Consider the following 57,236-nt stretch of genomic DNA (forward strand, 5'->3'; position numbering starts at 1 on the left):
GGGTCTGCTGCGCCTGCACGCCGAGCGTATGCAGGTGCTCGCGCGTGAAGAGCGGACGCGTGACCGTTTCACCGCGCTCCATCCCGAGGTGGCGGTGGCCGAAGTGGCCGCCCTGCCGGGCGATGTTCACGACCTCGCAGGGCTCAGGGCCATCGGTGATCGTCTCGCGGATGGTCGTGCTACGACCTGAGCGGCGGAGACGTCGTGGTGGGCGGCGCGGCTGATCGAGCCGCGGCAGCCTCGCAGGAAGTCCCTTGGGACCGTCCTGACCTGCTTACTTACTCAATGACTTCTGGCTTGATGACTTCCCAGCAGTCCCCCAGGGACCTTGCAGGGATGGAGACATGACAGACCGAGCACCTGACACCTGACGGACGAGCACATGGCACAGACGAGCACGTGACAGAAGACCACCGGCCACGGATCAGACCGGACCGCACGCACCTGCCTGCCCGCCGGCGTATCGACCGACGTGACTGGCCGACCGACATGCGCCGTGTGGCTACCCGACCGCCGCGTACGTCTCGTACGTTTCGTCATCCTCCAAGCCCACGGGCAGCAGGCCCGCGCTGCGCTCGTACTCCGTGCGCGCGGTCTCAAGCAGCCGCCGCCAAGAAGTGACGGTCGGACGCCTGCGCAGCAGTGCGCGGCGCTCCCGCTCGGTCATCCCGCCCCACACGCCGAATTCGACGCGGTTGTCCAGCGCGTCGGCCAGGCATTCCGTACGCACCGGGCATCCGGTGCACACCGCCTTGGCCCTGTTCTGCGCCGCACCCTGCACAAACAGTTCATCTGGATCGGTAGTGCGGCAAGCTGCCTGCGCACTCCAGTCGGTTACCCAGCCCATGCTGGCGCCGTCCTCTCCCGAATTGAGGCTCCCCCACGGCGGCAGCGGCATATTCACCGTTGCCAGTTGAGGACGTTACGGAAGGCGGGCACAGCGCAACACCCCCTTCGGGCCCAATCTTGAATGGTCCGAACGGACTATGCGTACGCGGCAGATCACCCAGGGGAGTGACCCGAGGGCATAGTCGACTCATCCGACATAGTCGGGCATCTCGCTTGGGTCACAACGGGCATCAGCTAGCAGGTGGGGGCGTACCGGACAGCGCTTCCCGTGCTTCGGGGTTCACAGGAAGTTCATGTCCGGGGCTTGATGCGCAACCGCGTGGCTGTGACAGTTGAGTACAGCTTAGGCCAGAGCCTTGACGCGTGTCCGGCGAATGAGAACGTAGGCTGCCCCCATGCCAAAGAAGCGCTCGGGCGGGGGTCTGACCGGGACCCAGCAGGCCGCCAAGTTCCTCGGTGTCAGTGTGCTCGCGGGAGCGGTGCTGGCAGGAATCGCCCTGCCGGCCTTCGGTGCGCTGGGGCTCGCGGCCAAGGGAACGGTCGAGGGATTCGACGAGATCCCCGCCAATCTCAAGACGCCGCCGCTGAGCCAGCGCACCACGATCCTGGACTCGAAGGGCGGCCGTATCGCCACGGTCTACTCCCGCGACCGCACGGTCGTACCGCTCAAGGACATCTCCCCGTACATGCAGAAGGCGATCGTCGCGATCGAGGACTCGCGCTTCTACGAGCACGGGGCCGTCGACCTCAAGGGCGTGCTGCGGGCGCTCAACCGCAACGCGCAGTCGGGCGGCGTCGCCCAGGGCGCCTCGACGCTGACCCAGCAGTATGTGAAGAACGTATTCGTGGAGGAGGCCGGCGACGATCCGGAGAAGGTCGCCGCGGCCACCCAGCAGACCCTGGGCCGCAAGATCCAGGAGTTGAAGTACGCGATCCAGGTCGAGGAGGAGCTGGGCAAGAAGAAGATCCTGGAGAACTATCTGAACATCACCTTCTTCGGGCAGCAGGCGTACGGCATCGAGGCCGCTGCCCAGCGCTACTTCTCCAAGCCCGCCAAGGATCTGAAGGTGGAGGAGGCGGCGATGCTCGCGGGCATCGTCCAGTCGCCGAGCCGTTACGACCCCGTCAACGACGAGGAGGAGGCCACCAAGCGGCGCAACACCGTGCTCCAGCGGATGGCCGACGTCCGCGACATCTCGCAGGCGGAGGCCGACCGCGCCAAGGCCACGCCGATCAAGCTCAATGTGAGCCGGCCCAAGAACGGCTGCATCACGGCGGTCAGCGGGGCGGGCTTCTTCTGTGACTACGTACGCTCGGTCTTCCTCAACGATCCCGTCTTCGGCAAGGACCGCGAGGAGCGCGCCAAGGTCTGGAACCAGGGCGGGCTGACGGTCCGTACGACACTGGATCCGCAGGCGCAGAACTCGGCGCAGGAGTCGATCAAGGACCATGTCTTCCAGAGCGACCCGGTCGCGACGGCGCTGACCATCGTCGAGCCGGGGACGGGCAAGATCCTGGCGATGGGTCAGTCGAGGCCGTACGGCTTCGGGAAGAACGAGACCCAGATCAATCTGTCCGTCGACCAGAAGATGGGCGGCGGCGCGGGCTATCAGCCGGGCTCGACCTTCAAGCCGATCGTCGCGGCGGCAGCGCTGGAGCGGGGCATTCCGGCGACGCAGAGCTTCCCTTCCCCGTACGAGATGACGTACCCGACTCCGGTGCAGACCTGCGACGGACCGTGGACGGACCGGAACATCCCGGTCGAGAACGAGAACGAGGCCGAGGTCGGGCCGTACTCGATGAAGGAAGCGACCGCCAAGTCGGTCAACACGTATTACGTACAGCTCATCAGTGAGATCGGTGTCTGCCCGGTGACCGAGCTGGCCTCGAAGATGGGTGTGAAGCGGGCAGACGGGAAGAAGATCCAGCAGGTTCCGTCGATCACCCTGGGCACGCAGGAGGTGTCGCCGCTGACCATGGCGTCGGCGTACGCCACCTTCGCCAGCCGCGGTACGTACTGCACTCCGGTCGCGATCGAGTCGATCCTCGGCCCGAACAAGAAGCCGATGCCGGTGCCGAAGTCGAAGTGCGACCGGGCGATGTCCGAGACCACCGCCGACACCATCAACACGCTGCTGAAGGGCGTGGTGGAGGACGGTACGGGACAGCAGGCGGGCCTCGGCAGCCGGCCGAGCGCGGGCAAGACCGGTACGACGGACTTCCGCTACGCGGCCTGGTTCGTGGGCTACACGCCCAATATGTCGGGCGCGGTCTGGGTCGGTGACCCGCGGCACTCCAGGAAGATGGTCGACATCACCATCGGCGGCGAGTACCAGGACAAGGTCTTCGGTGGTGAGGTTCCGGGACCGATCTGGAAGGACGCGATGTCCGGCGCGCTGGACGGCAGGCCGGCTCCGGGCTTCAACGAGATCAGCATCCCGGACGCGCCGAAGGCTCCGGAGGAGGACCCGAACAAGCCGGGCACCGACGCGGGCCAGGAGAACGCCGGGCAGGACAACGGCGGCCAGGACGGCAGGCCGGGCGGCACCCAGGGTCCGCTTCCGGGCGGACCGGGCGGGCCGGGCAACTCGACGTCGGGCCTGCTGGGCGGCGGCCAGAACGGCGGCGGGAACGGGAACGGCGGCCAGGACGGCGGCGGGAACTTCCCGTAGGCGCTGGGCTGAACATATGAGGTGACAGAGGCGCCCGGTCGGTGAGAAATCACGGACCGGGCGCTTCTGTGTGTGTTGCCGAAGGGGCGGGGCCTGAAGGGCCGAGGTGACGCGAGAAGAGGAGCGACGTCAGCGCCAGTCCCCGGACCTCAGACGGATCCCCGGACCTCAGGTATCAGGGGTCGGAGGTCAGACGCCTCAGACGCCTCAGACGAGGGACTGCTTGACGAGGGCGGCGACGCGACCGCCCTCGGCGCGGCCCGCGACCTTGGGGTTCACGATCTTCATCACGGCACCCATCGCGCGCGGGCCCTCGGCTCCGGCCGCCTTCGCCTCCTCGACGGCCTGGGCGACAATGGCGCCCAGCTCCTCGTCGGTGAGCTGCTTCGGCAGGTACGCATCAAGGAGCACGCCCTCCGCCCGCTCCCGCTCGGCCTGCTCCGGACGCCCTCCCTGGGTGAAGGCCTCCGCCGCCTCACGGCGCTTCTTCGCCTCCTTGGCGATCACCTTCTGCACCTCGTCGTCGGAGAGCTCGCGCGCCGTGGTGCCCGAGACCTCCTCCTTGGTGATCGCGGAGAGCGTCAGCCGGAGCGTGGCGGAGCGCAGCTCGTCGCGTGCCCTGATGGCCTCGGTGAGGTCTTCCTTCAGCTTGGACTTAAGGCTGGTCATGGGGCCAAGTGTGGCAGGTGCACCGTCGTGGCCGCCCACGGATTACGCGTCGGTACGGTGTCTGCGACGATGGGCGCATGCGCGCACGCTACGGAGTACCCCTGGGAATCGCGGCAGTCGGAGCGGCCGGCCTCGCCTACGCCGCCGGCTTCGAAGCCCGTTCGTTCCGACTGCGACGGATCTCCGTCCCGGTGCTGCCGCGGGGCATGCGTGATCTTCGGGTGCTCCAGGTCTCCGACATCCATATGGTGAGCGGACAGCGCAAGAAGCAGCGGTGGCTCCAGTCGCTGGCGGGACTGCGGCCCGACTTCATCGTGAACACGGGCGACAACCTCTCGGACCCGGAGGGCGTACCGGAGGTGCTGGACGCGCTGGGCCCGCTGATGGAGTTCCCGGGCGTCTATGTCTTCGGCTCGAACGACTACTACGGGCCGAAGCTCCGTAACCCGGCGCGTTATCTCTTCGAGAAGGCCCAGGGACGCCACGGCCTGAACGGCAACGCTCCGGCCGTCTCCGCGGTGCACAACCCGTGGGAGCCGATGCGCGACGCCTTCGACGCGGCGGGCTGGGTGGGCCTGAACAACACGCGCGGCCGACTCAAGATCGACGGCCAGGAGATCGCCTTCACGGGCGTGGACGACCCGCACATCAAGCGGGACAGATACGAGCGGGTCGCGGGCGGCCCCGAGCAGGACGCGGACCTCTCGATCGGCGTGGTGCACGCGCCGTATCTCCGCTCCTTGGACGCCTTCACCGCCGACGGCTACCCCTTGATCCTGGCGGGCCACACCCACGGCGGCCAGCTCTGCATCCCTTTCTACGGAGCGCTGGTCACCAACTGCGACCTCGACACGGACCGCGTCAAGGGCCTCTCCACCCACCACTCCGCCGGCCACACCTCCTACCTCCACGTCTCCGCGGGCTGCGGCACCAACCGCTACACCCCGCTCCGCTTCGCCTGCCCCCCCGAAGCCACCCTCCTCACCCTGACCTCCCGCCCCTGACCCCCCGGAGCCACCCCAAAACCGGATTTCGTCTCCGGCCAGCGGTGGGCTAAAGTAATCGATGTCGCCGCCACACGAGCGACATCGGGGTGTAGCGCAGCTTGGCAGCGCGCTTCGTTCGGGACGAAGAGGTCGTGGGTTCAAATCCCGCCACCCCGACAGCCGAAACACCAGTTCAGGGGCCTGATCCGCTTAGCGGGTCGGGCCCCTGAGTGGTTTCTGGGGTCGCTTTGGGAGCCGTTTGGGGGTCGAGTTCCCGGGCGGCGTCCGTGCGTACGTCTTGCTGGACGGATCGGCAGCTCCGAGCGCGTCGGGGACTGGACCCGTCAGGCGGTCCGCCGGGGCGCCCGCGCGGCCTCTCGGCGGGCCGATGCCGAGGTCAGACTGTGCCGCATGCGTAGGGCGCCGTCGTGGAGATGGATGGTGCGGGTGGCGAGGCGGGTGAGGGCCGGGCGGTGGGTGGTCATGACCGCTGTGCGGCTCTCGACCAGGCGGCCGAGCGCGCGTACGACGAGTTCTTCGGCGGCGTTGTCCAGTCCCGTGGTGGGTTCGTCGAGCAGCACAACGGGGGCGTCGGCAAGCAGGGCGCGGGCGATGCCGACGCGCTGGCGCTGGCCGCCGGACAGTCCGGCGCCTCGGTCGGCGAGCCGGGTGCCCAGGCCGTCGGGCAGGCGTTCGGTGAACTCGGTGACCAGGGCTGCCTCCGCCGCCCGGGCGACCTCGTGCGGGCCGGCGTCGGGTCGGGCGTAGCTGATGTTGTCGGCGATGGTGCCGGAGAACAGGAACGTGTCCTGTAGCACGACTGCGATCTGGCGATGCAGCCAGATGGCGGGGATGTCGGTGAGGGGAAGTCCGTCGAGGAGCAGGTGGCCGCGGGTGGGCGGGTAGAGCCCGGCGATGAGGGAGAGCACGGTGGATTTGCCGGAGCCGTTGGGTCCGAGCAGCGCGAGGTGTTCGCCGGGGTGGACGGTGAGGTCGAAGTGGTGCAGGACGGGGCCGCGGCCGTAGTCGAGGGTGATGTCGCGCAGGTCGATTCGGCCGGTGGCGCGGTCGGGCAGGCGCCGGTGTGATGTCGGGGGCGGCGGTGGCTGGTCGAGGATGGCGGCGACGCGTTCCGCGGAGGCCGCGCCCTGGGGGAAGGTGATCGAAAGGCGGGACATCGATCGCATGGGCTTGATCATGTCTTTGAGGTAGCTGGTCACCACGACCAGCAGACCGACGGTCCACCAGTGGTTCACGACACCGAGGCCGCCCGCCCACAGCAGTGCCGCGGTGGCCACCGCGGCGGCGGCTTCGAGCAGTGGAGTGAATCGGGCCCTCAGTTCGACGCTGCGCAGACCGGCATCGAGGGTGGTGCTGTTGCCGGCGGCGAAATGCGCGTCGTGCAGATCCTGGCGGCCGAAGGCATGGATGGTGCGGATGCCTTGAAGGGATTCGGTGACGAAGGCGGCGAGGTGCCCTTCGGCGGCGCGCTGCCGCCGTTCCGTCTGGCGGGTCAACCGGGTGTAGCGGGCGGCCGTGAAGAGTATCAGCGGGGCGCCCCCGATCGCGATCAGCCCCAGGCGCCAGTCGACGGAGAGGATGACGGTGGCGTAGCCCGCGAGCGCCAGCAGTCCGGGCAGAAGTGTGGAGAACAGGTCGACCAGAGCGTCCTGGATCCGGCTGGTGTCGATCGCGACGCGGCTCGTCAGTTCCCCGGCCGCCTGTCTGTCGTGGTAGCTCATGGGGAGCCGTTGCATATGGGCGAAGACGTCCGTACGGATCTCCGCGGTGATGCGCTCTCCGGCGCTGTTCATCACACGGTCACCGAGGTAGTCGAAGGCCCCCGAGGCGAGAGTGATCAGCAGCAGTGCGACGGCGGCTACGCTGAGCATGGCCAGCGGGGAATCGCCCACGATGCCCGTGAGCCAGACCAGTGGGCCGCTGGTCCGGCCCTTGAGCACGTTGTCGATGACCAGCGCCAGCGGCCAGGGTGCGGCCAGGTCGGCGATCAGTTCTCCGATGCGCAGTCCCACGCCGAGCACGAGTGTGCCCAGGTGCGGGCGGCCGTAGGAACGGAATCGCCATAGGTGTCGCATCATTCCCACGTCGTCTTGGCGGGCCCTCATCTGCCCACCTCCCCGGTCAGGTCCGCGCGGGCGGCGTCTTTGAGGGCTGTGTTGCTCGCGCCGGGGCGTATGCCGTGCTCGGCCATGGCGGTCAGCACCACCGACGCGAGTCCTGGGTCGGCACGCGTGATCGCGGACAGCAGCCGGGAGAACTGGCGGCGCTCGTTCAAGGCGTCCTTGGTCAAGGCGTCCTTGGTCAGCTGGGCGGCACCGGAACCCGCACCGGAACCGGCACCGGCACCGGCACCGGCATCGGCACCGGCTCCGGCACCGGCATCGGCTCCGGCCGACTCCATGCCGCGCAGCAGCGCCGCATCGAAGCGCGCCGCGTCGGCACCCGTGGCGATGACCCGCTCACGAGCGGACCAGCATGCCGAAGCCCACACGGTGCCGTCGGCGTGCGGGTCCTGGTCCCGCCCGCCCAAGAAGTGCGCCATTGTCCACCGGGGCTGAAGTTTGCGGCGCCGCTGGTCCCACTCGGCGATGGCCCCGCGGTGCCAGCCGTAGATGTCCGGGGTGCCCAGCAGGATGGCCGTGAAAACATCTGCCGTGCCCTCGTCCAGGGCGATCTTCAGGTTGGTCTGCTGCGCCGGAGGACGCAGCCGGTTGAGCCGGAAGTCCGCGGTGTGCCGGCACAGATGATGGCCGACCTCGTGACAGATGATCGCGGCGTTGTGCGCGGGGGCGTGGAAATACCGGCTGCCATCCGGTGCCGGGACGAATCCGGCGCCGCCCCCCAGATGGATCTCACCCGCACAGCTGAGAGCGGCGGGCTCGTCCGTGAGTGACGCTCTGGGAAGCCGGTAATGCCCTCCGTGCCAGCGGCGTGGCTGGTTGTGCATCCCGATTCTGACCAGCAGATGAGGGAGAGGGCGGCCGAGCAGGGCTGAAGCGAACCGCAGGGCACGCTGGACGTGGAAGGCCGTGTTGGTCACGCCGAATGCTCGGGCCTGCCGCTCTGCGGCGGCGTCAGCCAGGGGGCCGCCACCGGCCGCGGGGTCGAACATCAACGTGGAGCCGTCGAACAGCCGCCCGCCGCGCTCGTCACGGACCGTGGCCTCAGGCAGCACCACTTCGGCCGGCCGCAGTTCAAGGACGTCCAGGGCGGCTTCGCGCAATTCCCCGGGCCGGGGACGCCCGTCAGGTATGTAGACGATCGCCGGGATCACGAGGCATCAGCCCCAGGCAGCAGCGTCGGCGAAGGGTCCCGTCGTGGCGGCGGTCTGCCGGGCCGGTGCACGCACCAGGTCCACGGCCGCGCCGTTTGCCAGCTGTGGCGGGGACAGGACCGGCAGTCCCGTGGCCGCGTGTGCTTCCTGGGAGGCAAGGGGGCTGGCGGTGACGAGGCCACTCACCACGCGTACCGGGACCCCCAGTCCCCGCAGGATCGTCACCCCGGCCACCGCGTCCAGCGCGTTGGCCGCCGCCAGTACGACACCGTGGGCGAATCCGGGCAGGCACTCGGCAAGCGCCCGTGTCTCGGACTGCAGCAGTCCGTCGGCTATCTCCAGGACGACCGCGTCCGCACCGTCGTCGACCAGGGCATCGCGGATGGCGATCATCGTGGTCCGCAGCCGCTCGACCGGATAGCCGAACGTGGATGACATGCCGAAGTCGAGGAATTCGGCTACAGTGCTGGCGCCCGCGTCGATGTACATCCAGCGGTCCTTGCCGCTGCCGGAACCGGTGACCTTGCCCGCGCCGGCGGCCAGTCCGGCTCGCGTCCAGCCGGACACCATGGCCGACGCCGTCGTGGTCTTGCCCGCGTTCATCGACGAGCCGAGCACGACCAGAGTGCCCCACTCCGGCGCCGTGTGCGGCGACGGCGTCCGCGCGTAGTGCTCCAGCGACAGCGGCATCCCGGACCGGTCGTTCAGCGTGCCGATCACCTTCAACTCGGTCGGTGGCAGCCGTCGCGTATGCGCCGAGGCGACCGTTCCCACAAGGCCGCCCGCCGTCAGCAGATGAACGTTGGGCCCGGTCGGCAGGTAACCCTCGTAGAAGTCCGTGGCATACCGGTTGCCGTACGCACCCACGACAATGTCGCCCGAGTAGAGACGGACGCGCCGACCGTGGACATCCTCCAGATGGTCGAGCTCGCCCAGGTGGACCACGGTGGCAACCACGAGATCCCCGAGCTGCGGTTCGCGAACCGACCCACCGGGTACGGTCGCGTCCCGGTCGTTGATTCTGCGTGTCACATAGCCCCACTTGGCCCCGGCAAAGTCTCTCATCACAGATCCCTCACGGTGCGGGTCGGGCCCGTACTGGCGCCCGAACGAGTGGTCGTCCATTCGATCGCTCACACCCATGTTCCGTGCTCCCGCGATCGATCGCATTGTGGTGGTGGCTCTGGCGGTGACCGGCGAGGCGAAAGTCCAGGGCCAGGGCGGGAGTCCGCAGGTCCCAAAATTCTCGGCGGGTGCGGTGGTTGAGGTGCTGCCGCAGGACCTACCGGGAAAACTACGAGTTCGAGCAGACGCCCGCCGGGCCTGGATTCGTGTACGACACACCCATAGAGGTCGAAGGCGCAAGAAGAACCGATAGTGCGAAGACGCTCGCGCGCTCTCGCCTGACACTGTCTGACGACGGTCCGTCAGCCTTTGTGGGTAAGTCCCACCATCAGCGGACACGGAACTATAAGTACAGCAGCAAAGCACAGCAACCGCTGCGACTGACAGTGACCGTCAACAACCCTGCACGTTCTTCCGGAACGCATGGTCGCGAAGCATTTCCAGCCACCCCGCAACGACCGTCGAATGCTCCACGTAACCTCGCAGACATGGAGGAACCCGCACCCGGCACACCGCCGGAGCCCGGCGACGACGAGGCGCGCAGGCGGCTGGACGCGTACGCCTACCTGAGCGCGCCGGAGCGGCTGGAGCACGTCGCGATCATGCGGGTCTTCTGCGGGACTCTGCTGGCGGACCTGGCCGTCCCGGACGTCATGGCGAAGCTGCGTGAGTCCGGCGGGCCAGGTGCGGGGCTCGACGCCGACACCCTCACGGCCCGGCTGGAACAGCTGGAGCGGTGGGGCAACCTGCTGCGCGGCAGCCATACGGTGAAGGCGTCCAGCATCACCGAGTACCAGCGTTCCCGCGCGCGCTATCAACTGTCGAGGCTGGGCGAGCGCATCCAGCGGGACGCCGACGGAGTGCTGGCCGAGGCCGAGGCCGTCCGGGAGGTGAGCAACGAGCTGCTGGCCCTGGTCGAGCGCGGCCTCCGGGAACTTGCCGAGCTGCTGTCCGAACCGGGCGGTATCGCCCCGCAGGACGGGCTGGAGCGGGTCAGCACGCTGTTCGTGCAGTTCGCCGGGTTCGCGGACTCCATCCGGGACTTCTACGCCTACCTCGGCCAGGTGCTCGCCCGGTACGACCTGGACAGCGCCGAGTACCAGGGCTTCAAGGAACTGCTGCTGGACTACGTCGAGGCGATCACGGAGGACGTGTCCTTCCGCGCTCCCAGGATCTCGGCAGCACTGGACACGCTGTGGCCGCACCTTCCGGCCCTGCTGGACCGGCTGGACGTCCACGCCCAGGGCCTCGCCGGGCTCTCCCCGAAGGGCGAAGGCCGCTCGGAAGCCCGCGTACAGCGCAGCCGTGGGCGCGACCTTGCGGATTGGCAGGGGCTGCGCGGCTGGTTCAGCGACACCGACGGTCAAGGCAGCCAGGTCGATCAACTGCGGGACGCCACCCTGCGGGCGCTCCAGTCGCTACTGGCCAACGCCAAGCGGATGCTGCGCTCGGCCACCGGGGAGATGTCACGGCGCCGGGATCTGCTGCGGCTGGCCCGGTGGTTCGACAAGGCCGCGCCGCAGGACGCGCACGACATCGCCGTCGCCGCCTTCGGGCTGTACGGAGCCCGCCACCTGGGCATCCCGCCTGCCACCGACGAAGTGGTGCCCGCCTACACCAGCTGGTGGACCGGGCCGGTGGTCGAGGTCCCGGTCGCGCTGCGCGAGAGGGGCAGCCGCGCACAGCGGGGCCGGACGGCGTCGGTGGAGGACCACTCCGCGCAGAAGGAGCGGCTACGGGAGGCGGCGCGCGAGCGGGCGGCGGCCAGGAAAGCGGCGGCGGACGAGCTGCGCAGCGCGTCGGGCCGTTTCGATGATGTACGGCTCACATCGGCGGCGCTCAGCCTGCTCCTGGAGCTGCTGGCCACGGCGCTCGGGAACGCTCAGCTCAAGCGGCGCGCCGATACGTACGGTGAGGGGACACCGGAGTTCGGCCTCGACGCGGCGTGGAGCGAGGACGCCGATCTGGGCATCCGACTCACCGTGCACCGTGCGGCGGGCGCCCGGACGTTCCTCCACTCGGCGGACGGGGACCTGCTCCTGGACGACCTGGAGCTGGCCATCGGCCGGACCTCCGCCACGGCCGACGGTGAGGCGGAGGTGAGCGTGTCATGACCCTCCCGTCCGCCCACGACGTGGCCCTCGCAGCCGAACGCCGCACCGCCGCCCGGCTGTTGCTCGCCCATCCGCTGGTCACGTCGGACGGCCTTCACGCCGACCTCTTCCCGCTGGTCCGCAGGCACGCCGACTGGCTGGGCAAGCGGTTCCAGCAGGTGCTCGGCTATCGCCTCCTGGTCGACAGTTCGTACGCCCGGCTGTTCAAGGCCGGGCTGGGAGCACGGGCGGGACACCGGCTCGTGCGGTCCACCGGCACTCCCTTCACCCCGCACACGTACGCCTGCCTCGCACTGGCTCTGTCGGTCCTGGTGACCGCGCCCGAACAGATGCTGTTGTCGCAGCTGGTGGCCGATATCCGGGCCGCGGCGGCCGACGCCGACGTCGAACTGGAGGAGACGGGCCGGGCGGCCGGGAGACGGACCCTGGTCGCGGCTCTGCGCCAGCTGGTCGAGTGGGGCGTTCTCGTCGAGACGGAGGGCCAGGTGGCCGCCATCACCCAGGAAGCCGGCGGGGAGGCCTTGATCACGGTGGACCGCGAGCTCGCCCGCGTCGTCGTCGCCGGACCGCTCGCCCAGTCCCGGGACGGCGCCGATCTGGTCCGGCGAGCAGCGGACCCGGGCTTCGGCGGACCTCGTACCTACGTGCGCCGGATGCTCGTAGAAACACCCGTCGTCCATCTCGACGAGCTGACCGACGCCGAACGCGACTGGCTTCGCACCCGGCAGCGCCGGGAAGCTCAGGCGTTCCTCGAACTCCTCGGCCTGGAGACGGAGATCCGCGCCGAGGGAGTGGCGCTGGTCGACCCCGAGGAGGAGCTGACCGATCTTCACCTTCCGGGTACGGGAACCATCGCCCAGGCCGCGCTGCTGCTGGTGGAACGGCTCGTTGAACGGCTTCGGCCGGCCGATCCCGGACATCCGGCGACCGGCGGCGCCCTCGTCGTCGGAGTGGCCGTTCCGGACGGCCTGGTGGATGAGCTGCTGGCCGACCTGGTCGCCGAGTACGGGGGCCGCAGCAACTGGCAGCGCGGCTACCTGGAAGATCTCCACGCCCTGCGGGAAGCCGTGCTGGACCTGCTGTCCCGCATGCGGCTGCTGGCCCCTGCCGGTCCGCTGCGGGCCGAGGGAAACGGACTGCCGGAAGGGCACGCCGAAGAGCTGCCGGAAGGCCGCCAGGTGACCGACGTCCGCGGAGCCCGGCCCGGCGGCGAGGGCTGGGTGCTGCTCGCGGCGGCGGCCCGCTACGCCACCCGCGTCACCGTGCGTACGGCCGACTCGACCCGTAAGCCCCGTAAAGATACCGACGCACAGCAGGAGTTGCCCCTATGAGCGCCGACGCACGTGGACTCGTCCCGCTGCCGCGATCCGGCCCGTCGACGGCAACAGCAGGTGCCCGCTTCCGGCTGCACCGCGCGGGCATCCAGAACGTCTGGCAGTACGACGAGCAGGAGTTCGCCTTCGGTGACGGGCGACTGCTGCTGCGCGGCAAGAACGGCGCGGGGAAGTCCAAGGCCCTGGAAATGCTGCTCCCTTACCTGCTGGACGGCGACTCCCGGGCACTGGACGCGACCGGTACCGGGCGGACCACGCTCGCCTGGCTGATGCTGGACGGGTTCGAGCAGACCAACCGCCTCGGCTACCTGTGGGTGGAGTTCCGGGGCACGGCCGAGGGCGGCGGCCACCGCTATCTGACGCTCGGTGCCGCCGTCCGCGCCTCGAAGTCGACGCAGAAGGCGGTGCCGACCTTCTTCGTCACCCCGCTGCGGGTCGGTGAGGACCTGCGCCTGGTCGAAGCGGGCAAGCCGCTGCCCGTCGACCGGCTCAAGGAGATCGTCGGCTCCGACAACGCGACCGAGCGCGCGGTCGGCCACCGTGCTCGCGTGGCGCGGGATCTCTTCGGCATCACCGACGCGACGCGCTACCGCAACCTCACCCAGCTCCTCCACCGGCTGCGGCGCCCCACGGTCGGGGACCGCATCGAGCACGGAGGCCTGGCCGTCCTGCTGAGCGAGACCCTTCCGGGGCTCGACGAGGACGTGGTCGAGAAGGTGGCGCGCAACCTCCACGACCTGGACGCCGTACGGGACGAACTCGGCCGGCTGGAACGTACCGACGCGGCGCTGCGCACGTTCCTCGCCGACTACCGCCGCTACCTCGCCGGAGTGCTGCGCACCTCGGCCCGGAACGTGAGCAGGGAACTGGACACCCTCTCCCAACGACGCCGGACGGCCGGGGACGCGGCGCAGCGAACGGGCGACCTGAAGAGGCGGGAGGAGGAGTCGGAAGCCGGGCTGGAGACCTTGCGCGACGAGGAACAGACTGCCAGGACAGAGCTTGCCGCTCTGCACGCCAGTCACGCCTACCGCAGCCTGCGCGAACTGTCCGAACGCCGCAGCACGGTGGAGGCCCTGCACACCGCGGCCATGACCGCATTAACCGCCCTGCGGAACGCCCACGAGGCGGAAGAGGGCGCGGCCGAACGACTGGCCGAGGGCGTCAAAGAGCTGGGGAGCCGGCTCACCGAGCTGGGAACCGAACACCGCGAGCTGCTGTCCCAGGCGGAGAAGGCGGGGCTTCCCACCGGCCATTTCGGCGACGCGGTGGCCCTGCCGCGCACGGTCCGCTCGCAGGCGACGCAGACGGAGCTGACCAGTCCGGACGGGAAACCGCAGACCGTACGGCACCGGCCGGTGGCTCGCGCGGACACGGCCACGACAGAGGCCGGGCTGCGGTCCTGGCAGGGGCAACTGGAGGATGCCGAAGCGGTCGTACGGAACCGGACACGGATGGTCCAGGAGGTGACCCGTCTCTCCTCGCGGGCCGACGAAGCCCGGGCCAAGGCAGCTCAGGCCGACACGGAACGGGAACGGCTGGAGGACGAGACGGAGGAGGCCGCCGGCCGTCTCGAAGAGAGCCGCGAGAAGGTCGCCGAGGAGACCCGTGGGTACGCCGACGAGGTCGCCGCGTGGGTGGAGCGCACGCGGACCGCGACAGGGCCCGACTGTCCGCCGCTGGATGTCGTCCTCGCCGAAGTCGCCGGTGAGACCTCCCCCGACGCGCCGTTCGCGGACCGCACGCTGCCGCCCGACATCGACACCCGCGCGCGGCAGACGGCTCACGCGGCCCTGGAGCCGTACGCCGATGACCTCACCCGGCACCGCGACGCGCTGGCGCTCGACGTCGGCCGACTGGGCGAGGAGATCGACCGCCTTTCGAAGGCGAAGCAGGACTGGGAGCGGCGTACCGACCCCGAGCCTCCGGCCCCGTACCACCGCACCGCCGAAAGGAATCCGGCCGATGGAGCACCCTTCTACCGGCTGGTGGACTTCGCGGAGCACGTGACCTCCGCCGACCGTGCCGGCCTGGAGGCGGCACTGGAGGCGAGCGGAATCCTGGACGCCTGGGTCGGCGCGGACGGGGTCCTTCTCGACCCCCTCACCCGGGACACGCTTCTTCAGCCCGGTCCCATGCCGCCGGGAGGACAGGCAGGAGGACAGACGGGAGGACAGAGCCTTGCCTCGGCCCTGCGCCCGGCCCCGCAGCCGGAGTGCGGCGTCACATCCGAGCACGTGGAGCGCCTGCTGACCGCCATCGCACTCGCACCGGCCTCGGAGACCGCCGCTGCCGGCTCGGTCCACTACGACGGAAGCTGGCGTCTGGGTGCCCTCCGCGGCCGTCACCACAAGAGTGTCACCGAGTACGTAGGGGCCGCTGTACGCGCCGAGACCCGACGGCGCATCCTCGCCGAGCTGGCGGACCAGCTCGGACAGACAGAACAGCGGCTGGCCGACGCCCGTACCGAACTCGCCACAGCCGACTCCAGGCGGCGGGCCCTCACGCTCGCGGAACGGGACTTTCCCCGGGCACGACTGCTCGCCGATGCCTGGAGCAGGACCGCATCGGACGAGAAGGCGCTACGGGACCTGACCGCCAGGGCGACCCGTGCGGCACGGCTGGCCGAGGAGGCCCGCGCTCTCGCCGTGTCGGCGCGCGCTGAGGCGGATGCCACGGCGACCGCCCATGACCTGCCCACCGACGCCACCGCCCTGGACCGCGTACGAACCGCACTGGCGGCCCTACACAGCGGTATCGGTCACTTGCGCAGAGCGGTCAGGGGCACGGTCGAGCGGCTCGGCGGAACCCACGCGGACGACGGGCGGTACGAACGCGCCCGGCAGGGACGCCTGGACGCGGAGGAAAGTTACCGGCTCCACCTCGCCGGACTGCGCACCGCGCAACAGGACCTGCGCACCCGCGAGGCGGCCATCGGGTCGTCCGAAGAGGAGATCCTCACCCGCGAGGAGAACGCCAAGCAACGCGTCGCGAACGCCGTCCGCGCCATTCCGGCAGCGGACCGTACCCATGGCGAATTCCGCGACCTGCGCGTGCGAGCGGAAGAAGAGGAGAAGCGCCTGCGCGAGGAACTGGCGGACCAGGAGACGAAGGTCATCGACACCGGCCGCACCCTCCGTGAGGCTCTCGACCGTCCGGAGGTCGTCAATGGTGCGGGACTGGACCGGTCCTCCCTGCCCGAATACGTCTCGGACAACCCCGGCTCGGACGTCCGCGACCGCCTGCGAGCGCTGCGCTCACTGGCCGACACAGTGGAACAGGCTCTCGGCCGCCCGAGGGGCGAGGTGTCGGACAGCACCCTGCTCAACCGGCATACGGAGCTGCGCGACCAACTGGCGGGCGGATACGACGCACAGCTTGAGGAACGCGACGGCATCAAGGTGTGCCGCTTGGTCGACGACCACGGTTCCCATGATGTCGCGGCCGTGGGCGAGCGGATCGCCTTACAGTCCGCGGAGGCAAGGGGACGGCTCACCGAGCGCGAGAGCGAGGTGTTCCAACGGTTCCTGACCGGCGAGCTCGGCGATCATCTCTCCGCGCAAGTGATCACCGCGGCCAATCTGGTCGCCGCGCTCAACGACACCCTGAAAACCGTACGGACCTCACATGGTCTCGGCGTGGAACTGCTGTGGAAGCTCGACGAGGACGTCGACGCGGATGTGCGCGCGGCCGTCGATCTTCTGCGCAGCCCGTCGAGCCTCCGGACGCGCGAGCAGACCGAGCAGCTCCGCGAGGTACTGCAACGCCGTATCGAGGATGCCCGCCGTGCCGACCCTTCGGCCGGTTACACCGCCCATCTGCGGACCGCACTGGACTACCGCGACTGGTTCCGTTTCCACACCTTCGTGGTCGAAGACGCGGCCCCCGGACGCAGGAGGAAACTGACCGGACGGACCGGACTCAGCCAGGGCGAGCAGCGTGTGCTCTCCTATCTCGTGCTCTTCGCAGCCGCTGCCGCCCACTTCACCAGCCTCGCCGAGTCGGCGCCGCACGCGCCGCGGCTGATCCTTCTGGACGACGCCTTCGCCAAGGTCGACGAACCCACCCATGGGCGACTGGGCCGTATCCTCGTCGACCTCGATCTCGACTTCGTCCTCACGAGCGAGCGGCTGATGGGCAATTGGGCGGAGGTTCCGTCCCTGCACATCTACGAGTGCCTCCGTGACCCCCATGTGCGCGGGGTGGCCACGTTGCACTACACCTGGAACGGTCGGCACCGGCGTCTGGCGTCGGTATGAGCCCGTCTGGCGTCGGTATGAGCCGGCTCCCCGCCGCAACACGCGACTGGCTGACAGGGCCAGGTCTCACCCGGCTCTGGGGTGCGGTTCGCAAACGTCTGGAAGGCAACGGCGTGCAGGCCACCGGTTCCCTCCGGTTGACCGCGGTGAGCGCCCAGGAACGGAACGACCTGTCACTCCTGTTGGGCAAACCCCTCACAGGCGCCGACGTGACCGTGCGGCTCGACGCGCTCGACGGACGCCTGCGCGCCTCTGCTGCGGGACTCGGGCTCAGGGCGGTCGTGGAGGAACTCGGACCTCCGCTCACCGACCGCCGCGCGGCCCGCGCCGGCGTGGCGGCACAGCGTCGGCACGTGTGGGCGTCGCTCACCTCGTCTCTCGACGCCTCTCCGCTCGTCGGCCAGGAATGGACCCGACAGTGGTACGACGTGCTCCGCCGCGCCGGCGTTCCGAAAGGGGTGACACCCGAAGCGGCGGTGCGGACGCTTCAGCAGGCGGTCCAGATCCTCACCGTGCTGCTCGATCCGGAACGGACGGGCACGCGCGGCCGAGGAGAGCTCGCCGCGACGGCGACCGGCTCGGCACACGGTCTGGACGACGGCACCTGGCTCGCCCGCCTCGTCCAACGCGGTGTCGCCCTGGCCCATGGCACTGACCTCCCCAGCAACGCGGCAGGCCGACGCGCGTTGTGGCGGCTGGTGTCCGTCACACCGGACGAGGTCTCCAGCACGGTGCTGACCTACGGACTGCGCCCCATCGGCGGGGGCTGGCGGGAGGAGTCTCTACGGGAGCGGGCCGCCCATCACGCCGAAACCCACCTGACACCGCGCGACCTGCTCGGCCTCCAGCTCCAACTGCCCACCGCAACAGTGATCCACATCTGCGAGAACCCACGCGTGGTGGAAGCCGCTGCCGACGCGGCCTGCGCCCGGCCCCTGGTCTGCACCTCCGGCAGCGCCGCCACGGTGGTCCTCACACTCCTCGACACCCTCGCCACCGCCGGCTGCCACTTCGCCTACCACGGCGACTTCGACTGGCCGGGCATCACGCTGGCCAACCGGATCATCCGCCGCTACGAGGCGCTGCCGTGGCGCATGAGCGCCGAGGACTACGAACGCCTCGCCGCTCACAGCCAAGCTGAGGGCATCCCTCAACTACCACTCGACGGCCGGCCGGTCGACGCGGACTGGGACCCGAGCCTCGCCCCTGCCATGACCGCCCTCGGCGTCGCACTCCATGAGGAGGCGACCCTTGACCTGCTGGTGGAGGACCTGTCAGGCCAGACGTAGGAAGGCAACGGAACACGGCGACGCACGGCGGGATGCGCGGGCCCGAGTCCGGCCCCCCGTCAGGTCAAGCGACCCTCGTGGCCTGGTAGCCGGCTTTCTTGATGAAGGCGTCGAAATAGCGCCCTTTACTGGGCGCACTCATCAGCCCGCTGTGCACTGCCTCGGGCACACCGGCGTATCGATAAATTCCCCCGTTCTTGAACTGCACTTCGAGTGTCCTGGACCGCGTTTCATAACCGACAGAGGCCAGGCTGGAAGAAACCACGGACACACGCTGCACGGCATCTCCTTGGAAAACCGCTGACGGTCGCGGCGGAATGAGTGATTCCTGTTTGCTTACCACGACGGCCGACGACCAAGGCATCCATTTGCTGATGCCGCCGACATGGCTGGCAGCACGGCCCCAACATGCCACCGGCGCCGCAGACGCGATCGTGGATCAGACCGTGCGGGCTACGGCGTGTCGATGGCGTCGAGAGAGTTCGGTCCGGCCTGCACGTTTCGCGCCCTGCTTTGCACTTTTTGCCCCATATCGTTTGTCGTAACAAAAACAGTTCCCTCAAAGGATGGTTTTGTCATGGGACAGCTCGACAACAAGGTGGCCCTCGTGACCGGCGGTTCTGTCGGTATCGGGCGCGGGATCGCGGAGCGGCTCGCTGCTGAGGGGGCGACCGTGTATGTCACCGGGCGGCGCAAGGGTGAGCTGGATGCGGCCGTGGAGGCGATCAATCGGCGGGCGGGCGGCGGGCGGGCCGTTGGGGAGCAGAGCGATGTGTCGAATCTCGACGATCTCGACCGGCTCTACGCCATGATCCAGGAGCACAGTGGCCGGCTGGATGTCCTCGTGGCCAACGCGGGCGGCGGTGAGTTCGCCAAGCTCGGCGAGATCACCGAGGAACACTACGACCGCACCTTCGACATCAACGTCAAGGGACTCGTCTTCACCACCCAGAAGGCACTGCCGCTCCTGCCCGACGGCGCCTCGGTGATCCTGCTCTCCTCGATCAACGCCTCGCTCGGCATCGAGGCGATGAGCATCTACAGCGCCACCAAGGCCGCGATCCGCAATCTCGCCCGTAGCTGGGCCGCCGAGCTGGCCGGGCGCGGTATTCGCGTCAACGCCATCAGTCCCGGTCCCATCGAGACTCCCGGTATCTACGGCCTGGTCGATGACACCCCGCAGGCCAGGGAGGAGTTCAGGAAGACCTTCGCCTCCAGGATCCCGCTGGGCAGGATGGGCCAGGTGGAGGAGGTCGCCGCCATGGCACTCTTCCTCGCCACCGACCAGAGCTCCTTCACCACCGGAGCCGAACTCTTCGTCGACGGCGGCCTCGCCCAGGTCTGATCGACCGCGCCCGCTCAGGAACGGGCGTCAGCGATTCGTCGGCGATTCGTCAGCGGTCGTCCAGCTTCGGAGCGAGCAGGTCCAGGGCTTCCTCCCAGTCGAAGTGGGCCCCGGCCTCGGCCGAGTCGGGCTGGTGAGGCGTGTGCGTTCCGATCAGGACGTCCATCTCGCGCAGCCGGTCGAGGCTCTGCCGGTACGCGGGATGGGCGGCCTGGGCCGCGTTCAGATACGGGAGTACGGCGGTGGGGACGCCCAGACCGTACGCCTCGCACAAGATGCCCAAGGCCAGCGTGTCGGAGATACCCGCCGCCCACTTGTTGATCGTGTTGAACGTGGCCGGCGCCACCGCTATCGCGTCCGGAGGCGGCAGTGGACGCGGGTCTCCCGGGCTGCGCCAGGCGGAACGGATCGGATAGCCCGTCCGCGCGGTGATCGCCTCGGCGTCGATGAAGGCCAGCGCTCGCGGAGTGGCGATCACTCCCACGTCCCACTGCCGCTCCTGCGCTGCGGTGATCAGCGTGGTGACATCGCCCGCGATGCCCGCCGCGCAGACCACGACATAGAGAAAAGGTTTCCCGCGCGGATCGTGCGGATCGCGCGGATCGCGCTGCTCAGTCATGAAGAGCTTTCCGTTGGAGTGGCGGTGCCTTCTACGACGAGAACCTCGCCCGGCCGGAGCTGTTCATAGAGCCACTCGGCGTCGACGGAGCGCAGTCCGATCCAGCCGTGGGTGGCGTCGAGGCGGCCGGGTGCGCTCTCGTTGTACGTCATGGCGACGACGTAGTTCGTGCGGTTGTCCGGTGTGCGCAGCTCGATGACCCACGGGAGCGTGACCTCGTACTCGCCGCCCATGTCCTTGCCGGTGCCCATGCCGTCGGCGGGCATCCGCTTGGTGCGGTACTTGGCGACGACGGTCATCCGGCCCTGAGGCGTGAATCCTTCGGCTGTGCCCGAGGAGATGGGCAGCTCACGGTCGGCAACGGTCAGCAGCCGACGCGCGAGATCGGCCGTGCCCGCCGAGGACGCCGTATCCGCCGGCGAGGCCGTATCCGCCGGGATGGCGCGCTCCTCGGTGGTTTGGTCACCGACGTCGGCGGTCAGGGCGAAGACGAGAACTCCGACCGCCGCAGCGGCGCCACCCGCCAGCACCGCTCCTCGGCGGCGCGCACGGCGGCGTACGGCACGGCGCCGGATCTCCGCGCCCGGGATCGACGGAGGTGTCTCGTGTTCCTGGGCCAGTTCCCGCAGCGTGGTGGTGAGTTCATCGGACACGGCCGTCCTCCTTCTCACCCTGCTCATCGGCGTCGCCCACAGACAGATGCCGGGCGAGCGCTGCCCGGCCGCGCGCCAGACGGGCCTTGACGGTTCCGACCGGCGCGCCGGTTTCGGAGGCTACCTGCTCCACGCTCAGGTCGCACAGATGGTGCAGTACGACCGCCGTGCGCTGGGCCTCCGGCAACTGCCGCAGCGCCGCGGCCAGTGCGGTGCGCTCGGGATCCGGGCCCGGTGTGTGTTCGGGCGCGGGATCACGCCGTACCAGCTCCAGCCAGCGGCGCGCCCGGCGCCAGCGGCTCACCGCGAGCCGCATGGCCACCGTACGGATCCAGGCCTCGGGCGCCTCGTCGGCGAGGAAGCTCTGCCGCCGGTCCCAGGCCCGTACGAACGCCTCCTGAACCACGTCCTGCGCCTCGCCGTGATCCCCGGTCAGGGCGTACAACTGGCCGGTCAGCCGAGGGAACGCGGACGCGTAGAAGGCGTCGAACTCGTCCTCGGTCATGCCCCCGCCCCGCCGCTCTCCCCGGCACCGAACTTCTCGGTTTCGTGTGCAACCCGGTCGGCCCCGTCGTGCGTACAGGTCGCGTACATCGAAACACAACAGGGGGAATTCCATGACCTCGGGAGTCAGGACCAGTCGTCTCGCCCGCGCCTTGAGCGCGGCGGCCGTATGCGCGCTCGCACTCGCAGGCTGCTCGGCACAAGCAGACGCGGGTACGAGTACGGGTACGAGCACGGGCGCCGACGGGAAGCGGCCTGGCGCCGCGGACCAGGCGCACCGGGCCAGCCCCAAGGCGGAACCGACAGCCTCGACGGCCTCAACAGCCCCGGAACCGGCCGCGTTCAAGGGCATACGGATCAATATCGCCGACCGGCAGACCGTCGGAGTCGGCATGCCCATATCGGTCACCTTCGACCGCCCGGTCCCGGCCGCCGAACGGGCCGCCGTGGAACGGCTGCTGACGGTCGAGACCACGACGGGCGTCACCGGATCCTGGAGTTGGATCAAGGACCGCAATCTGCTCGACGGACAGCGTGTCGACTACCGGCCGCGCGACTTCTGGAAGCCGGGCACGGAAGTGACCGTACGGGCCGGCTCAGGCCTCACACGGCACTTCACCGTCGGCCGCTCGCTCGTCGCCACCGTCGACGTACGCACCCACACCATGACCGTCGAGAAGGACGGCACCACCCGGCGCGTCCCCGTCACCGCGGGCGCGCCCGGGATGGACACCTGGAACGGCACCATGGTCGTCTCCGACAAACAGCGCCGGGTGCTGATGGACTCCCGTACGGTCGGCTACGGCGACGCGTACAAGGGCTACTACGCCTACGCCGTCCACCTCACCACGTCCGGCACCTATCTCCACGAGAACCCGAAGGCGGACACCTACGCGGGCCGGCAGAACGTCACCCACGGCTGTGTCGGACTCGCGACGGACGGCACCGCCCGGCGCTTCTACGAGGAGGTCATCCCGGGTGACGTCGTGCGTGTCACCGGATCCACGGAGACCGTGGCGGCGGGCAACGGATACGGGGACTGGAATCTCGGTTGGGACGAGTGGCGGGCGGGGAGCGCACTACGCTGACTTCGGTGACCGTGACACCTGTAAAGGCCGTATAGGTCAAAAGTTGCGCACGCTTTAAAGTGTCCGCATGGGCATGCGCATGGGCGATCACGATCACAGCGGAACGGATTGGGAGACCGCGGTCCTCGACGGAGGCCCCGCGGACGGGGTACGGATGCGGGTCGCCGACCGGCCCGCCGTGGTGCAGGTGACATATCCCTGCAAGGTGGACGGGCCGGCGGGCGGAGCGCAGGTGGAGGCGCTGTACGTGTACCGGCGCGATCCGCGCGTACAGGAGCAGCCACTGCGGTACGGGTTCGACCAGGCGAGCCCCTGACACAGCGGAAGGGCCGGAGCCGGTTCGGCGGGCAGCACCAGGGAAGGGCTGCACGCCGAACCAGGTCGGTCCGCGGTACGACGTACACCCAGGCGGCCACACAGCCACGCGACCACGCGCGATCAGGCGTGACGGACCGGCGCGTGGCGCACAGGAGCGCGCGCCGCCCGGTCGGTGAGCTGTCCGACCATCAGCCGGACCACGGTGACGACATCGGGATCGTCGACGAAGTAGACCTGTCTGCGACCTTCGCGCCGCGACCGTACGAGCCCGGCCAGCTTCAGCTTGGTCAGATGCTGGCTCACGGCGGGAAGCGCGCCGCCCACCCGCTCCGCGAGCCCGGTGACATCGCTCTCGCCCTGGGCCAGCACCCATACGATATGCAGCCGCGCCGACGACGCCAGCAGCCCGAACGCGGCAGCCGCTTCCGCGAGCACCTCTGCGGACGGGTCTCCGGAGCCACCGACTTCTGCCGTCACGATCGCTCTCCCGTCCCGCGCGGACCCGACGGCTCAGTCTAGGCGTCGGGTCCGGGGACGGGCCCGGAGCGTTGGGGCGCACCGGGAGCGGAGCGCGTACGGCGAAGTAAGGCTCGTCCGGCCCAGGACCCAGGCCCCAGCGGGTCAGGGCCTCGCCGACCAGGACCTCACGGCCCAAGGCCACGCGAGTCAGGACTGCGCAGGCGGATCGTTCCGCTCCACGATCGTGCCGGTCACGACGCGACGCCCGGACGCGGCGGACTCCGACGCCTGGCTCTGCCCGCTCGGACTCTGCCCGCTCTGGCCCTGCCCGCCCTCGTCCTCCTTCTTCAGCGCCTTCGTCTCGCTCTTGAGTATCCGCGCGGCCTTGCCCGCCGAACGGGCCAGCTCAGGCAGCTTCTTGGCGCCGAGCAGAACGACGATGACGATGAGGATCAGGGCCACTTCGCTCAAGCCGAACATCAGATCTGCTCTCTCCCGGGATCGGACGGGACCGGTCATAGGTATCTACAGCGCTGTAGAACTATCTCCTACCGTACGACCGTCCAACAAGACCACTTTCCGGCCCGGACGCCAGACCACCGTCACGCCACCGCCGCGCCGCCACACCACCGATCACGCTACGCGGGCGCCGTGAACTACGTGGGAACTCCCAGTGCCCTCTTCGACGAGCGGTACCGCGTGATCAGCACCGGACGCATCCAGCGCATGGGCGCGGGGAAATTGCTCACCAGAGGCGCGTAGCCCGGGACCTCCTCCGGGTCCTCCATCAGGCCGAACACCAGATGCGGCCCAGTGTGCGGGGCTCCGCTGACGATCGCCGACCGCAGCCTGCCGACTTCGCCGTCCGGCAGCTCCGGCATCAACTCCTTGATGAGGGCTTCCTCTTCATCGAAATGCCTGTTCAGAACGGATTGGACCCGCTGCGTCGAGGGCAGCCCGGACAGCGCGGCCTGGCCCACGACCACCAGGGCCGCGTCCCGTTCGCCCGTGACCTGCTGGGCTGCGATCGCGTCGACCGTCCTGGTGAGTTCGTGCAGCTCGGCATCGAGCGCTTCGAGCGCGAAGCCCAGCCCGCCGATCCTGACGGCATCGCCGGGAACGAGCTCACGCAGCACCGGCCAGAGCAGCACATCCTCGCTCGCGTGGTGGCGGCGGACGGACTCGATCAGCCAGCGAGCGGTGTTGACCAGCACCTTGACGTCGACGGGCTCACCGCCGGCGAGGCGCCCGAATGATTCGGATACGAGGGCGGTGCCCCGACGCAGAATCGTGTGCACGGCGAGCAACTCTTCATACATGCATGAACGTTCGGCGCAGAGCTTGGGTGGAGCAGCCATCGTGTATTCCTGCCTGTCCCAAAAATTGGGGTAATATTTTGGGGTAAAAGAGAGAGTATTGAGAGCATCGTTCCCGCAGTGAATACCCACCAGATATAAGTTATGTGTCATGGCCGCCGAGACCGCCGCGACATCAGCGATGCGGCCCGGCGGCCCTTTACTGGAGCGCCGCTATGCGCGGGCGCAGGCCGCCGTCGCGGGCATCGCCCGCCAGGCCGGGCGGCGAGGAAACCGTGCGATTGATACGGAATTCAGAGAATGGACCTTCCGCAATCGCCCTGCCGGCACACCGCACGCGTCTCGGCAATGAGGAGCACCGCGAATCCATCGCCATCCTCTGCAGCGCCCTGCCGGTGCATGAAAACGCGGCAGAACTCCGGGAGGAAAGCACCTCTCTTTACTTCTCTGCCCTCCGGGAGATCGCCTCACACCTCGGCAACCTCGGTGCTCTCGGACCGAGGCTGACCGGCCGCCGTCGCCACGAGGATCCTGATCGGCGTACGGGAGTTATCCACAGGCTGGTTATCCACAGGCTGAGGGGGAGGCCGACGGGATGTCAGGGTTCCGGCGCAGAATGGGGGCATGAATCAGATGGCCGGTTCGATGCCGGAGTGGGAGAAGCGCTTCCGGGCGCCGCGGGTTTCGCTGCCGGACTGGGCGGAGGACGCGCCGGAGCGAGCGCTGTTCGTGTCCAATGCGACGGGGACGTATGAGCTGTACGCATGGGATCGCGCGACCGGCGCCCAGCGGCAGGTGACGGACCGGCCGAACGGGACGACGGACGGGGTGCTCTCGCTGGACGGCGAGTGGATCTGGTGGTTCTCGGACACGGACGGGGACGAGTTCGGGGTGTGGATGCGCCAGCCGTTCACGCCCGGGGAGAGCGGGGCCGGGACCTCCGGGCTCTCCGGGACCTCCGGGCCCTCCGGTCTCGATGAGCCGGCGGCGCCGGGGCTCGCTCCTTCCTATCCGGCCGGGCTCGCGCTCGGACGGGACGGCACGGCGGTCGTCGGGCGGTCGACCGACGAGGACGGCACGACGCTGCATGTCGTACGGCCCGGGGAGGCGCCCGTCGAGATCTACCGGCACCGGGAGTCGGCCGGAGTCGGGGATCTGTCGTACGACGGCACGCTGCTCGCGATCGAGCACACCGAGCACGGGGACGCGATGCACTCGGCACTCCGGGTGCTGCGGCTGGACGGCTCGGTGGTGGCGGAGCTGGACGACACCGAGGGCGGCACGCGTGAGCTGGGCCTGGAGGTGCTGGGCTTCGCGCCGGTGGCCGGGGACAGCCGACTGCTTGTCGGGCATCAGCGGCGAGGTCGCTGGGAGCCGGTCGTCTGGGATCCGCTGACCGGCGAGGAGACCGATCTCGCCGTCGAGCTGCCCGGGGACATCAGCGCCGAGTGGTATCCGGACGGATCGGAGCTGCTGATCGTGCACAGCTTCGAGGGCCGCAGCGAGCTGTGGCGCTATGACTTCGCCAAAAGTGCGCTGATCGAGGTGGAGACTCCGGCAGGGACGGTGTCGGGAGCGACGGCCCGGCCGGACCGCAGCGTGGAGTATCTCTGGTCGTCCGCGGCCGAGCCGCCGCGGGTACGGTCCACGGCGGGCGGCGTCGTGCTCGATCCGCCCGGGATGACGGCGCCCGCCTCGGTGCCGGTGGAGGACGCCTGGGTCGAGGGCCCGGGCGGCAGGATCCACGCGCTGGTGCAGCGGCCGGCGGGTGAGGCTCCGTTCCCGACGGTCTTCGAGATCCACGGCGGTCCGACCTGGCACGACAGCGACGCGTTCGCGGCGGGACCCGCCGCCTGGGTCGACCACGGCTTCGCGGTCGTCCGGGTCAACTACCGCGGATCCACGGGCTATGGGCGCGAGTGGACGGACGCGCTCAAGCACCGCGTCGGGCTGATCGAGCTGGAGGACATCGCGGCGGTCCGGCAGTGGGCGGTGGACTCCGGTCTGGCCGATCCGGCGAAGCTGGTCCTGGCGGGCGGCTCATGGGGCGGCTATCTGACTCTGCTCGGGCTCGGCACCCAGCCGGACGCCTGGGCCGTGGGGCTGGCGGCGGTGCCGGTCGCCGACTATGTGACGGCGTACCACGACGAGATGGAGGCGCTCAAGGCGATGGACCGCACCCTGCTGGGCGGTACGCCGGAGGAGGTGCCGGAGCGTTTCGAGGCGTCGTCGCCGCTGACCTATGTCGACGCGGTCCGGGCTCCGGTCTATATCTCGGCGGGAGTGAACGACCCGCGCTGTCCGATCCGCCAGGTGGAGAACTATGTGGACCGCCTGGCCGCCCGAGGCGCGGTCCATGAGGTGTACCGCTATGACGCGGGCCATGGGTCGCTGGTCGTGGAGGAACGGATCAAGCAGGTCAGGCTGGAGCTGGACTTCGCGACGAGACATCTGAAGTAGACGAGACATCTGAAGCAGAGGAGGAAGACGCAGGGGCTGGGCCCAGGAGCGGGCCCGGCGCCGGAGGCCTGGCTCCGGGCCCGGGCCCGGGCCTCGGCGAGGACCGGAGATCGCGAGGTCGCGAGGCACGGGAGTGGAGGGCCGGGAGCCGGGCCGGGCGGAAGTGGATGGCGACCCGGGAAGTGGGCGGGAAGGAGCGTTCCGTACGGTGGAGGCGTGTACCGATTCCTGGTGACTCCGCGCTGGTGGGGAATCAATGCCTTCGTTCTGCTGGCGATCCCCTTCTGCATCTTCATGGGGACCTGGCAGCTCGGCCGCTTCGAGGACCGCGTCAGCACCCACCAGGCCGCACAGGAGCGGCCGGATCCCGGGGAGCGGGCCGCGGTGGCGGTGCAGACGCTGCTGCCCGTCGATCAGGAGACGTCCGGTCGTCATGCCACGGCGACAGGGCGGTACGGAGATCAGTTCCTGGTTCCGGACCGGGTGCTGGACGGCAGGAACGGCTCGTACGTACTGACCATGCTGCGTACGGACGGCGGCAAGGCGCTGCCCGTGGTGCGAGGGTGGCTGGCCGAGGGCAGGAAGGCGCCCGCGCCGCCGGCCGGCGAGGTCAGTGTGACCGGCGCGCTCCAGGCCTCCGAGTCCGTCGGATCCGACGGCGTGCGGGCGGGCGGGGGTCTGCCTCAGGGACAGCTCGCCATGATCAGTGCGGCGTCGCTGGTCAATGTCGTGCCGTACGAGGTGTACGACGCGTGGATCACGGTGACCCAGGCATCGGACGGGCTGCTGCCGGTGCCCGCCGCCGCACCGCAGAACTCAGGGCTGGACCTCAAGGCGTTCCAGAACCTCGGCTACACCGGTGAGTGGTTTGTCTTCGCCGGCTTTGTGATCTTCATGTGGTTCCGGCTGTTCCGGCGCGACGCGGAGGCGGTCAAGGACCGGGCGCTGGGACTGGAGACCGCCGCGTAGGCCACCGCCGCGTAGGCCCTGTCCGGTCGACGGGCGGCGGCGGGAGAGCGGATGCTGGTCGTGCCGCCAGCTCCCGCTTCGCTTCAGCCGCCCGCCCGGCCACCGCGACCGCCAGACTGCTACGGCGCGTTGAGGACGCCCGTTCGGTAGATCGTGCCCGCGCAGGCGTTGGGGATCGTCGCCTCGGCGACCGGTGCGCCCGGTTCCGGAGTGTGGACGACAGAGACCGTGCCGTCCATCGTGCCGCCCTCGGTGAGGAGCTGAGGCTCCGCGTTCGTTCCCGTACCCGCTCCGGCGTCGGTGCCCGTACCGGTTCCTCCGCCCGTGCCCGCGCCCGCCGAGCTGTCGCCCGACGGTGTGGGATCCGGGGAGGCGCCGGTGGTCGGACAGCTCTCCGCCGGTACCCAGGCGAACTTCACCTCGTACGCGCTGTTCGGCGCCAGCGTCACCGCCGCCGCTTCCAGGGACGGATCGGGCAGGCCGGTGGCGGCGTCGCCCGCCGTGTGCGCCACCACGGTGATCTTGGCCTTGTCGGCCGCGCCCGCGGTCTGGAAATCGACCTTGCCGCGGCCGGTGACCGAGCAGTCGGTGCCCGAGACATTGGCGACGCGGAAGGTGCCGTACACCTTGCCGCCGGAGTCGGGCGCGCCGGCTTCGGCGACGGTGACTCCGAGCTGGCCCGGCGCACAGGTGGGCAGGGACGAGGACTGGGTGCCGCTGCCCGGATTGGCCGTACCGGCGGTGCCGCCCTCGGCCGTACCGCCCGAGGCGGTGTCCTCCGGCTTGGCCACCTTGTCCGGGTCGTCCGCGTCGGGAGACACCTGGTCGGCGGGATGGTGCGGATCCTTGCCCGCGCCGCCGCCGGAGTCCTTGCTCGTGCCCGTTCCGCCCTGGGCCTGCTCGCCGTGGCCGGCGTTGACGGAGTGGTCGTCCGCCGTGCCGCCGGAGTTGGCGACATGCACGAACGCGGGGACCGCCGTACCGAACAGCAGTGCCGCGGCGGCCATACCGACGACGGCCTGGCGCTTTCTGGCCCGCCTGGTCGGTACCGCCTTGCGGAGATGGTCGAGGGCTCCCTCGGACGGCCGCAGATCGTCCACGGCGCCATGCAGCAGACGGCGCAGCGCCAGCTCGTCCATGTCGAGGCCGTCGAGGCTTCCGCCCACGTCCCCGCCCACGTCCCCGCTCATGTCGCCGCCCAGGTCGGCGTTCAGATGACCGGCGTCTGCGCCGGCGTCACCGCCCGGCTCATGGCCGCCCGTATTGCCCTTGTCGCCAGCGCCGCCGTCACCACCGGCACCACTGGCGCCGGCGCCGCCGTCTCGGCCACTGCCACTGCCACTTCCACTGCTGCTGCCGGCACCCGTATGACCGAGGCCGCTCAGCTCGTTATCCGGCCCGTTGTTCACAATTCCGTTCCCAGTCAGGTCGTTCAACGGCGCGTCCGGCCCGGTCGCCCTGTCGGGCCCGTCCTGCCGGTCCTTCCGCGCACTCATGCCGTGGCCTCCATGGCGACGCGCAGCGCCTTGATGCCGCGCGAGCCGTACGCCTTCACCGAGCCCAGTGATATCCCAAGAGTCTCGGCGACCTGCGCCTCGGTCATGTCCGCGAAGTACCGGAGAACCAGCACCTCGCGCTGCCGCCGCTGCAATCCGCGCATCGCCTTGATCAGCGCGTCCCGCTCCAGCTGGTCGTACGCGCCCTCCTCCGCGCTCGCCATGTCCGGCATCGGCTTGGAGAGCAGCTTCAGACCGAGGATGCGCCGGCGCAGGGCGGACCGGGAGAGGTTCACCACGGTCTGCCGCAGATACGCGAGCGTCTTCTCCGGCTCCCGTACACGGTTGCGCGCGCTGTGCACCCGGATGAAGGCCTCCTGGACGACATCCTCGCAGGAGGCCGTGTCGTCCAGCAGCAGAGCGGCGAGACCGAGCAGCGACCGGTAGTGGGCGCGATAGGTCTCGGTGAGGTGATCGACGGTGGTACCCGCTGCCATCGCGCCGTCAGCGCCCTCGCGCTGGGACGGCAGACGTGCGGGACGCGCGGCGGGCATGGGCGCGATCACCGGCATACCGCCGGGTGTACGGGGCCGCCGGAGCGGACGCACCGCCGCGCCGCGTACCGGGACGATCGCTGTGATGTCGAGAACCTCTGCCACGCCTGTTGGACACGCTTCCCCCCGTCAGGGTTGTACGCGCACGTCACCCCATTTGACGCTGCACCAATTGCCGTCATGCGTACCCGATCTCCCCCTATGCCCCAATTCTCGCGACACCGCGAAGGGGTGACCGCAGAGACGCTTCCCGGCCGGTCGGCGGTTGCGGTGTTCTCGCAGGAAAGACAGACGGGCATCGTCGAACAAGACAACGTCCCAGTTCAAGCCGTTGTGACCATGAACCTGACCAAAGGACGTTCACAGATCCTACAAAGTTTTAGGGTTCAACGGCTTCTGATTTTCGTCGACTTTTGAGCCACAGTTGAGGTTTCTCGCGGTTACGGCAAAGAACCGTGACCAGGGTCACTGCTACTGCTACGGCTACGGCTGCTACGGCTACGGCTGCTACGGCTTCGACAGCTCCAGGGCGATGGCCTCGGCGATCTGAGCCGTGTTCAGGGCCGCGCCCTTACGGAGATTGTCGCCGCAGACGAAAAGCTCCAGCGCCCTGGGGTCGTCCAGCGACCGCCGTACGCGCCCCACCCAGGTCGGATCCGTCCCCACCACATCCGCGGGCGTCGGGAAGTCGCCCGCGCCCGGGTTGTCGAACAGCACCACGCCCGGCGAGGTCGCCAGGATCTCGTGCGCCCGGCCGACGGTGATCTCCTGCTCGAAGCGCGCGTGCACGGTGAGCGAGTGCGCGGTGATCACCGGGACATGGACACAGGTCGCCGTCACCCGCAGACCGGGCAGGTCGAGGACCTTTCTGGTCTCGTCGCGTATCGCCATCTCGTCCGAGGACCAGCCGCCGTCCTGAGGCGCACCGGACCAGGGCACGACATTGAGCGCCAGCGGAGCGGAGAAGGGACCGGTGGTGTCACCGACCGCGCGGCGCACATCGCCGGGATGCGTGCCCAGTTCCGTACCGGCGACGAGGGAGAGCTGGTCGCGCAGGGCGGTGATGCCGTCCTGGCCGGCGGCACTGACCGCCTGGTACGAGGAGACCACCAGCTCGCGCAGCCCGAACTCGGCGTGCAGGGCGCCCACCGTGACGATCATCGACAGTGTCGTGCAGGCCGGGCTCGCGACGATTCCGCGCGGCCGGGACCGTACCGCGTGCGGATTGAGCTCGGGGACGACCAGCGGTACGTCCGGGTCCATCCGGAAGGCGGCCGAACTGTCCACGACGACCGCGCCCTTGGCGGCGGCGACGGGCGCCCACCGGGCGGACACCTCGTCCGGTACGAGGAACACCGCGACGTCGACGCCGTCGAGCGCCTCTTCGGTGAGGCCGACGATCTCGGTCGGCTCGCCGCGCACGGAGAGCTTGCGGCCCTCGGTGCGCGGCGAGGCGATCAGCCGGATGTCGCCCCAGACGTCGGCGTGCTGGGAGAGGATCTGGAGCATGACGGCGCCGACGGCCCCGGTCGCACCCACGACCGCGAGCGTCGGCCGGCCGTTCACGGCGCGGCGCTCCCGCGTCTGCCCCCGACGTCGCCGTACGACCGGCCTCCATGCGGCCGATCTTCGTACGGCAGGTCTCCGTACGACGGGCCCGTGAGCGACCGGCCGTCGTACGACCGGTCTCCGAACGACGGTCCCGTGAGCGACCGGCCCTCGTACGACCGGTCTCCGCGCGGCCGGTTCATCGGCCGGTGCCTCCGTAGACCACGGCCTCGTCGGAGTCGCTGTCGAGACCGAAGGCGGTGTGCACCGCCCGTACGGCCTCGGTGACATCGTCCGCGCGCGTGACCACGGAGATCCGGATCTCGGAGGTCGAGATCAGCTCGATGTTCACGCCCGCGTCCGACAGCGCCTCGAAGAAGCTCGCGGTGACGCCCGGGTTGGTCTTCATGCCCGCGCCGACGAGGGAGATCTTGGCGATCTGGTCGTCGTAACGCAGCGACTCGAACCCGATCGTCGACTTCGTCTTCTCCAGCGCGTCGATGGCCTTGCGGCCCTCGGTCTTCGGCAGCGTGAAGGAGATGTCGGTCAGTCCCGTCGCCGCGGCGGAGACGTTCTGGACGACCATGTCGATATTGATCTCGTTGTCGGCGATGGCTCGGAAGATCGTCGCGGCCTCGCCGGGCTTGTCGGGGACGCCGACGACCGTGATCTTCGCCTCGGAGGTGTCATGGGCGACACCGGAGATGATGGCCTGCTCCACCGTGCGGTCCCCTTGCGGCTCGTTGCTGACCCATGTGCCCTGAAGCCCCGAGAACGAGGAACGGACATGGATCGGAATGTTGTAACGGCGTGCGTACTCGACGCACCGGTGCAGCAGCACCTTGGAGCCGGAGCTGGCCAGCTCCAGCATGTCCTCGAAGGAGATCCACTCGATCTTCCGGGCCTTCGTCACGACCCGTGGGTCGGCGGTGAAGACACCGTCCACATCGGTGTAGATCTCACACACCTCGGCGTCCAGTGCGGCGGCGAGCGCCACGGCGGTGGTGTCGGAACCGCCGCGTCCCAGCGTGGTGATGTCCTTCTTGTCCTGGGACACTCCCTGGAACCCGGCGACGATGGCGATGTTGCCCTCGTCCAGCGCCGTACGGATCCGGCCCGGCGTGACATCGATGATGCGCGCTTTGTTGTGGACCGAGTCGGTGATGACGCCCGCCTGGCTGCCGGTGAACGACTGGGCCTCGTGGCCCAGGTTTTTGATCGCCATCGCCAGCAGGGCCATGGAGATCCGCTCTCCGGCGGTCAGCAGCATGTCGAACTCACGCCCGGCAGGGATCGGGGACACCTGCTCTGCGAGATCGATCAACTCGTCCGTCGTGTCGCCCATCGCCGAAACCACCACGACCACTTGATGGCCGTTCTTCTTGGCATCGACGATTCGCTTGGCGACCCGCTTGATGCCCTCGGCATCGGCTACGGAGGAGCCTCCGTACTTCTGCACGACAAGGCCCACGTGCGCTCCTCGCTCGGTTCATCACTACTGTCGGCACAGTTTAACGAGCGACCGCACGACGACTCGGACATATCACATCGTGAGATGTCCCGCTCACTCAGTGATCATCGAGCACCGGCCACCGCCCGCTCGGTGAGGATGCATGCCCCGGCTGAACAGCACCACGCAAAAAAGTGGGACGCGTCACACGGCGGTTGACCTCGGCGCGCCGCCCATGGTGGCTCCGAAGTCGCGGAGGGTGAGTCTCACGAAGAGCCCGAGAGAAGAGAACCAAGGTGAACCTCGATCCACTCCGTCACCCCCTTGGCGAGTGAAGGGTTGGCGGCAGCGAGATCCTCACGGCAGCCGGGCCACTCCTCGGCAATGCGATGGACGGTCTCGGCGGCGATTTCAGGCAGGCTGGACGCGGTGGAGCCGAATCGGTGGTCGAGTCGGGACTCCAGCAGCGAGAATGACGCTACACCGATTTTCTCGAACCGTTTGGTACCACAGAACTTGAGCCCCAGATCCTCGGGGCCGTCTCCAAGCTCGCGGTACTGAGCAGTGGAGACCAGATCGTAGGCCGGCGAGAGTGTCGGTACGCGCTTGTCCGGATAAATCAAGGACCAGTTTTTCAGATGGGCATCACCGTTGCCGATGGCGATAAAAAGAGCCAGACGGCGGACACACTCCTGAAGCGCTGCGCCGTCACGGCCTCGGTAGGAAATCGCGGCAACCGTCTCGAAACTTCCCTGGTACTTCTCGTGCGGATATTTCTCACGAACCTGCGCGAAGTCCTCAATGTGCACGGAACTACGCTGCTCATCCTGAATCCGGTCGAATCTGCGAACAGCATAGGCCCATTTTTCGGCGTTGGGCCACATACGGGAGGGGACCTCCGCAAGTTCGTCCCGATGGAGCAGGCGCACTTCGGGTACGTCAATACCGACCTTGCGCGCCAGAGACATCATCGCGAACTCGTTATGCGGAACGTTCGGGAAGCGATAGTCGGGGAATTTGACCAACCAGTCACCGTGCTCACCGGCGGCGGGCACTGTGAGTCTGTCCCCCTTGGCCAGCATAGAGAATTTCAATGCCACACCAGCGAGGGAGAACCGCCAGGGAGAGGAATCGGAAGCACCGCGCCTTTTGCCGCCCTCAGATGAGCCAGCGCCGGTCCCCGGCCAGTCCCAGTTCTCGTCCGGTCCCTCGGCGGGCAGAACCTGCACCGCGCCCGGTAGGTCGTGCCCGACCTGAGCGAGAAGCTCCATCTCACGGTCGGTCGGTACGTCACGGTCTTCCGCGATCCATGTACGCAGCGGCCCCTCGGGCAACAGGTTGGAGAACCATTTGGGAAGCCGTAGTGCCGAGGCGTAGGGTCGGCGGAGCGCTTCCTCGAACCGGAGCCCGAGCACAGGGCGTCGAGGGTCGTCCAGGTAACTCTCATTGAAAAGAAACTGTGTGTAGTCGCCCTTCTGACACAGTGTGCCGATGCGACGGCCGTGAAGAAGGACCGCATAGAAAGTCTCAGGCAATGCCATCAACGGGCCCTTCCAACTCGTCAAGATCATCGTCCAGGTCGAGGGCGCTCAACGCCGGGGTGTCCTCGTATTCCCATTCGGCCATGCGTGCCAGAAACGATTGAAGTTCTTCGACCACGTGCTCCTGCCGCGTGGTAAGAAAAGTGTTTTTGTGCCCCGAAGAAAGGAGATCAACCATGTCAAGAGACATGCAATGTGACGATATTACGTCCTTCCAAGCCCTCTCGCTCAGTTCCATGGGTTGCCGCGAGAGAAGAGTCTGGAGGTCATCCACGGGCTCGTCGGCTCTAGGGACGAAGAAACGGTTCGCTGCCAGGAGCTGCTGTTTGGACGAGAGTCCACTGCGAAAAATTCGGTGCACAGCGAGAGCAGCAGTCGTCTGATCGGCCAGAATATCCCCGAGATCCTGTAGCTCGTACGGCTCACCGGTGAGTGGCGATCGGGGCCGAAGTGCCCACCAGGAGCACAGGACGATCTTTCCTGTCGCTTCGTTGGTGCGAAATCGGTCCGGAGTCGGGACAGCTTGAACAGCGTCGCTCATGGAAGCCATGAGGCGCTTGATCGAACCGTTTTCATCACCGGGTTGAATCTTGATGGTCAGGGCTTTACTCATCTGAGTAAAGCTGCCCTTGAAGACCGCAGGACCGGATACTGAAACTCTCCAGTAAAGGCGGCGAAGAAGCTGAATGTTCCGCTTGTCGGGTTGGGGAAAGTGAGCAAAGAAGCGCGTGAAAACGATCAGTAGTGCGCGATACGAGAGCAGCGTGAGGTGCGGAACTCCAGCTGTCCCCTGAAAGAACTCGATTGCGCGGACAAGAGCGGCCTCACTCTCTCTGAAAGCCGTTTCCTGATCCTCGCCGGGAAACTCTGGCTCGGCACGCCGACCGCTATCGAATTCATTATGGAACTCTCGCGTGATATCGGGTCCCCGACGGGCCAGAATCGAACGCAGGACGGTATCGTCGTCGAGCGTTCCGAAACCGGTGCGCGATGCGACTCGCTGGGCAATTTTGTTGATGGACAGGCGTTCGTCAGTTTTATCGGCCGAGCCCGGGAAGAGCGCCGAGAAGATTTCAGCCCGGCTCAGACGCTTGCCAAAGTTGTTCACCCGGTCGAAAATATCCCTCAAAACAGCCTCGTCATCCTGCTTGACGAGATAGGCAGGGATTTTGTACTGACGGAGCCTCTTGGCCACTCGGCTCGCTTCGGCGAAGTATTCGGATGCACCCTGCCCATTGCCGGCGAACCAACCGAGCAGCATCTCAAGATCGAAGAGCACATGAAGCGGCACAAGGTGTGGCTCCGAGATTTTCGGCGCAGTGATGAACTCACTTTTGGCAAGATTGTAGTAAATATTGAAGGGCGGGTGACGATGCCCCTCCGGGTGAAGTGCGTTCGCGAGGCTCGTAATCCGCTGCTGGCCGTCCACCACCCACAGCGTCCTGTCCGATTCCTCTGCCGCAATTTCCAGTGAGCCAAGAGTAACCAGTTCCGCCGGCGAATGACGGACCCACAGCAGGAGACTTCCAATAGGGTAACCACGGAGAATGCTGTCGAACAGATGGATTACATCTTGAGAACCCCAGCGGAAATCACGCTGAAAATGCGGCACACGAATCTGGCCCGACCAGGCTTCTTCAAGGAGATCGTCAAGCTCGTACGTGGCTCCGCTGGGCTGAGTGTCGAGTCCTGCTTTTGTCATCGTGCATGCCCTCCGATGCGTTGCTCCCAGAATCGCAGACCGTGGCCTCCGCCAGCAAACCAGTTGAAGGTGGCCGATCGTACTTCTCCAAAAAATAGAAGGGCATCGCGGAAACCGAGCCGGGGGATCACCGGACCACCTCCACGATAGGTCGTTGCGTCGATGTGTTGTGGGTTTCAGGTACGGAGGAGCGCGCGTCCGGTCAGCCGCGGAGTGTGGTGGGCAGACCGGCCGCCGCGTGGGCCTCGGCGGCACAGGCACGACCGAGACCGCCGTGGGTCTGCTCCGGGATCGGGCGGGCCTTCAGGCCGGCGGCGGCGCGAGCCTCGGCGGCTCGGCGGGCCACGTCGACCTGGGCGGGGACCGCGCGGAAGGTGTCGGGGATGGCATCGATGACGAGTCCCGCCTCCTCCGCCGCGTCGTACGCCGCCATCTCCTCGCGGCACTCGACGCATACGCCTCTGATCAGGGTCACGACGGTCTCGGGCTGCTCGCAGTTCATGCACTCCATCAGCGCGTGGGTGATGTGGACAGGCGCGGCGGCGCTCATCGGCTCGGGCGGCATCTTGGACTCCAGTCGGGTACGGGCGATCGCGCCGGGGCTGTGCAGGGGATGCGGCAGCCCGGCGGTCAGAGAACGGGTGAGGTGATCCGGGGTCGCACCCCGCGCCAGCCACTCGGCGGCAAGCGCTTCGAGCGCCGCGCACTCGGCGGCGGACAGGGCCATACGGGGTTCGGTGCGGCCGAGGCGGGCAAGCGTGCGGTACGCGACGGAGGCCGCGGGAGCGGTCTGGGTGACGGAGGTGGGAGCAGGGACGGGAGCGGGGGCGGGCGCGGGGGCGGGGGCGGGAGCAGGGACGGGAGCGGGAGCGGGGGCGGGGGCGGGTTGGTTCGGGTCAGGCTGCGGGTCCGGCTCCAGGTCGCGTACCGAATTTCCAACGGGCTCGGAACCCGGCTCCGACTCCACGGTTTCCCTCAACCGCCGCTCCAGCTCGGTGAGGTCGATCCCGCGCACGCTGTCCACGTACGCCTTCCACCAGTCGTCGTCCCTTGACGTACGGGAGAAGTACGTCCGCGTCACCCAGCGGAAACTGTTGTCCTCCAGCGCCAGATGTTCCCTGACCCGACGCAGATGGCCGGCGTCCGAGAGGAAGTTGAGCGCTTTGCCGCACGCCTGCTGGCCGTAGTCGGCGATGTTCGCGGCGAGGGCCTTGTAGCCGATCGCTGTGCCCTCGGGCAGGCGATCGATGTACGCGGCGATCGCCGCTTCCCTCGTGCGCAGATGTGCGAAGTCGGCTTCGCCGCGTGGGCGTTGGCCGGGCGCGGAGCGCTTGCCGTAGCCGGACTTGGCCAGAGGGTGTGCGGGCGCGGGCAGGGCGGCACTAAAGTTGGCGTAAGCCACGATCGAATTCGTCTCGATTCGTAGGTCAGGCCCCGGACTTGGTGTTGGCGCACCGCCGGGGCCGCTTTATGCGGCTGATGCTGCGAACGCTAAACGTTCGCCACGCTATGACGCAACCCGAACACAGATAGTCACACTCACTCGTCAGTGGGGGACTAGGTAGGGAGGGTGGGTTCCCCTCAACCGCCCAATCCTTTGGGAAGGGCCCGAAGCCCGGGGCCCGGAGCCCGAGGCTCAAGCTCCGGGACGACCTGCGGTTTCGCCCGCTCGGCAAGTTCGTGTGGTTCGAGCTGGACCTGACGCCGTCGTAGCCGGGTGGCGGCCGGTGGTCAGCCGATCGGGCGGCGTATCTCTTCGCGCACCTTCAGGGCCGTCCGCGCTGTCGCTTCGAGGTCGATGGTGCCGGGGTCGGGCTCGGTGTCCACGGGGGTGAAGATCGCGACGCCGGCGACCGTGTTCTCGTCGCCCCATGCGCACACAGGGACGACAAAGGTGGCGGACCCCTCCTCGGAGAGCATGACGGTGCACGTCAGGTCGGTGTCGGAGCCGGGCGGAGTGACGTGCTTCCGAGGGCTGAGTTCCCTCAGACCCCCCTTCTGCATCCCGTCCAACGTGCTCGTCACCTCCAGCGCCGGGTTCTTGAACTGGCCGTACATGCCGGCCAGGCTGAGCCCACCGAAGTTGTCGGCAGCGGCGTACATGCCCAGGGACGTCTTCACATTCCGCGAAATCAGTGTGTCGCCGAGATCCTCCTTCTTCACCTCACCGTTCATCTGCTCGGTCACGTCGTCGAGCCGCTTGTACTCGTTGTCCAGCAGCTTCTTCGGGACCGTGAGGCGGTACTCGGCGGCGGGGAACTTGCTCGCGGAGGCCACCGCGTCGCCGGCCTTGTTGCCGACATAGGCGAGGGCCGCGACGAGCGCGATCGAGCCGGTGACAATGCCGAGGATCAGCCCGGTCCGCCTCTTGCGCGGAGGCGGACCCACCGGCGGCTGCCCCCAGGAGCCCTGGCCCGCGTACGACGCGTACGCCTGGGGAGGCTCCTGCCCCTGCGGGTACGGCAGCCCGTGCGGTGGCTGGGCAGACGGGTTCTGCTGGTGCGGAGAGCCGTTGGGGTCCGGGGCCTGCGAAGGCGGCATGGTCATGACCGGACACGCTACAGCGCGACGGCGTCCCGTCCTGACGACGCGGTTTCTCGCAGGCGACGGTCCGGTGACCGTACGGATTATCCGGTGACCGTACGAATATCGGGTGACCGTACGGATTACCTGACGGTGCGCAGGCCCAGGGGGCCGGCGATTTCTTCCGCCATTACTTTGCCCGCCTCTTCCGCGAGGGCGTCCTCGCCGAGGTCCTGGTCCGTGTCGAGGCCGTCGAGGGCTGGGAGAGGCTGGTCGAGGCGGACGTGGGCCACCAGGGACTGGAGGGCGCGCAGGGTCGCGGAGGCGGTGGAGCCCCAGTTGGAGAAGTACGAGAACTGCCACCACCACAGCGCCTCGGCCGTACGGCCCGCGCGGTAGTGGGCCATACCGTGGCGGAGGTCCGTGATCACACCGGCGATGTCGTCGGAGATACGGGCCGCGACGGGCGCCTTGCGCGGCTCGTACGGATCGAAGACCTCGGAGTACACATCGATCGGCTCCAGGATCACCGCGAAGCGCTCGCGCAGCTCGTCGACATCCGGTTCCGGGCCGAGGTCGGGCTCGTAACGCTCGTCGGGAAGGAAGTCCTCGTGCGCGCCCAACCGGCCGCCGGCCAGCATGAGCTGGGAGAACTCCAGCAGCAGGAACGGTACGGCGCTGTCCGGCTCATCGCCCTTCGCCACTTCCGTGACGGCCACGATGAAGCTCTCGATCTGGTCGGCGATCTGGACCGCGAAGTCGTCCGGATCCTGATGGGCGGCGTGCAGCGTTGCGTCAGACATCGAGAAGTCGTCTCCCCTCGAAGGCACGCCCGAGCGTGACCTCGTCGGCATATTCCAGGTCGCCCCCCACGGGCAGACCGCTGGCCAGGCGTGTGACCTTCAGGCCCATCGGCTTGATCATGCGGGCGAGGTACGTGGCCGTGGCCTCGCCCTCCAGATTGGGATCGGTCGCCAGGATCAGTTCGGTGACCGTGCCGTCGGCGAGCCGGGCCAGCAGTTCACGGATCCGCAGATCGTCCGGGCCGACGCCCTCGATGGGACTGATCGCGCCCCCGAGCACGTGGTACGTACCGCGGAACTCGCGGGTGCGCTCGATGGCGACGACGTCCTTCGGTTCCTCCACCGCACAGATCACCGTCGGATCGCGGCGCGCGTCACGGCAGATACCGCAGCGCTCCTCCTGGGCGACATTGCCGCACACGGCGCAGAACCGGACCTTGTCCTTGACCTCAAGGAGGGCATGGGCGAGACGGCGGACATCGGTCGGCTCGGCCTGGAGGACATGGAAGGCGATCCGCTGCGCGCTCTTGGGACCGACGCCGGGCAGCCTGCCCAGTTCGTCGATGAGGTCCTGAACGACGCCTTCGTACAACGGACTGCCTTCCCGTGCTGTTGCTGTTGGCTGCCGGCTTGTCGGCTGTTGCCTTGTCGGCTGCTGGCTTGTCGGCTGCTGGCTTGTCGGCTGCTGGTGCCGTGGCTGTGCTGCGGCTGTGCTCCGGTGCTGCGGGTGCGTACGGGCCTTGTACGTACGCTAGTTGGTGCCGGGAGGTCTTAGAAGGGCAGGCCCGGCATACCGCCGAGGCCCTGCGCGAGCGGACCGAGCTTCTGCTGCTGGAGCTGCTGCGCGTTCTCGTTCGCCGCGTGGACGGCGGCGATGACGAGATCCGCGAGCGTTTCTGTGTCCTCCGGGTCGACGGCCTTCGGATCGATGACAAGGCCGCGCAGTTCGCCCGAGCCGTTGACCGTCGCCTTGACCAGACCACCGCCCGACTGGCCGTCGACCTCGGTCGCCGCCAGCTCCTCCTGCGCCCGGGCGAGTTCCTGCTGCATCTGCTGAGCCTGCTGGAGCAGCTCTTGCATATTGGGCTGACCACCACCGGGAATCACGGTCACTCCTGGCATTCGACGACGATTTCCTCTGTAAGCCGAGCCTACGTGGTCACCGGGCAGCCCGCTCCACCCCACCGGAACGAACTCTTTCGAGTGAGAGCCCCATGGCTCCTCCACCTGTTCAAGGCCCACACGTGGTGGTAAATACCGGGATTTCGGACACACAGCCCACCATTCGGCGGTAGGAATGCATGCGCGGAATCGCCCGCCGCCCGTCCAAACACTCAGGAGACCCGTCCGACAGCCCAAGAGCCGCGAACCGCGAACCGACCGATCGTCGACCAGCCGTACACACAAAGTCACAGCAGACCGCAGAGGAGTGCCCAGGTGAGCCAGCCGGAGATGCAGCCCGGAGGCCCTGCCCGGGAGGAGGACGCCTCGTCCGGTGGTGCCGTGCCGCACGGCGGCGAGACCGAGGGCGACCGCGATCTGACCGGAGGGCCGTTCCCGCTCGGCGACTGGGGCGAACCCGCGGAACGGCTCGACGAGCTGTACCGCTGGGTCGAGACCGGCGCGCTGCGCACCGTCGACTGGTATCTGAGCACCCGGTTACGGAAACGGCGCGCCGCCCGCGTCCTGCGGGCCGCGACGGCGCTCGGCGTGACCGCGGGCGCCGTCCTGCCGCTGCTGGATCTCACCGGCGCGCTGGCGGGAGCGGCGGGCTGGGGCTATGTCTCGCTGCTGCTGGGCGCCGCCTGTCTGGCGTGCGACCGCTACTTCGGGCTGACGTCCGGCTGGATGCGCGCGGTCGCGACGGCGCAGGGCGTCCAGCGCAGATTGCAGACGCTCCAGTTCGACTGGGCGTCGGAGTGCGTACGGGAGGTCCTCGGGCCGACCGAGGGCACCGCGAGCGAGGCCGCGGAACGCTGTCTGGCGGTGCTGCGACGGTTCACGGAGGACGTGACCGAGCTGGTACGGGCCGAGACGGCGGACTGGATGATCGAGTTCCGCTCGGGCCCCGCGCCGCTGGTGATGCAGTCGATGCCGATGGGCGGCGTACGAGGCGAGGGCTCCGTACCGCCGCCCGGGCGTTTTCCGCTGCCGCCGGGCACCAGGCCGAACATGCCGAGGCAGAGGCCGCCGGAGCCGCGGTGACGATCGCGCCGTGTCCTCAAGCGCCGGATGGACTGCTGCGCTGCGTCAGGCGCCGGACGGACTGCTGTGCCGTGTCCTCAGGCGCCGGACAGGCCTTGGTCAGCCCGTCCGGCGGTTGAGGACGAATCGGCGTCCGTCAGCTGAAGATGATCATTGAGCCCTGGCCCAGACTTCTGGTCGCCGCGGCGTGCAGGCCCAGCCAGACATGGCGCTCCCGGGCGAACGGGCTGTCGTCGTACGGGATCGAGGTCGCCGGTTCCTCCAAGGACGTGGGGCGCTCCGGCGGAGCGGGCGCGGCCGGCGGATTGGCCGGGTCGATACCGATCGCCGGAGCGACGATCTCCAGCTCGCGCAGCAGGCCCTGGGTGGAGCCCAGCGGGCCGCCGCCCGCGAGGAGTTCCTCGTTCGAGAGAGGCGCGTCGTAGTCCACCGGGACATACGCGCCCGCGTGGTCGTAGTGCCAGACGAGATGCGACTGCTGGGCCGTCGACTCGAACATCTCCAGCAACTGCTCGTAGTCACCGCCCAGTTCGCCGACCGGCGTCACCGCCAGACCGCAGAGCTGGAGCAGATACGCGCGCCGCAGGAAGTGCAGCGCGTCGTAGTCGAAGCCGGCGACCGGGGCGACATCGCCCGAGAGGCCCGGCATATAGGCGAAGACGGGAACGGACGGCAGCCCGGCGTCGCCGAGCGCCTTGTCGTATACGGCGATCTCTTCGGCGAAGGGATTGTCGGGGCTGTGGCACAGCACATCGACGAGGGGGACCAACCACAGGTCACAGGCCAAGGGAGGCTCGCTCTCCAACGGGTCGTACGCGTGCGCGCGATGGTCGGGACAGCGTAATGCGACGGGCACGTTCAGCGAAGGGCCCCGGTCGGCCCTCCCTTGCGCGTCCCGTACGCGTCCCGCTCGGCGGAGGACCGCCGGTACGGTCCGACACGGCCCGGAACGCGGGCCGATGACACGGCGTCAGGCCGTTTCCGTCCCGCCCGCCGCAAGCCCTGCGCCCGGCACCGCATGCATGCCCGTCCGCCCGTCCCGCCTGCACTGCCCGTACCGCGTCGGGCCATCATCCCGTACGGACCGCTCCCGCTCCTCCGGTGGGCGGCAGATCCCAGATCCAGACTCCGCCGATCCGCTTCCCGGGCCGTCCCAGCAGCTTCTCCACCGTCTCGTACAGCGCCGCGTCATTGGCCTGAGGCGCGAGCACCACGACGCCCGCCCGCCAGAAGGCGAGGTCGAAGCGCGCCTGCGCCCGCCAGTTGGCCCCGATGACCGGCGCCTGGCCGCTGTAGCGGACATCGCGCAGCAGATTGGAGGTGTAGCGGGCGGGAGCGCCGTAGATGCCCATACGTTCCTTGCCCCACGGACCGTTGAAGTAGCCGCCGGGCACGGAGAATCCGAGGCCCGTCGCGGACTGCCAGTGCAGCGCCTCCGCGCTGCCGGGATCGGGCAGCGGTACGGGTACGACGGACTCGCCCTCGGAGACATACGCGCGGTACATCCCGTCGGCGATGAACCGCGGGACGTCCGGACGGTCCCGTACCGGCAGCGCCGTCGGGACGATCGGGATCAGCGCCGCGGCCACCGCCGCGAGCCCGACGAGCCGGTGTCTGCGCCATCGCGCCCGGGCCCGGTCGCCCGGCCCAGGCTCTCCGGATTCCGTATCCGCCGTGGCCGCCGTATCCGCAGCCGCCTCCGCCCGGTGGGCCGCCAGCCGGTCCGCCGCCAGCGCCACCAGCGCGCCCAGCGCCGGCGCGCAGATCATCGCCACGCGCGACTCGATCACCGACTCGAAGAGCGGCTGATGGGCGAGGGCCCGCCAAGGGCCGGTCAGTACGACGTCCGTGAACGGGATACGGATCTTCGGCCCCATGGAGAGCAGCGCCGCCGCCACCGCCGTGAACGCCAGCGCCCTCACCACGGCCAGTCGCCACAGCCACACCACGATCCCGAAGGCGAGGGCGATCAGCGGCCAGCCGTAGAAGGCGTTCTGCTCGGTACGGTTCATCGCGAGCGCGTCGGCGGTCGTCTCGTCGCCCAGCAGCGCGCGCCCGGAGAACTCCAGGAAGGCGAGCGGGCTGTTGCCCGCGTTGTCGCCGTGCAGAACGCTGTGGTAGCTCTGCGGGCCGAAGAACTGCCAGTACAGCGGGAACGCCAGCAGCGGCAGACAGACCTGCAACGCGTATCCGAGGCCCAGCAGCAGAGGCCGTAGCGCGGCGCGCGCCACATCGCGGCGTACGACGGCGTACGCCAGCGCGAAGAGCAGCATGCCCATCACGGCGAGCAGCAGCGGTTCCTCGCCGAGGAAGATCTGGTACGTGACGAAGAGGCCGAGCAGCACGCCGTCCCGCAGGACTCGGCGCCCTTCGGCCTCGCCGTCGGGATCCTCGTCCGTCACGTCGGCGCCCGCGCCCACGCCTGCTCCCGGGCGCACGCAGAGCCGCAGTGCCCGGTCGATGATCACCGGAATCATGAAGAGGACAAGGAAGTTGGGATGCGCGTTGGCGTGCGACATCATCGGAGGCGCGAACGCGGCGAGCGCCGCGCCGAGCGCCGCCGCCCGGCGGTCCCGGACGAGCCGGCGCGCGAACAGCCTGTACCAGGAGACGGCCGTGGCCGTCAGACCGAGCGTGAGGACCAGCGCCCAGGTGACGGTCGGTCCGAAGACGAGCGTGACGGGTGTGAGCGGGACGGAGAGCCCGAGCATGACCGTGTTCGCCATCAGGTTCACACCGTCGGGAAAGTTCTGGAGCGTCGTGAACAGCGGGTTGCGCAGATGGACGACATTGTCGGCGGTGACGCGGAAGAACCACTCCCACTGGTTCTGGTCCGAGCCCGCGTCGGCGAGATAGGCGTGGTCGAGATCCGCCCACAGGCCCTTGTAGAGGAAGAGGGAGACGAGAAGGAACAGCCCGGCGACGGCGAGATCGGTACGGCGGAGTCCGCGCGGCCCGCGCAGTCCGCGCGGCCGGCGGCCATCCGCCCGGTCGGCTGTCCCGTCAGCTGCCTGGTCGGCTGTCCGGTCAGCTGTCCGTTCGCCCGCCCTGAGCCGCGCCAGCTCCAGCAGGACCTTGCCGTAGTCCAGCGGCCGTACCTTCGAGCCCGGCTGGTGCGCCCAGCGCACGGGCACCTCCGTCACCGGCCAGCCCGAGCGCCGGAAGTGGCGCAGAATCTCGACGTCGATGCTCCAGCCGTCCAGCCGGGACTCGGCGAAGGCGGCGCGCGCCCGCTCGCCGTCGAAGAGCTTGAAACCGCACTGGGTGTCGCTGATGCCGTCGACCGCGACCAGCCGTATCAGCCGGTTGCCGAGCCGGCCCAGCCACTCGCGCAGCGCGAGCTGGCGTACCTCGATGCTCGCGTCCGGATGGGCGCGCGAACCGATCGCCGCGCCGTCACCGTCCGCCGTGAGCTGCTTGTCGAGCCGGTCCAGTTCATCGATGGGAGTGGCGAGATCGGCGTCGGTGACCAGGACGCGCCGGCCGTGCGAGGCCAGTACGCCCTGGCGCAGGGCATGGCCCTTGCCGTGGTTGCCGTCGCTCCTCAGCAGCTGGATACGCGGCTCGTGGGCTGCGGCCTCGGCGGCAATCGCGGCCGTGCCGTCCGTCGAACCGTCGTCGACGACGATCAGCTCCCACTCGCCCCAGCGGTCCGGATCGGCGCGGAGATGGGCGCGGATGGCGTCGAGAGTGGGGCGCAGCCGCGCCTCCTCGTTGTACGCCGGTACGACAACGCTCAGCGCCACGCTCCCGGCGCGCGCGCCGTCGCCGACGCCCGCTGTGGCCGCCGTACGCTCCCCAGGCGCCGTACGCTCCGTAGCCGCCGTGCTCTCCGTACCCGGCGCATCCGGCGGCTCCGGCGCGTCCGCTCCCTCCGCGCGTGCCCTGGCCGTACCGTCCGCGCGTCCCCCGTCCCCACTCACCGCCGCGAACTCTCCAGTCTGTCGGCCCACTTGAGCGCGTGGTCGTCGTAATCCGCGATCACGGCGCGCACCGCCGCCGCGTCGCCGAGCGTGAGCGCGTCCACGAGCTGTTCATGCCCGCTCCACAGCCACTTCCCGCCCTCGGCCTCGTCCCGGAGGAAGGGCACCGAGAACACCCATGCCTGCACCCGCAGCCGGTGCAGGAAATCGGCGACATAGCGATTGGCGACCAGCGCGCCCAGCTCACGCCAGAACCGCAGGTCGTAGCCGATGAGGACATTCAGATCCCCGCTCCTGGCCGCGCGCGCGGCCTCCTCGGCCCGGCGCCGTACGGACACCAGCGCCGCGCCCTGCGCCTTGGCGGCCAGTTGCTCGCCCGCCAGCTTGCGGAAAACACCGTCCACGATCAGCGAGCGCGCTTCGACCATGCCGCGGAAGTCGTCGATCGAGAACCGGTGGACCCGGAAACCGCGGTGCTGGTCCGAGTCCAGCAGATCCTGCGCGGAGAGGTCGACCAGCGCCTCCCTGACCGGCGTCGCGGAGACTCCGTACTGCTCGGCGATCTGCTTGACGGTGAACTCCTGCCCCGGCAGTAAACGCCCTGCCAGCACTTCGTCACGCAGCGCGTCCGCGATCTGCTGCCGCAAGGTACTGCGGGTCACGGCTCCGCTGGCGGGCATGGTTCGTCTCCTCGTCCGGCTCCGGACACCTTAAGCCAGGGGGTGCCGGAGGGCGGGACGGGACGGGTGTGGTGTGGCCGACTCCGGCCCACGACGTGCTCGTACGGGGCGCTCGTACGCGGCGCTCCCGCGCCCGGAGCGTGCGCCGTGCGCCCGCGCCGTAGGCCCTCCAGCGCGTGCCCCGCGCCTACGCCGTGTACTCGTCCGCGACCGTCAGCGCCAGGTCCAGGATCGCCAGCCCTTCCTTCGCCTCGGCCTCCGTGATGTTGCAGGCCGGGACCGCGTGCGTACGGTTCATGTTCACGAAGGGCCACAGACCGTTCGCCTTGCAGGCCGCGGCGAAGGCGGCCATGGGCGCGTTCGCCTCGCCCGTCGCGTTGTACGGCACGAGCGGCTCGCGGGTCTCCCGGTCCCTGACCAGGTCGAGGGCCCAGAACACACCCGTACCGCGCACCTCGCCCACCGAGGGATGCCGGGCCGCCAGCTCGCGCAGCCCGGGACCGAGGACCGTCTCGCCGATACGCGCCGCGTGCTCCACGACCTTCTCCTCCTCCATCACCCGGATCGTGGCGACGGCCGCGGCGCAGGCCAGCGGATGGCCGGAGTAGGTGAGCCCGCCGGGATAGGGCCGGGTCGCGAAGGTCTCGGCGACGGCCGCGGAGATCGCGACGCCGCCGAGCGGGACATAGCCCGAGTTGACGCCCTTGGCGAAGGTCAGCAGATCGGGTACGACACCGAAGTGGTCGGCGGCGAACCACGCGCCCGTACGCCCGAAGCCCGCCATCACCTCGTCGAGCACGAAGACGATGCCGTGCCGGTCGCAGATCTCCCGTACGCCCGCGAGATAGCCGGGCGGCGGCACCATGACACCGGCCGTGCCCGGAACGGTCTCCAGGATGATCGCGGCGATGGTGGCCGGGCCCTCGAAGGCGATGGTCGATTCGAGATGCTCCAGCGCGCGGGCGCACTCCTCGGCCTCCGTCGAGGCGTAGAAGGGCGAGCGGTAGAGGAACGGCGAGTGGAAGTGGACGACGCCGGACGAGCCGCTGTCGGACGGCCAGCGGCGCGGATCGCCGGTGAGATTGATCGCGGTGGAGGTGGCGCCGTGGTACGAGCGGTACGCGGAGAGCACCTTGGGCCGGCCGGTGTGCAGCCGGGCCATCCGGATGGCGTTCTCGACGGCCTCGGCGCCTCCGTTGGTGAAGAAGATCTTGTCGAGATCGCCGGGAGTGCGCTCGGCGATCAGCCGCGCCGCCTCGGAGCGTACGTCGACGGCGAAGGCGGGCGCGAAGGTGGCGAGGCGCCCGGCCTGCTCCTGAATGGCGGCGACGACGGCCGGGTGCTGATAACCGATGTTGGTGAAGACGAGACCGCTGGTGAAGTCGAGATAGCGGTGGCCGTCGTAGTCCCAGAAGTACGAGCCTTCGGCGCCGGCGACGGCGAGCGGATCGATCAGGCCCTGGGCGGACCAGGAGTGGAACACATGGGCACGGTCGGCGGCCTTCACGGCGGCGCCCGTCGTCGGATCGGCATGAGGGATCATGCGGTCCAGGGTAGAGAACGGCTGGTCGGGGCCGGTATGGCCAAGGTGTACGGACTGAGCGGCCTGGGTCGGCATGATGTCGGGCGGTTGAGTCGTATACCGCCGGACAGCCGGACAGCAGACCCGCCGGGTGTCGGCACGCGGGCGTCAGCCGTCACCGCGTCCGGGCCGTCGTACGGAAGCGCGCTCGGTACGTCGACGGCGTTACGCCGAGGTGGCGCAGAAAGACCCGGCGCAGCGACTCGTCGCTGCCGAGGCCGCTGCGGCTCGCCGTTCCCGTCACCGTCTCGCCCGCCTCCAGCAGCGCCTTCGCCGCCTCCAGCCGTACGGACTCGACATACACCGCCGGAGTGCTGCCGATCTGCTCGTTGAAGAGCCGCGTGAGATGGCGCGCGCTCATGCCGCCGCGCCGGGCCAGCGCGGGAAGCGAGTGATCTGCCGCCGGATCCGCCGCGATCTCGCGCAGCAGTCCGCGCAGCGCGTCGTGCTGAGGACTCGGCGTACGGGCGGCGACCGAGAACTGCGACTGTCCGCCCGGCCGCCGCAGGAACACCACCAGATCGCGGGCGACCTCGCGGGCCAGCTCCGCGCCCTCGTCGTCCTCCACCAGCGCCAGGGCCAGATCGATGCCCGCGGTGACACCGGCCGAGGTGTACGTACGGCCGTCCCGTACGTAGATCGCGTCCGGCTCGACGGTCACGGCCGGAAAGCGCCTGGCCAAGGTCGCCGCGTGCCGCCAGTGGATGGTCGCCCGCCGGCCGTCCAGCAGCCCGGCGGCGGCCAGCGCGAAGGCGCCGGTGCAGACGGACGCAGTCCGCGCGGACCGGTCGGCGAGGGCGGAGACCGCGTCGAGCAGCGCGGCCGACGGAGGGTGGCGGAGCGGCAGCTCGTCCGAGCCCGGGACAACCAGCGTGTGCGCGCCTGCGACCTCGGCCACCGCCCTGTCCGCGGCGAGCCGGGTGCCGGTGGAGGTGCTCACCGGTCCGCCGTCGGCCGAGCAGACCGTCTGGCTGTACGCGCCGCCCAGCCCCGCCGCCGTACCGAACACCTCCAGCGGCGCGGCGACATCCATCAGCCGGACGCCGTCGTACACGAACACGACGATTTCTCTTCGCTCCGCCGATGACTCTTCAGGCCGCATGACATCGACGGTAGCCCGGATCCATGGCCGGATGTGTGGGATGTACGTCCATGGAGACATGGCAGGGCCAGGGCGTACGGGGCCACAGTGGAATCAGGGGCCCGGCGCCCCCCGGGCCCCTCAGTGGTCTCTGTGGTCTCTCCCGAAAGGAATTCCGCCATGACCGAGCGCATCGCCGACATCGAGATCCCCGACAGCGGCCTCGTCAAGGAAGCCACCGAGCTGATCCGGGACATCGAGAGCCCTCTGCTGTACGACCACTCCCGCCGGGTCTTCCTCTTCGGCTCCCTCCAAGGGCGGCGGCAGGGCCTGTCGTACGATCCCGAACTGCTCTATATCGGCGCGATGTTCCATGACCTCGGCCTCACCGAGGGCTACCGCTCCTCGCGGCAGCGCTTCGAGCTCGACGGCGCCGACGCGGCCCGTGACTTCCTGCTCGGCCAAGGGCTGCCGCCGGAGAGCGCGCGGACCGTCTGGACCGCGATCGCCCTGCACACGACACCGGGGATCCCCGAGCGCATGGAGCCCGAGGTGGCGCTGGTGACGGCGGGCGTCGAGTTCGACGTCATGGGAATGGGTCTCGACGCCGTCCCGGAGAGCGTCAGGAACGCGGTCGTCGCCGCCCATCCGCGGCCCGACTTCAAACGGCGGATCCTGCGGGCGTTCACGGACGGTTTCGCACACCGGCCCGAGTCGACCTTCGGCACGGTGAACGCGGATGTGCTGGCGCGCTTCTCGCCCGGATTCGTACGGACGGACTTCGTGGACGTGATCGAGAACTCGGCCTGGCCGGAGTGACGTCGACCGTGTGACGTCGGCCGAGTGCAGCCGACCGAGCAACGTCGCTCGAATGACGTCGCTCGTATGACGTCGGCCGAGTGACGTCGCAGCTCAGCCGTCAGGCGAGGACGGCGAGGACGGCCCGTTCCAGATGCCCGCGGACGGCCTCGGAGTCGTCGAGATCGCCGCCGACCATGGCACCGTCGCGCAGCAGCAGCAGCGTCGCGGTGGCGTGGTCGGCATCGGCGCACCCGGCCGCCGTGACGAGATTTCTGACGGTCTGCCTGAACCAGGCCCGGTGGGCCTGGACCGCCTGGTGCACGGGCTGGCCAGGATCCGGGTACTCGGCCGCGGCGTTGATGAACGGGCACCCGCGGAAGTCCGGGCCGCACACCTCCGCGCCGACGCCGGACATCACCGTGATCAGCAGGCTCCGCGGGTCGGTGCTGACGGTGAACAGTTCCGCGACCCGGGCCCTGATCTGCTGGTCGCGATGCCGGACATAGGCGAGGACCAGGTCCTCCTTGCCCGGGAAGTGCCGGTAGAAGGTGGCCCGGGTGACACCGGCCTCGGCGATGATCCGGTCCACGCCGACGTGGTGGATCCCTTGGGCGTAGAAGATCTGCGACGCCGTCTCCAGAAGGCGGTCACGAGCCGACGAGGGCCGCTGCTGGGGAGCGGTGGCGGGAGTGGACATTCCACCATCCTACCGGAACGATCGTTCTGCCTCAACGGAGCCAGCGCACCGTACTGACCTCGCACCCGACCGACTCGCCGCCGAGGAAAGCTCACAGAGACCAGGTTGACCAATCGACACGCCGCACCCTAATCTCCCGAAGAGACAGAACGTTCTATCTCTCCAGGAGGTTCACTCATGTCCCATGCCCGATCCCATGCGTCACGTCGGACGGTGCTCGCGCTCGCCGCAGGCGCCGCGCTCGCCGGCATCGCCGTCCCGGCGCTCGCCGCCGGTACCGCCGACAAGCACTCCGCTACCACCGGCCACACCCGCCACACCACCGCCAAGCCCACCGTGGTCCTCGTGCACGGCGCCTGGGCCGACTCGTCGAGCTGGGGCGATGTCGTCAACCGCCTTCAGGCCCAGGGCTATCCCGTCCTCGCCCTCGCCAACCCGCTGCGCGGACTGGCCCAGGACTCCGCCTATCTGGAGAGTCGTCTCAACGGCATCACCGGCCCGGTCGTCCTGGTCGGACACTCCTACGGCGGTGCGGTCATCACCGAGGCGGCGGCGCACGTCCCCAACGTGAAGGCGCTCGTCTACGTGGCCGGCTTCGCCCCCGCCAAGAACGAGAGCATCGGCGCCCTGACCGCGAAGTACCCCGGCTCGCACGCCACGCCCGATGCCCTGAACGTCGTTCCGTACGACACGGGCGACACGGGTGGCACAAAGGGAGTCGACATCTACATCAAGCCCGACAAGTTCCGCGACGTGTTCGCCGCCGCGCTCCCCCAGCGGCAGACCAACACCCTCGCGGCCGTCCAACGTCCCATCGACGCCGGAGCGTTCGACGAGACAGCCACGGCGGCGGCCTGGGAGACCATCCCTTCCTGGTATCTGGTGACGCGCGACGACCACGCCATCCCGCCCGCCACCCAGCGCTTCATGGCCCAACGCGCCCACGCGCACACCACCGAGGTCACCGCACCCCATGCGGTGATGCTCACCCGCCCCGACGCCGTCACCGACATCATCCGCAGCGCCGCCACGGCGACCCGCTGAACCCACCGAGACCTCACACCGGAGACAGCAATGGCACGTGCATTGGAACCGGGAGCCCTGGCACCGGACTTCGTCCTGCCGGGCGGCCGTTGGGACGGCGAGACGTTCACGACGGGCAGCTACCGGCTCGGCGACAGACGCGGGCACCCGCTGATCCTCGCCTTCTACCCTCAGGACAACTCGGCCGTCTGCACCCGCCAGATGTGCTCGTACTCAAGCGGCCTGGAGCAGTTCACCGACCTGGGAGCCGACGTGTGGGCCATCAGCCCTCAAGGACTCGACGCCCATGAGGAGTTCGCCCGCGGAAACAATCTCAGGATGCCCTTGCTGGCCGACACCGAGCGCACCGCCGCCAAGCTCTTCGGCGTCGCCGCACCCGGCATCGGCATCAGGCGATCGGTATTCCTGATCGGACCCGACGGGCGCGTGCGATGGCAGCACATCGCCCTCATCGGGCTCACGTGGCAGCCGGTGGAGAGACTCACCGCCGAATTGAGCCGCACCCGAGCCTGACCTCTGTTGCGCCGGCCGGAATGAGCCGCCCTCTCGTACGGACCGACCCAGGCGTACGCGGTGAAACGGCGTTCGGGATAGTCGGGATACTCGACGAGTCCGCCCGTCTCATGCGAGATGATCCAGGGCGGATACCGAACGTCGCACGTACGGGAGGGGCCGCGCGGCCATGGAGAAGCTCGTAGCAGAAGACCCGCAGCACATCGGCGCCTACCGGCTGCTGGCACGGCTGGGCGCCGGCGGTATGGGCCGGGTCTATCTGGCGCGGTCCGACCGTGGCCGTACGGTCGCGGTGAAACTCGTACGGCGTGAACTGGCCGAACAGGAGCAGTTCCGCAGCCGGTTCCGGCTGGAGGTGGCGGCGGCGCGGCGCGTCGGCGGTGCGTGGACGGCGCCCGTGCTCGACGCCGACACGGAGGCGCCGGTGCCGTGGCTCGCGACCGGTTATATGGCGGGCCCGAGCCTTCAGGCCGTCGTGTCCGGCGGTCACGGTCCCCTTCCGGAACGCTCGGTGCGGATACTCGCCTCCGGTCTCGCGCACGCGCTCCAGGACATCCACGCGGCGGGACTCATCCACCGCGATCTCAAGCCGTCCAACGTACTGGTGACGATCGACGGGCCGCGCGTCATCGACTTCGGCATAGCCCGTGCGCTGGAGACCGTCACCGAGGAGGGCCTGACGCGGACCGGCGCGCTGGTGGGCTCTCCCGGCTTCATGGCGCCGGAACAGGTACGCGGCGACCGGGTGACGGCGGCGTGCGACGTGTTCTGTCTGGGCTCGGTGCTGGCGTACGCGGCAACCGGACGGCTGCCGTTCGGCGCGGCGGACAGCGGAGTGCACGCGCTGATGTACCGGATCGCGCAGGAGGCACCGGACCTGTCCGGGCTGTCGGACAATCTGGCGGTGCTGGTGCACGCCTGCCTCCAGAAGGAACCGGCCGCGCGGCCGACCACGAAGGACATCCTGGCCCGGGTGGGCGAGGCGGCGGACGCGGGCGCGGGCCCCGGCGGAGAACCGTGGCTGCCGGGCGGACTGCTCGCGCGACTGGGCCAGCACGCGGTACGGCTGCTGGAGTACGAGAACCCGACGGGACGGATACGGACACCGGCGCAGGACGAGCTCGCCGTACCGGCTGCGGAAGCGAAGGCGGAAGTACCGGCGCAGGCGGTAGCAGTACCAGCACAGGCCCCGGCGACTGAACAAGCACAAGCCCCGGCAGAAACACAGGCCGAGCAGCAGAAGTCCCTTCCCGTGCCGACTGCACCGACTGCACCGACTGCACCGACTGCACCGACACAGCCAACGCCCACGCCGGAGGCGGCTCCGCAGACCGCTCCTCTGCCGGTTCTGGTACAGCCCGTACCCTCCGCGCCCGCCCCGGTCCGGGCACCACAGCCACAGCCACAGCCCGCAGCGCATCCTCAGCCTCAGCCCCAGCCGTACGGCCATCCCCAGCCGCCCCGCCCCCAGCCAGGTTTCGGACCGGCCCCGGCGTACGGACCGCCTCCGCCCGCGCCCTACGGTGCGCCGCCAGCGTACGGCCGGCAGGTCACGCCCTTCGGTCCCACTCCGCCGTACGGTGTCGCTCCGGCGCCGCCGCCCCAGCAGCGTCCCGGGCGCAATCCGCGCGGTACCGCCGCCCTGATCGCCGTGGCGTTGATCGTCGCGATCGCCGCGGGCGGCTCGGTGTACGCGCTCATGAACGGCGGCAACGCGCAGGACGACGGAAAGACACGGGTGAGCGGCTCCGCAGACCCGAAGCCTCCGGCGGACAACACTCCGGGGCCGTCCCCATCCACCACCGCCTCGCCCACGGACGGGACGGCGGAGGGCGCGGTGCCCGAGGAGTTCCTCGGCACCTGGACCGGCGGGCTGGACACCGCCGCGGGCTTCAGCACCCGCCGGCTCGTCATCCGGCAGGGCGAGGTCGGCGAAACGGTCCTCTCACTGACGGCGGACGGCCCGGCCCAGGGCGGCGGCAGCTACCACTGTGTCTTCGAGGCGCCGCTCGCCTCGGCGCCCGATCCGGATCCGGAAGCCCCGCTCCGTATCGGCCCTTCCGAGGTGACCGAGGGCGAGCCCATGTCGTCCTGCACGCCGGGAAAGCCGACGGAGCTGACGATCCTGCCGGACGGCAGCCTGCACCGGGAGTCGACCGGCGGCGAGTCCCTCACATACACCAAGGGCGACTGACCGGAGACGGCCGAGGCCGGAGACGGCCAAGGCCGGAGACGGCCAAGGCCCGACCGAGGCCGAGGGCGACCGACAGACAGCCGCCGCCCCTGGCCTTCACCACCGGCCCTGCTACAGGAACGAGTTGATCTCGATCGTCTCCGTACGCCCGGGACCCACACCGATCGCCGAGACCGGCGCGCCCGACATCTCCTCCAGCGCCTTCACATACGCCTGCGCGTTCTTCGGCAGATCCGAGAAGCTCTTCGCCTTCGTGATGTCCTCGGACCAGCCGGGCAGATACTCGTACACCGGCTTCGCGTGATGGAAGTCCGTCTGGCTGTACGGGAGTTCCTCGACGCGCCGGCCGTCGATCTCGTACGCCACACAGACCGGGATCTGCTCCCAGCCCGTGAGCACGTCCAGCTTGGTGAGGAAGAAGTCCGTCAGCCCGTTGACCCTGGTCGCGTACCGCGAGATCACCGCGTCGAACCAGCCGCAGCGCCGATCGCGTCCCGTCGTCACACCGCGCTCGCCGCCGATACGGCGCAGCGCCTCGCCGTCCGCGTCGAACAGCTCCGTCGGGAACGGCCCGGCGCCGACGCGCGTCGTATAGGCCTTGAGGATGCCGATGACTCTGCTGATCTTCGTCGGCCCCACGCCCGAGCCCGTACAGGCGCCGCCCGCCGTCGGGTTGGACGAGGTGACGAAGGGATACGTGCCGTGGTCGACGTCCAGCAGCGTGCCCTGCCCGCCCTCGAAGAGGACGACCTTGCCCTCGTCGATGGCGTTGTTGAGCACCAGGGTAGTGTCGGAGACGTACGGCTTGAGCTGGTCCGCGTAGGTCAGCAGTTCTTCGACGATCTTGCCGGACTCGATGGCACGCCGGTTGTAGAGCTTGGCGAGGATCTGATTCTTGAAATCGAGGGCCGCGTCGACCTTCTGGGTCAGGATCGACTCGTCGTAGAGGTCCTGGACCCGGATACCGACGCGGTTGATCTTGTCGGCGTAGGTCGGGCCGATGCCCCGGCCCGTCGTCCCGATCTTCCGCGAACCGAGGAACCGTTCCGTCACCTTGTCCATGGTGGTGTGGTACGAGGTGATCAGATGAGCGTTACCGCTGATCAGCAGCTTGGACGTATCGACACCACGCTCGTTGAGCCCGCTCAGCTCGGAGAGCAGGACGGCAGGGTCGACGACCACCCCGTTGCCGATCACCGGGATACATCCCGGGGAGAGGATTCCGGAAGGGAGGAGATGCAGTGCGTACTTCTGGTCGCCCACGACGACCGTGTGGCCGGCGTTGTTGCCGCCCTGATAGCGCACGACATAGTCCACGGATCCACCGAGCAGGTCGGTGGCCTTTCCCTTGCCTTCGTCACCCCACTGAGCACCGAGCAGCACAAGTGCGGGCACAGGCGTACACCCCTTCCGGGCGGGGCATGTCCAAGGTCGGGGGCCGCGCACGCCGTCCATGTGGCTCACGTATGCCGTAAGACCCACAAGCCTCACGAGACTCACGTAAGCCGTAAGACTTCGCACGATGTTGTTCGCACGACGTTGTACGAGTCGGCCCTGACCGTCGAACCGGTTGCCCCGGAACAGACGAAGCCCCTGGCGCAATAGCGCAAGGGGCTCTTGCACAAAGATGCTACCCGAAGGAAGGACCGAGCTGTTGGCTCCAGAGCCCGCGGAGAGCGGCGCGCAGCAGCTTCTGGTGGTCATCGACCCGGTCGCGAGCCGGACCGACGGTGAATCGGTGCGGATCGCGAAGGACGTGCTCAGCGCGGGTGCCACGGTGAAGTTCTGCTTCCCCGACGGTCCCGAGGAGTTCGCGCGGGCGCTGGCCAGACGGAACGGCAGACGGCCCGTGGTGGTCGGCGACGACCGCGCGCTGCTGCGTACGGTCGCCCTGCTCCACCGCGAGCGGGAGCTGGCCTCCGGAGCGCTCTCGCTGGTGCCGGTGGGAGTCTCGGTGGAGCTGGCGCGCTCGCTGGGCGTGCCGACGGGCGCGGTCGCGGCGGCGCGCGCCGTGCTGGACGGAGTGGTGCGCCGTCTCGATCTGCTGGTCGACGACAGCGACGGAGTGGTGCTGGACGATCTCCGTATCCCGGCCGTGCCGGCCCTGCCCACGGCGGGCGGCGCGCCGGTGGCCGCGTCGGTCTGGCACGCGTGCCGTTCGCTGGTGCGTACGTTGGTACGACCGGTTCCGCACGCGCTCGGAGGCCGGCCGCACCGGCTGCGGGTGGAGGCGGACGGCGTCGTGCTGAACGATCTGGACGAGCCGGTCGAGGGCGTCACGGTGCGCTCGCGCGGCGGCCGGGCGGAGGTGGTGATCCGTGCGTACGGATCACCCGAGACGGTGACGGCGAGCGCGCTCTCGGTGACGGTCTCGGGCGCGGACTTCCGCTATCGCGCGGACGCGCGGGTCACGGGGCCGGTGCGGACACGGACATGGACGCTGCGGCCGGGCGCGTGGGAGCTGATCCTGCCGAGCTCGGCGCCGGTACGGCCGTAGGCGCTTCTGCCGTACGGCCGCGCGGCGGGTACGGCCTTAGGCGCGCGGCGCGTACGGCTGTAGGCGCTGTCCGACCTGG

The 57,236-nt window shown here is 69.1% G+C and carries 50 protein-coding genes and 1 tRNA gene (1 of these 51 only partly in view); 21 read left to right on the forward strand and 30 right to left on the reverse strand.

The window, feature by feature from the left end:
- Positions 1-190, forward strand: the 3' end of a protein-coding gene (locus ACFV6H_RS18895; RefSeq protein WP_385543221.1) for an ArsA family ATPase. 1,283 nt of this gene lie to the left of the window's left edge; only the last 190 of its 1,473 coding nucleotides appear in the window; its start codon lies off the left edge, out of view; its stop codon occupies positions 188-190.
- A 312-nt stretch (positions 191-502) separates the two neighbouring features.
- Here ACFV6H_RS18895 and ACFV6H_RS18900 read toward each other — a convergent pair whose 3' ends face one another.
- Positions 503-847, reverse strand: a complete 345-nt coding sequence (locus ACFV6H_RS18900; RefSeq protein WP_030353248.1) for a WhiB family transcriptional regulator — start codon at positions 845-847, stop codon at positions 503-505.
- A 397-nt stretch (positions 848-1,244) separates the two neighbouring features.
- Between ACFV6H_RS18900 and ACFV6H_RS18905 the strand changes: the two genes are divergently transcribed.
- Positions 1,245-3,521: a transglycosylase domain-containing protein gene (locus tag ACFV6H_RS18905; RefSeq protein ID WP_385543224.1), complete on the forward strand. Its 2,277-nt coding sequence runs from the start codon at positions 1,245-1,247 to the stop codon at positions 3,519-3,521.
- A 207-nt stretch (positions 3,522-3,728) separates the two neighbouring features.
- Here ACFV6H_RS18905 and ACFV6H_RS18910 read toward each other — a convergent pair whose 3' ends face one another.
- Complete coding sequence (locus tag ACFV6H_RS18910; protein WP_093601786.1) at positions 3,729-4,190, reverse strand: GatB/YqeY domain-containing protein; 462 nt, start codon at positions 4,188-4,190, stop codon at positions 3,729-3,731.
- A gap of 77 nt (positions 4,191-4,267) precedes the next feature.
- On the opposite strand from ACFV6H_RS18910, the gene ACFV6H_RS18915 reads away from it, so the two are divergent.
- Both ACFV6H_RS18915 and ACFV6H_RS18920 read left to right on the forward strand, forming a co-directional pair.
- Positions 4,268-5,194 (forward strand): metallophosphoesterase, encoded by a 927-nt coding sequence (locus ACFV6H_RS18915; protein ID WP_384983855.1) that lies wholly within the window; start codon positions 4,268-4,270, stop codon positions 5,192-5,194.
- A gap of 85 nt (positions 5,195-5,279) precedes the next feature.
- Positions 5,280-5,353: transfer RNA gene (locus ACFV6H_RS18920), tRNA-Pro, on the forward strand.
- A 167-nt stretch (positions 5,354-5,520) separates the two neighbouring features.
- Here the strand turns inward: ACFV6H_RS18920 and ACFV6H_RS18925 are convergent.
- From ACFV6H_RS18925 to ACFV6H_RS18935, 3 genes are read right to left on the reverse strand one after another with little or no spacing between them, the layout of a single operon-like run.
- Positions 5,521-7,275, reverse strand: coding sequence for an ABC transporter ATP-binding protein (locus ACFV6H_RS18925; protein ID WP_385543228.1), 1,755 nt, complete (start codon positions 7,273-7,275; stop codon positions 5,521-5,523).
- Between the two features lie 23 nt (positions 7,276-7,298).
- Positions 7,299-8,471, reverse strand: a complete 1,173-nt coding sequence (locus ACFV6H_RS18930; protein ID WP_385543231.1) for a hypothetical protein — start codon at positions 8,469-8,471, stop codon at positions 7,299-7,301.
- A 6-nt stretch (positions 8,472-8,477) separates the two neighbouring features.
- Positions 8,478-9,536, reverse strand: a complete 1,059-nt coding sequence (locus ACFV6H_RS18935; protein ID WP_385543234.1) for a DUF1611 domain-containing protein — start codon at positions 9,534-9,536, stop codon at positions 8,478-8,480.
- Between the two features lie 548 nt (positions 9,537-10,084).
- Here ACFV6H_RS18935 and ACFV6H_RS18940 point away from each other — a divergent pair.
- Genes ACFV6H_RS18940 through ACFV6H_RS18955 form a run of 4 tightly spaced genes read left to right on the forward strand, consistent with a single transcriptional unit; the run spans position 10,085 to position 18,592 of the window.
- Positions 10,085-11,710 (forward strand): TIGR02677 family protein, encoded by a 1,626-nt coding sequence (locus ACFV6H_RS18940; protein ID WP_385543237.1) that lies wholly within the window; start codon positions 10,085-10,087, stop codon positions 11,708-11,710.
- The gene (locus ACFV6H_RS18945) at positions 11,707-13,041 is read left to right on the forward strand and encodes a TIGR02678 family protein (RefSeq protein ID WP_385543240.1); all 1,335 of its coding nucleotides are present in this window, start codon (positions 11,707-11,709) and stop codon (positions 13,039-13,041) included. The genes ACFV6H_RS18940 and ACFV6H_RS18945 overlap by 4 nt, the downstream gene beginning before the upstream one ends.
- Positions 13,038-17,303, forward strand: coding sequence for a TIGR02680 family protein (locus ACFV6H_RS18950; RefSeq protein WP_385543243.1), 4,266 nt, complete (start codon positions 13,038-13,040; stop codon positions 17,301-17,303). Before ACFV6H_RS18945 ends, ACFV6H_RS18950 begins: the two co-directional genes overlap by 4 nt.
- 17 nt (positions 17,304-17,320) lie before the next feature.
- Positions 17,321-18,592: a TIGR02679 family protein gene (locus ACFV6H_RS18955; RefSeq protein ID WP_385543246.1), complete on the forward strand. Its 1,272-nt coding sequence runs from the start codon at positions 17,321-17,323 to the stop codon at positions 18,590-18,592.
- A 64-nt stretch (positions 18,593-18,656) separates the two neighbouring features.
- On the opposite strand, the gene ACFV6H_RS18960 is transcribed toward ACFV6H_RS18955, so the two are convergent.
- Positions 18,657-18,872: a KTSC domain-containing protein gene (locus ACFV6H_RS18960; protein WP_384983832.1), complete on the reverse strand. Its 216-nt coding sequence runs from the start codon at positions 18,870-18,872 to the stop codon at positions 18,657-18,659.
- 297 nt (positions 18,873-19,169) lie between these two features.
- Between ACFV6H_RS18960 and ACFV6H_RS18965 the strand changes: the two genes are divergently transcribed.
- Positions 19,170-19,937: an SDR family NAD(P)-dependent oxidoreductase gene (locus tag ACFV6H_RS18965; protein ID WP_385543250.1), complete on the forward strand. Its 768-nt coding sequence runs from the start codon at positions 19,170-19,172 to the stop codon at positions 19,935-19,937.
- A 49-nt stretch (positions 19,938-19,986) separates the two neighbouring features.
- On the opposite strand, the gene ACFV6H_RS18970 is transcribed toward ACFV6H_RS18965, so the two are convergent.
- From ACFV6H_RS18970 to ACFV6H_RS18980, 3 genes are read right to left on the reverse strand one after another with little or no spacing between them, the layout of a single operon-like run.
- Complete coding sequence (locus tag ACFV6H_RS18970; protein WP_385543253.1) at positions 19,987-20,556, reverse strand: flavoprotein; 570 nt, start codon at positions 20,554-20,556, stop codon at positions 19,987-19,989.
- Positions 20,553-21,209 (reverse strand): L,D-transpeptidase, encoded by a 657-nt coding sequence (locus ACFV6H_RS18975; protein WP_385543256.1) that lies wholly within the window; start codon positions 21,207-21,209, stop codon positions 20,553-20,555. Before ACFV6H_RS18975 ends, ACFV6H_RS18970 begins: the two co-directional genes overlap by 4 nt.
- The gene (locus tag ACFV6H_RS18980) at positions 21,199-21,714 is read right to left on the reverse strand and encodes a SigE family RNA polymerase sigma factor (RefSeq protein ID WP_385543259.1); all 516 of its coding nucleotides are present in this window, start codon (positions 21,712-21,714) and stop codon (positions 21,199-21,201) included. The genes ACFV6H_RS18975 and ACFV6H_RS18980 overlap by 11 nt, the downstream gene beginning before the upstream one ends.
- Positions 21,715-21,826: 112 nt before the next feature.
- Between ACFV6H_RS18980 and ACFV6H_RS18985 the strand changes: the two genes are divergently transcribed.
- A complete protein-coding gene (locus ACFV6H_RS18985; protein ID WP_385543262.1) occupies positions 21,827-22,801 on the forward strand; it encodes a L,D-transpeptidase in 975 nt (324 codons plus the stop codon).
- Between the two features lie 67 nt (positions 22,802-22,868).
- A complete protein-coding gene (locus tag ACFV6H_RS18990; protein WP_384983817.1) occupies positions 22,869-23,117 on the forward strand; it encodes a hypothetical protein in 249 nt (82 codons plus the stop codon).
- 122 nt (positions 23,118-23,239) lie between these two features.
- On the opposite strand, the gene ACFV6H_RS18995 is transcribed toward ACFV6H_RS18990, so the two are convergent.
- From ACFV6H_RS18995 to ACFV6H_RS19005, 3 genes are all read right to left on the reverse strand, one after another.
- A complete protein-coding gene (locus ACFV6H_RS18995; protein ID WP_384788952.1) occupies positions 23,240-23,599 on the reverse strand; it encodes an ArsR/SmtB family transcription factor in 360 nt (119 codons plus the stop codon).
- Between the two features lie 186 nt (positions 23,600-23,785).
- Entirely contained in the window at positions 23,786-24,058 is a 273-nt protein-coding gene (locus ACFV6H_RS19000) for a twin-arginine translocase TatA/TatE family subunit (protein WP_385543266.1), read from the reverse strand.
- 176 nt (positions 24,059-24,234) lie between these two features.
- Positions 24,235-24,897 carry a hemerythrin domain-containing protein gene (locus ACFV6H_RS19005; RefSeq protein WP_385543269.1) on the reverse strand — a complete coding sequence of 221 codons (663 nt, stop codon included), beginning with the start codon at positions 24,895-24,897 and terminating at the stop codon, positions 24,235-24,237.
- A 148-nt stretch (positions 24,898-25,045) separates the two neighbouring features.
- Between ACFV6H_RS19005 and ACFV6H_RS19010 the strand changes: the two genes are divergently transcribed.
- From ACFV6H_RS19010 to ACFV6H_RS19020, 3 genes are all read left to right on the forward strand, one after another.
- Positions 25,046-25,246 carry a hypothetical protein gene (locus tag ACFV6H_RS19010; RefSeq protein ID WP_385543272.1) on the forward strand — a complete coding sequence of 67 codons (201 nt, stop codon included), beginning with the start codon at positions 25,046-25,048 and terminating at the stop codon, positions 25,244-25,246.
- 272 nt (positions 25,247-25,518) lie between these two features.
- Positions 25,519-27,354, forward strand: coding sequence for a prolyl oligopeptidase family serine peptidase (locus ACFV6H_RS19015; RefSeq protein ID WP_385543275.1), 1,836 nt, complete (start codon positions 25,519-25,521; stop codon positions 27,352-27,354).
- Positions 27,355-27,570: 216 nt separating this feature from the next.
- Positions 27,571-28,323, forward strand: coding sequence for an SURF1 family protein (locus ACFV6H_RS19020; RefSeq protein ID WP_385543278.1), 753 nt, complete (start codon positions 27,571-27,573; stop codon positions 28,321-28,323).
- A gap of 119 nt (positions 28,324-28,442) precedes the next feature.
- On the opposite strand, the gene ACFV6H_RS19025 is transcribed toward ACFV6H_RS19020, so the two are convergent.
- Together ACFV6H_RS19025 and ACFV6H_RS19030 are read right to left on the reverse strand one after the other, a co-directional pair.
- On the reverse strand, positions 28,443-29,819 hold the full coding sequence (locus ACFV6H_RS19025; RefSeq protein ID WP_385543281.1) for a hypothetical protein: 1,377 nt from the start codon (positions 29,817-29,819) through the stop codon (positions 28,443-28,445).
- Positions 29,816-30,478: a SigE family RNA polymerase sigma factor gene (locus tag ACFV6H_RS19030; RefSeq protein WP_382854382.1), complete on the reverse strand. Its 663-nt coding sequence runs from the start codon at positions 30,476-30,478 to the stop codon at positions 29,816-29,818. The genes ACFV6H_RS19025 and ACFV6H_RS19030 overlap by 4 nt, the downstream gene beginning before the upstream one ends.
- Before the next feature lie 126 nt (positions 30,479-30,604).
- On the opposite strand from ACFV6H_RS19030, the gene ACFV6H_RS19035 reads away from it, so the two are divergent.
- Complete coding sequence (locus ACFV6H_RS19035; RefSeq protein ID WP_385543284.1) at positions 30,605-30,790, forward strand: hypothetical protein; 186 nt, start codon at positions 30,605-30,607, stop codon at positions 30,788-30,790.
- A gap of 90 nt (positions 30,791-30,880) precedes the next feature.
- On the opposite strand, the gene ACFV6H_RS19040 is transcribed toward ACFV6H_RS19035, so the two are convergent.
- The 9 genes from ACFV6H_RS19040 to ACFV6H_RS19080 all read right to left on the reverse strand — a co-directional run bounded on the left by ACFV6H_RS19040 (position 30,881) and on the right by ACFV6H_RS19080 (position 41,047).
- Positions 30,881-31,939 (reverse strand): aspartate-semialdehyde dehydrogenase, encoded by a 1,059-nt coding sequence (locus tag ACFV6H_RS19040; RefSeq protein WP_305129275.1) that lies wholly within the window; start codon positions 31,937-31,939, stop codon positions 30,881-30,883.
- Between the two features lie 181 nt (positions 31,940-32,120).
- Complete coding sequence (locus ACFV6H_RS19045; RefSeq protein ID WP_385543289.1) at positions 32,121-33,392, reverse strand: aspartate kinase; 1,272 nt, start codon at positions 33,390-33,392, stop codon at positions 32,121-32,123.
- A gap of 245 nt (positions 33,393-33,637) precedes the next feature.
- Complete coding sequence (locus ACFV6H_RS19050) at positions 33,638-34,912, reverse strand: type II toxin-antitoxin system HipA family toxin (protein WP_385543292.1); 1,275 nt, start codon at positions 34,910-34,912, stop codon at positions 33,638-33,640.
- Positions 34,899-36,614 (reverse strand): DUF262 domain-containing protein, encoded by a 1,716-nt coding sequence (locus tag ACFV6H_RS19055; protein ID WP_385543295.1) that lies wholly within the window; start codon positions 36,612-36,614, stop codon positions 34,899-34,901. Before ACFV6H_RS19055 ends, ACFV6H_RS19050 begins: the two co-directional genes overlap by 14 nt.
- 202 nt (positions 36,615-36,816) lie before the next feature.
- On the reverse strand, positions 36,817-38,016 hold the full coding sequence (locus tag ACFV6H_RS19060) for a hypothetical protein (protein WP_385543298.1): 1,200 nt from the start codon (positions 38,014-38,016) through the stop codon (positions 36,817-36,819).
- Positions 38,017-38,345: 329 nt separating this feature from the next.
- Complete coding sequence (locus ACFV6H_RS19065) at positions 38,346-39,161, reverse strand: hypothetical protein (RefSeq protein ID WP_385543301.1); 816 nt, start codon at positions 39,159-39,161, stop codon at positions 38,346-38,348.
- A 119-nt stretch (positions 39,162-39,280) separates the two neighbouring features.
- A complete protein-coding gene (locus tag ACFV6H_RS19070; protein ID WP_093591409.1) occupies positions 39,281-39,940 on the reverse strand; it encodes a DUF5063 domain-containing protein in 660 nt (219 codons plus the stop codon).
- Positions 39,933-40,532, reverse strand: a complete 600-nt coding sequence (gene recR, locus ACFV6H_RS19075; protein ID WP_093591406.1) for a recombination mediator RecR — start codon at positions 40,530-40,532, stop codon at positions 39,933-39,935. Before recR ends, ACFV6H_RS19070 begins: the two co-directional genes overlap by 8 nt.
- A 179-nt stretch (positions 40,533-40,711) precedes the next feature.
- Entirely contained in the window at positions 40,712-41,047 is a 336-nt protein-coding gene (locus tag ACFV6H_RS19080) for a YbaB/EbfC family nucleoid-associated protein (RefSeq protein WP_384984171.1), read from the reverse strand.
- 330 nt (positions 41,048-41,377) lie between these two features.
- On the opposite strand from ACFV6H_RS19080, the gene ACFV6H_RS19085 reads away from it, so the two are divergent.
- On the forward strand, positions 41,378-42,145 hold the full coding sequence (locus tag ACFV6H_RS19085; RefSeq protein ID WP_093591400.1) for an SLATT domain-containing protein: 768 nt from the start codon (positions 41,378-41,380) through the stop codon (positions 42,143-42,145).
- 136 nt (positions 42,146-42,281) lie between these two features.
- Here the strand turns inward: ACFV6H_RS19085 and ACFV6H_RS19090 are convergent, their stop codons facing one another.
- The 5 genes from ACFV6H_RS19090 to ACFV6H_RS19110 all read right to left on the reverse strand — a co-directional run bounded on the left by ACFV6H_RS19090 (position 42,282) and on the right by ACFV6H_RS19110 (position 49,432).
- A complete protein-coding gene (locus tag ACFV6H_RS19090) occupies positions 42,282-42,932 on the reverse strand; it encodes a hypothetical protein (protein WP_066953143.1) in 651 nt (216 codons plus the stop codon).
- Between the two features lie 283 nt (positions 42,933-43,215).
- Positions 43,216-45,891, reverse strand: coding sequence for a dolichyl-phosphate beta-glucosyltransferase (locus tag ACFV6H_RS19095; protein ID WP_385543789.1), 2,676 nt, complete (start codon positions 45,889-45,891; stop codon positions 43,216-43,218).
- A 173-nt stretch (positions 45,892-46,064) separates the two neighbouring features.
- Complete coding sequence (locus ACFV6H_RS19100) at positions 46,065-46,748, reverse strand: GntR family transcriptional regulator (RefSeq protein WP_093591394.1); 684 nt, start codon at positions 46,746-46,748, stop codon at positions 46,065-46,067.
- Between the two features lie 187 nt (positions 46,749-46,935).
- Positions 46,936-48,291, reverse strand: a complete 1,356-nt coding sequence (locus ACFV6H_RS19105; protein ID WP_385543307.1) for an aspartate aminotransferase family protein — start codon at positions 48,289-48,291, stop codon at positions 46,936-46,938.
- A 154-nt stretch (positions 48,292-48,445) separates the two neighbouring features.
- The gene (locus tag ACFV6H_RS19110) at positions 48,446-49,432 is read right to left on the reverse strand and encodes a GlxA family transcriptional regulator (RefSeq protein WP_385543310.1); all 987 of its coding nucleotides are present in this window, start codon (positions 49,430-49,432) and stop codon (positions 48,446-48,448) included.
- Between the two features lie 159 nt (positions 49,433-49,591).
- On the opposite strand from ACFV6H_RS19110, the gene ACFV6H_RS19115 reads away from it, so the two are divergent.
- Positions 49,592-50,230 (forward strand): HD domain-containing protein, encoded by a 639-nt coding sequence (locus ACFV6H_RS19115; RefSeq protein ID WP_384978514.1) that lies wholly within the window; start codon positions 49,592-49,594, stop codon positions 50,228-50,230.
- A 100-nt stretch (positions 50,231-50,330) separates the two neighbouring features.
- Here ACFV6H_RS19115 and ACFV6H_RS19120 read toward each other — a convergent pair whose 3' ends face one another.
- Positions 50,331-50,909 carry a TetR/AcrR family transcriptional regulator gene (locus tag ACFV6H_RS19120; protein ID WP_385543314.1) on the reverse strand — a complete coding sequence of 193 codons (579 nt, stop codon included), beginning with the start codon at positions 50,907-50,909 and terminating at the stop codon, positions 50,331-50,333.
- A gap of 177 nt (positions 50,910-51,086) precedes the next feature.
- On the opposite strand from ACFV6H_RS19120, the gene ACFV6H_RS19125 reads away from it, so the two are divergent.
- From ACFV6H_RS19125 to ACFV6H_RS19135, 3 genes are all read left to right on the forward strand, one after another.
- Complete coding sequence (locus ACFV6H_RS19125; protein WP_385543317.1) at positions 51,087-51,953, forward strand: alpha/beta fold hydrolase; 867 nt, start codon at positions 51,087-51,089, stop codon at positions 51,951-51,953.
- Positions 51,954-51,983: 30 nt separating this feature from the next.
- Positions 51,984-52,466: a peroxiredoxin gene (locus ACFV6H_RS19130; protein WP_385543320.1), complete on the forward strand. Its 483-nt coding sequence runs from the start codon at positions 51,984-51,986 to the stop codon at positions 52,464-52,466.
- Between the two features lie 169 nt (positions 52,467-52,635).
- Positions 52,636-54,660, forward strand: coding sequence for a serine/threonine-protein kinase (locus tag ACFV6H_RS19135; RefSeq protein WP_385543323.1), 2,025 nt, complete (start codon positions 52,636-52,638; stop codon positions 54,658-54,660).
- A 111-nt stretch (positions 54,661-54,771) separates the two neighbouring features.
- On the opposite strand, the gene ACFV6H_RS19140 is transcribed toward ACFV6H_RS19135, so the two are convergent.
- The gene (locus ACFV6H_RS19140) at positions 54,772-56,055 is read right to left on the reverse strand and encodes an adenylosuccinate synthase (RefSeq protein WP_384788901.1); all 1,284 of its coding nucleotides are present in this window, start codon (positions 56,053-56,055) and stop codon (positions 54,772-54,774) included.
- 232 nt (positions 56,056-56,287) lie between these two features.
- Between ACFV6H_RS19140 and ACFV6H_RS19145 the strand changes: the two genes are divergently transcribed.
- The gene (locus tag ACFV6H_RS19145) at positions 56,288-57,157 is read left to right on the forward strand and encodes a diacylglycerol kinase (protein WP_385543327.1); all 870 of its coding nucleotides are present in this window, start codon (positions 56,288-56,290) and stop codon (positions 57,155-57,157) included.
- Positions 57,158-57,236: the final 79 nt, after the last annotated feature.

This window comes from Streptomyces sp. NPDC059743 (genome assembly GCF_042732975.1).
GTDB lineage: Bacteria > Actinomycetota > Actinomycetes > Streptomycetales > Streptomycetaceae > Streptomyces.

Excerpts from the sequence above, each read along its gene's own strand:
- ACFV6H_RS19015 (WP_385543275.1), top strand. The coding sequence starts at position 25,519 with ATGAATCAGATGGCCGGTTCGATGCCGGAGTGGGAGAAGCGCTTCCGG.
- ACFV6H_RS19065 (WP_385543301.1), bottom strand. The coding sequence starts at position 39,161 with ATGACCATGCCGCCTTCGCAGGCCCCGGACCCCAACGGCTCTCCGCAC.
- ACFV6H_RS18935 (WP_385543234.1), bottom strand. The coding sequence starts at position 9,536 with ATGAGAGACTTTGCCGGGGCCAAGTGGGGCTATGTGACACGCAGAATC.
- ACFV6H_RS18915 (WP_384983855.1), top strand. The coding sequence starts at position 4,268 with ATGCGCGCACGCTACGGAGTACCCCTGGGAATCGCGGCAGTCGGAGCG.
- ACFV6H_RS19000 (WP_385543266.1), bottom strand. The coding sequence starts at position 24,058 with ATGTTCGGCTTGAGCGAAGTGGCCCTGATCCTCATCGTCATCGTCGTT.
- ACFV6H_RS18950 (WP_385543243.1), top strand. The coding sequence starts at position 13,038 with ATGAGCGCCGACGCACGTGGACTCGTCCCGCTGCCGCGATCCGGCCCG.
- ACFV6H_RS18945 (WP_385543240.1), top strand. The coding sequence starts at position 11,707 with ATGACCCTCCCGTCCGCCCACGACGTGGCCCTCGCAGCCGAACGCCGC.
- ACFV6H_RS18980 (WP_385543259.1), bottom strand. The coding sequence starts at position 21,714 with ATGACCGAGGACGAGTTCGACGCCTTCTACGCGTCCGCGTTCCCTCGG.
- ACFV6H_RS18990 (WP_384983817.1), top strand. The coding sequence starts at position 22,869 with ATGGGCATGCGCATGGGCGATCACGATCACAGCGGAACGGATTGGGAG.
- ACFV6H_RS19145 (WP_385543327.1), top strand. The coding sequence starts at position 56,288 with ATGCTACCCGAAGGAAGGACCGAGCTGTTGGCTCCAGAGCCCGCGGAG.
- ACFV6H_RS19135 (WP_385543323.1), top strand. The coding sequence starts at position 52,636 with ATGGAGAAGCTCGTAGCAGAAGACCCGCAGCACATCGGCGCCTACCGG.
- ACFV6H_RS18965 (WP_385543250.1), top strand. The coding sequence starts at position 19,170 with ATGGGACAGCTCGACAACAAGGTGGCCCTCGTGACCGGCGGTTCTGTC.
- ACFV6H_RS19070 (WP_093591409.1), bottom strand. The coding sequence starts at position 39,940 with ATGTCTGACGCAACGCTGCACGCCGCCCATCAGGATCCGGACGACTTC.
- ACFV6H_RS19125 (WP_385543317.1), top strand. The coding sequence starts at position 51,087 with ATGTCCCATGCCCGATCCCATGCGTCACGTCGGACGGTGCTCGCGCTC.
- ACFV6H_RS19120 (WP_385543314.1), bottom strand. The coding sequence starts at position 50,909 with ATGTCCACTCCCGCCACCGCTCCCCAGCAGCGGCCCTCGTCGGCTCGT.
- ACFV6H_RS18985 (WP_385543262.1), top strand. The coding sequence starts at position 21,827 with ATGACCTCGGGAGTCAGGACCAGTCGTCTCGCCCGCGCCTTGAGCGCG.
- ACFV6H_RS19110 (WP_385543310.1), bottom strand. The coding sequence starts at position 49,432 with ATGCGGCCTGAAGAGTCATCGGCGGAGCGAAGAGAAATCGTCGTGTTC.
- ACFV6H_RS18900 (WP_030353248.1), bottom strand. The coding sequence starts at position 847 with ATGGGCTGGGTAACCGACTGGAGTGCGCAGGCAGCTTGCCGCACTACC.
- ACFV6H_RS18905 (WP_385543224.1), top strand. The coding sequence starts at position 1,245 with ATGCCAAAGAAGCGCTCGGGCGGGGGTCTGACCGGGACCCAGCAGGCC.
- ACFV6H_RS19100 (WP_093591394.1), bottom strand. The coding sequence starts at position 46,748 with ATGCCCGCCAGCGGAGCCGTGACCCGCAGTACCTTGCGGCAGCAGATC.
- ACFV6H_RS18940 (WP_385543237.1), top strand. The coding sequence starts at position 10,085 with ATGGAGGAACCCGCACCCGGCACACCGCCGGAGCCCGGCGACGACGAG.
- ACFV6H_RS18910 (WP_093601786.1), bottom strand. The coding sequence starts at position 4,190 with ATGACCAGCCTTAAGTCCAAGCTGAAGGAAGACCTCACCGAGGCCATC.
- ACFV6H_RS19050 (WP_385543292.1), bottom strand. The coding sequence starts at position 34,912 with ATGGCATTGCCTGAGACTTTCTATGCGGTCCTTCTTCACGGCCGTCGC.
- ACFV6H_RS19025 (WP_385543281.1), bottom strand. The coding sequence starts at position 29,819 with ATGAGTGCGCGGAAGGACCGGCAGGACGGGCCCGACAGGGCGACCGGG.
- ACFV6H_RS19055 (WP_385543295.1), bottom strand. The coding sequence starts at position 36,614 with ATGACAAAAGCAGGACTCGACACTCAGCCCAGCGGAGCCACGTACGAG.
- ACFV6H_RS18955 (WP_385543246.1), top strand. The coding sequence starts at position 17,321 with ATGAGCCGGCTCCCCGCCGCAACACGCGACTGGCTGACAGGGCCAGGT.
- ACFV6H_RS19105 (WP_385543307.1), bottom strand. The coding sequence starts at position 48,291 with ATGATCCCTCATGCCGATCCGACGACGGGCGCCGCCGTGAAGGCCGCC.
- ACFV6H_RS18970 (WP_385543253.1), bottom strand. The coding sequence starts at position 20,556 with ATGACTGAGCAGCGCGATCCGCGCGATCCGCACGATCCGCGCGGGAAA.
- ACFV6H_RS19005 (WP_385543269.1), bottom strand. The coding sequence starts at position 24,897 with ATGTATGAAGAGTTGCTCGCCGTGCACACGATTCTGCGTCGGGGCACC.
- ACFV6H_RS18925 (WP_385543228.1), bottom strand. The coding sequence starts at position 7,275 with ATGATGCGACACCTATGGCGATTCCGTTCCTACGGCCGCCCGCACCTG.
- ACFV6H_RS19010 (WP_385543272.1), top strand. The coding sequence starts at position 25,046 with ATGGCCGCCGAGACCGCCGCGACATCAGCGATGCGGCCCGGCGGCCCT.
- ACFV6H_RS19115 (WP_384978514.1), top strand. The coding sequence starts at position 49,592 with ATGACCGAGCGCATCGCCGACATCGAGATCCCCGACAGCGGCCTCGTC.
- ACFV6H_RS19130 (WP_385543320.1), top strand. The coding sequence starts at position 51,984 with ATGGCACGTGCATTGGAACCGGGAGCCCTGGCACCGGACTTCGTCCTG.